Here is a 57,671-nt window from a genome sequence, read left to right on the forward strand (position 1 = left end):
CCTCCGAAGGATGGTAATATTCCAGATTTCAACATTTCAAAGATCGATATTTGCCCTTTTCGGGCCTATCAGAGAAGCTTTCGGCTCTTTCATGGCAATTTCTCGAAAGATATTCACCAGCGGAGCCAATTGCTATGTTTCACTCAGAATGACCACACTGGTCATGCTGGATTCAAAATATGCCCCCTTTTTAAAGTGGGCTCAGTTATAAATATATACAGATATGGAACAGGTAGAAGAAAGATATATTTTTATCTTTACCCCAATACATACGAAAATGACATTTATGGATGTTGCAAATACAATAATCAAGTAAAAGCAAATGGAAATGAACGAAGAATCCATCTTGGCATGGAACATTATTGAAAAAACAAGTGCTAACTTGTTTCTTACAGGTAAAGCGGGAACTGGAAAGACTACTTTCTTGAAACAACTCAAGGAGAAGTCGCCGAAACGAATGGTGGTGCTGGCTCCAACCGGTATTGCTGCCATCAATGCGGGTGGCGTGACGATTCATTCGTTCTTCCAATTGCCCCTGTCTCCTTATCTCCCAGGCACTTCCTTCGGAGGTAATGAGAAGAAAAAATATCAGTTTAGCGCCCTGAAGCGCAAAATCATCCGCTCTATCGACCTCTTGGTGATAGACGAAATCAGTATGGTGAGGAGCGATCTGCTCGATGCCATCGATTCCGTGCTCAGGAGATACCGCAAGCATGATCTGCCCTTCGGAGGCGTGCAGCTGCTCATGATAGGCGATCTGCATCAGCTGGCTCCCGTGGTGACCGACCATGAGGAGAGGATGCTGCGCCAGTATTACGACACGCCCTATTTCTTCTCCAGCAAGGCGCTGCAGCAGGCGCATTATCTCACGATAGAACTCAAGAAGGTGTATCGCCAGCAGGACCAGGAATTTATCTCACTCCTCAATCAGGTGCGTGAAAACAAGGCCACGACTGTTACGTTGCAGGCGCTCAACAAGCGATATATCCCCGATTTCATTCCTCCGAAAGAGGACAACTATATCCGTCTCACTACCCATAATGCGCCTGCCCAGCGCATCAACGAGGAGGAACTGGAAGCGCTGCCTTCAAAAGCATACTCGTTTACAGCTGAGGTGGAAGACAACTTCCCGGAGTCCTCATACCCAGCCGACTACAAACTCGTATTGAAGCAGGGCGCACAGATCATGTTTGTGAAGAATGATGTCCAGCACCGCTTCTATAACGGTATGATAGGAGAGGTGGTGAGTATCGACGGAAGCGAGATTGTGGTGAGAAGCCGTGATACGGACGAGGAGTTTGAACTGGAGAAGGCGGAATGGGCGAATGCAAAATATACGCTCAATGAGGAGACCAAGGAAATAGAGGAAACCGTGGAGGGCGTGTTCAGGCAGTATCCCGTGCGACTGGCATGGGCGATTACCATTCACAAGAGTCAGGGCCTTACTTTCGAGCATGCCATCATCGATGCCTCCCGCTCGTTCTCCTATGGTCAGACCTACGTGGCGCTGAGCCGCTGCAAGTCGCTTGAGGGCATGGTGCTCAGCGCGCCCCTTTCGCCTTCGGCCATCATCGGCAGTGGCACCATCGAGCAGTTCAACAGTCATCTGGCTTCTCCTACTCCCGAGGTGGTTTCTGCCCTGGAGCAGCAGTATATCCTGCGCTGCATCGGTGAACTCTTCGATTTCTGCGGAATATATGCAGCCTACGAACTGCTGATGCGTTGCTTGGTGGAGTTTTACAATGTGAAATATCCACGGTTGGTGGGAGAGTACCAGCAGATGAACGTGGTACTGAAGAGTTTAGAGGGCGTATCGGAAAAGTTCCAACTGCAATATACGAACATGCTTGCCGTCAATCCGGACTTGAGGAGTGCGGATCTGCAGGACCGCATCCATAAGGGAGCGAAATATTTCGGACAGAAGATGGGAGTATTGGTTGATCTGGTGAAGAAAACGAATGTGGCGACCGACAACAAGGTGGCCAAGAAACAGTTTCAGGAGCGTTTTTCATCGTTTGAATTGGAGGTGAATCTGAAGCACCGTCTGCTGAAGTATTCCTCGGATGCCGAGTTCCTGATTTCGGATTATCTGAGGAAGAAGGCCCAATTCCTGCTGATGGAGGAGGATGAGGCTGCGGGTAGTTCCGGCAGGGGAAGGCAGAGAGTTAGTAGGAGTGCCCGTGGGGATGCTGACGGGGAACCAAGGAAGCCGAAGGTTCCAACCCGTGAAATCAGTTATGGCCTGTTCTGTCGGGGTATGAATCTCGACCAGATAGCTGCTGAGCGCAATCTCACCAAGGGTACCATCATCGGTCATCTCACGCCATACGTGATGGAGGGCAAGATAGGTATTCGCACCTTCATCTCTTCGGCTCATGAGAAAAAGTTGCGTGAATTCATGCAGGCTCATCCGGAAATAGAGCATTTCTCGGAGATCAGGGAAGCCGTGGGTAGCACTTTCGAGTATTATGAGATCAAGCTGATACACGACCTGATAGTCATGGAGAAGGGGGAATAAAAAATCCTCCATATTCCCACGTGTGGGGATATGGAGGATAAATATTTTGCCTAAACAAAAATTACTTCTTGTTCAAAGCCAAGTCGATAGCTACGGCGATAGCTACAGTAGCACCTACCATAGGGTTGTTACCCATACCGAGGAAGCCCATCATCTCTACGTGAGCAGGAACTGAAGAAGAACCTGCGAACTGAGCGTCTGAGTGCATACGACCCATAGTATCAGTCATACCGTAAGAAGCAGGACCTGCAGCCATGTTATCTGGGTGCAATGTACGACCTGTACCACCACCAGAAGCTACTGAGAAGTAAGGCTTGCCAGCGGCAATACGCTCCTTCTTGTAAGTACCAGCTACTGGGTGCTGGAAACGGGTAGGGTTGGTAGAGTTACCTGTGATAGATACATCTACATCCTCGCTCCAGTTGATAGCTACACCCTCGCGAACATCGTCAGCACCATAGCAGTTAACCTTAGCACGTGGGCCATCGCTGTAAGCGATACGGTTAACAACCTTCAACTCACCTGTGTAGTAGTCGAACTTGGTCTGTACGTATGTGAAACCGTTGATACGGCTGATGATCTGAGCAGCATCCTTGCCAAGACCGTTCAGGATAACGCGCAATGGGTTCTTGCGAACCTTGTTAGCCATCTCTGCGATCTTGATAGCACCCTCAGCAGCAGCGAAAGACTCGTGACCTGCCAAGAAAGCAAAGCACTGTGTCTCCTCGCGGAGCAAACGGGCAGCCAAGTTACCGTGGCCGAGACCTACCTTACGGTCGTCAGCTACAGAACCAGGGATACAGAAAGCCTGCAAACCGATACCGATAGCCTCGGCAGCATCAGCAGCTGTCTTCACACCCTTCTTGATAGCAATAGCAGCACCAGCTACATATGCCCACTTAGCGTTCTCGAAGCAGATACGCTGAGTGTCTTCACACATCTGATAAGGATCAACACCTGCGTCCTCGCAGATTTGATTAGCCTCTTCCAAGCTCTGAATACCGTTAGCATTGAGAGCAGCAAGAACTTGCTTCTCGCGACGTTCCTGACTTTCGTAACTTACTTTTCTAATCATATCTGTATCTCCTTATTATTCTTTACGTGGATCAATTGCTTTAACAACACCCTGCTCGGCAGTTGTACGGCCATAGCTACCTGTGAACTTCTTTACTGCCTCGTTGGCATCCATACCGTTCTTGATAGCTTCCATCATCTTGCCGAGGTGTACATACTCGTAACCACAAACCTGGCTGTCCTTATCCAAGAACTGCTTTGTGATGTAACCCTCTGTCAACTCAAGGTAACGTGTACCCTTAGCTACTGTACCGTAGAGAGTACCAGTCTGTGAACGAAGACCCTTACCCAAGTCCTCAAGACCTGCACCGATAACGAGACCGCCCTCAGAGAAAGCGCTCTGGCTACGACCGTAAACAATCTGGAGGAAGAGCTCGCGCATTGCTGTATTGATAGCATCGCAAACAAGGTCTGTGTTCAATGCCTCAAGGATAGTCTTGCCTGGAAGAATCTCAGAAGCCATAGCTGCTGAGTGAGTCATACCAGTACAACCGATAGTCTCAACGAGAGCCTCCTGGATAACACCTTCCTTGATGTTCAAAGAAAGCTTACAAGCACCCTGCTGAGGAGCACACCAACCCACACCGTGAGTATAACCAGAGATATCCTTAATCTCTTTTGCCTGAATCCATTTTCCCTCTTCAGGAATTGGAGCTGGTCCGTGGTTAGGACCCTTAGCGACAACGCACATGTTGTCCACTTCTTTAGAATAGATCATATTCGCTAAAATTTATATTAATGAATATATAAACACTATATTTCTGTACACCTTATATTATATATGCGGTCAGAAATTTGAGCACTGCTGCCACATTTCGACTACAAAAGTACAAAAAATCTTGGGAAAATACCTAAAAATGAGTATTCTTTTTAACTCTTTAACCTATTTCTTGTCATTTTTCTTTGCTTTATGCACATTTTGGTGTATCTTTGCAAACTGAAAATTGCAATTTTAATTAGATTATGACGCAAGTTAAGATAAATGATGCTGCTCTGCAGAAAGCTGCACTCGAGGGCATGGACGAGTTTGTGAAGGTTTTCATCGATGCTACGCTGGAAGCCATCGGGGGACAGTTGACCGCACAGAATATGGCGGAACTCAACAGCGACCAGATTACCCTCCTGGCATGGCATTTCCTGCACGAGGAGATGATGGATGGCGGTATGATACAGCTCATCCACAACGGCTTCGGCGGGTTCATCTTCAGAAATCCTACCGACAAGGCTTTCCGCAACTGGGGTATCCCGGACTTGGGAAAGCTCATCAACAAGGCCCATTTCTTCTACAAGAAAGCGGCTGCTGAGGTGGAGCAGGATATGAGCGATGAGGATTTCATGGCGCTCTACGAGAAATATCCTGAATTTGATGACTTTGATGATGCTTTCGTCGAAAATGAGGAGGAATGGACCAGCAAGGTGGCCTACTATATCGACGAAAACATCCAGCAGTTTGCTACTATAATTAAATAGGTGTATAAAACATTGGTGTATGAATAAACAGGAACAGGAACTCCGCAAGAAGAGTCCGATACAGATAAGAAACAAGAAGGCATCCTTCGAATACTTCTTCGTGGATACCTATACAGCAGGCATCGTGCTTACCGGTACCGAAATCAAGTCGATACGTGGCGGTAAGGCTTCGCTCGTGGACTGCTATTGTGACTTCTACCAGGGCGAACTCTGGGTGAAGGGAATGAATATCTCTTCTTATTTCTACGGCTCATTCAGCAATCACGAGGCCCGCAGAGACCGCAAGTTGCTGCTCAACAAGCGAGAACTCAGAAGACTTGAGGAAGACAGCAAGCAGCCGGGATTTACCATCGTGCCTATACTCGTTTTTATCGACGACCACGGACGTGCTAAGGTTGATATCGCCCTCTGCAAGGGTAAGAAGGAATACGACAAGCGACAGACGCTCAAGGAGAAGGAGGACAGACGAGAAATGGACCGTGCCATCAAGCACTTCTAAGCCATCTCGAGCACCTCTAAGATATGAATGCCGTGCCCACAAAAGCACGCCTATATACAGAAAATCGACAATGGGTAAGACGATAAGAGAGATTGTTAAGGAGAAAATCCTGATTCTCGACGGTGCGATGGGCACGGAGATTCAGAAGTACAAATTGACGGAGGAAGACTTCAGGGGCGACAGATTCCAGGATATTCCAGGACAGATGAAGGGTAATAATGATATGCTCAATATTACCCGCCCCGATGTGATTTCTGATATTTACAGGAGGTACCTCGAAGCGGGTGCCGACATTATTTCTGCCAACACGTTTTCTTCGCAGCGCATTTCACAGGCTGATTATCACTTGGAAAATCAAGCCCGGGAAATGGCTTACGAGGGAGCCAGGTTGGCACGCATTCAGTGCGACCTTTTCAGCACTGATGACAAACCGCGTTTTGTGGCGGGCGATGTGGGTCCTACCAATAAAACGTGCAGTATGAGTCCTGATGTGAGCAATCCTGCGGCACGTGAGATTACGTATGATGAACTTTTTGAGGATACATGCGAGCAAATCGACGGTCTCGTCGAGGGTGGTGTGGATGTGATTCTCATCGAAACTATCTTTGATACGCTCAACTGTAAGGCGATGATCGATGCGGCGCTTACCACGATGAAGAAGCATGGTGTGGACCTGCCTATCATGGTGAGTCTGACCGTGAGCGATCTGGCTGGTCGTACCCTGAGCGGACAGACCATCGAGGCTTTCCTGGCCAGCATCTCGTCTTATCCTATCTTCTCGGTGGGCATGAACTGTGCCTTCGGTGCTCCGCAGATGAAACCTTTCATCAAGCGCATGGGGGCAGTGGCGCCATGGTATATCAGCGCCCATCCGAACGCCGGACTGCCTAACGAGATGGGACAGTATGACGAGACGGCTGAGAGTATGGCTCCGAAAATCAAGGAGTTCCTCGACGAGGGACTGGTTAATATTATCGGCGGTTGCTGTGGTACTTCGCCTGAATTCATCGCCAGTTACAACCGTATGGCGCAGGGGGTGAAGCCGCATCAGGTGGCAGCCAAACCGGACACCATGTGGCTCTCTGGACTTGATCTGCTTGATGTGGACGACTCCGTGAAACTTCCGATGGATGCGTCAAGATTCGTCAATGTGGGCGAGCGATGCAATGTGGCGGGTAGCCGCAAGTTCCTCCGACTCATCAATGAAAAACAGTATGAGGAGGCGTTGGATATTGCCCGCAAGCAGGTGGCCGACGGAGCTGCTGTCGTGGATGTCAACATGGATGACGGTCTGCTGGATGCTAAGGTGGAGATGGTCAACTTCCTCAATATGATAGCTGCTGAACCTGAGATCGCCAAGGTTCCTATCATGATTGACTCCTCGAAATGGGACGTCATTGTTGCCGGACTGAAGTGCTGTCAGGGTAAGTGCATCGTCAACTCCATCTCGCTCAAGGAAGGTGAGGAGAAGTTTATCTCCCACGCCCGTGATGTGATGAGATACGGAGCTGCCGTGGTGGTGATGTGTTTCGATGAAATCGGGCAGGCTACTACCTTTGAGCGCCGTATTGAGATAGCCGAGAGGGCCTATCGCATCCTCGTGGATAAGGTGGGAATGAATCCGCTCGACATCATCTTCGATCCGAATGTGCTGGCCATCGCTACGGGTATGGAGGAGCACGATAACTATGCCGTGGAGTTTATCCGCGCTACGGAATGGATCCACCAGCATCTGCCTGGTGCCCATGTGAGCGGTGGTGTGAGCAACCTCTCTTTCTCCTTCCGTGGCAATACTTATATCCGCGAGGCTATCCATGCCGTTTTCCTTCATCATGCCCAGTTGGTGGGTATGGACTTCGGTATCGTAAATGCCAAAGCCAGAAAGGATTACGCCAAATTGCCTGAAGCACAGCGTGAACTCATCGAGGACGTGGTGCTCAACCGCAGAAAGGGTGCTGCCGACGAACTGATAGACCTGGCTAATGAGATCAAGGAACAGATGGATGCAGCCAAGGCTGCTGCCAAGACGGGTGGTGCGCCCGTGGCTAAACCGGCTGCTCCGGAATGGCGCAAGGAACCGGTGGAGAGCCGCTTGAAATATGCCCTGCGCAAGGGTATCACGGAGTTCCTGCAGAAGGATATCGATGAGGCACTCGCCAAATATCCGCATGCCGTGAATGTGATCGAGGGACCGCTGATGGACGGTATGAACGAAGTGGGTGCTCTCTTCGGTGAAGGAAAGATGTTCCTGCCACAGGTGGTCAAGACCGCACGTACGATGAAAGCGGCTGTTTCTATCCTCCAACCGCATATCGAGGCTGAGAATACGGGCAGTTCTACCAAGGCTGGCAAGGTGGTGATGGCTACCGTGAAGGGTGATGTGCATGATATCGGAAAGAACATTGTCTGCGTGGTGATGTCGTGCAATAACTTTGATGTCATCGACTTAGGTGTGATGGTTCCTGCCGAACAGATTGTCAAGAAGGCTATCGAGGAAAAGGTGGATGCCATCGGATTGAGCGGACTGATTACGCCGTCGCTCGATGAAATGGTGCATGTGGCTCACGAGATGCAGAAAGCGGGGCTGCGCATCCCTATCATGGTGGGCGGTGCTACTACCAGCGAACTGCACGTGGCGCTCAAGATAGCTCCGGAATACGACGGTCCGGTGGTCTGGGTGAAAGACGCGAGTCTGAATGCCGGCATCTGCACCCGCCTCTTTGATAAGGTGGAAGGTCCGAAATTCGTGAAGGAACTGGACGACAAGTATGCTAAGATGAGGGCGGAATATCATGAGCAGCAGCAGAAACTCGCCAGCCTCGATGAAGCCCGCAAGAATAAGTTGAACTTGTTTGAATAAGACGCAGAATTTAGTAGATAAATACTGAATTCATCAGATAAATACAGGATACGAAAGAGTTGATATAGAAAACGTTAGAGAAAATATAGTTATGATTAAAACGGTGATTTTTGACATGGGCGGCGTGATCATCACACTCAACCATGATGAAGCAGTGAGGCGTTTCAGTGCATTGGGGCTGCAGAAGGCTGATGAAGTTTTGAACCCTTATTGTCAGGCGGGCATCTTCGGTGACCTGGAGGAGGGGAAACTGAGCCTTGAGGAGTATCAGGAGGCCCTGGAGAAGATGGTGGGCAGAAAACTGTCTTTTGATGAAGTGCGCCATTGCTGGTTGGGTTATGCGGCTGATGTGCCTGCCAATAAGTTGGCTGCTCTCCGCAAGTTGAAAGAGGAAGGCTATCGTGTGATTCTCCTCTCCAATACCAATCCCTACATGAGTTCCTGGACAGACAGCACGGAATTCTCTGGTGACGGCCATGCCATCGGTGAGTATTTTGATGCCCTGTATCGCAGTTATGAGGTGAAGTTGATGAAGCCGGATGATCGCTTCTTCCGCTATGTGCTCACTCAGGAAAAAATTCTCCCAGAAGATGCGCTCTTCGTAGATGATGGTCCGCGCAACTGCGCTGCTGCCAGCGAACTCGGTATCCGCACCTATTGTCCGCAGAATGGGGCAGACTGGACAGAGGAAATCTACAAGTTTCTGAAATAGAATGCTGTAAGTATCTGAAAAAAGATAAATATTATTGCAATTATTTTGTACTCTGCTTGAAATGTTGTACTTTTGCAGATGTAAATAGAAATAATGGGTGGACCTGATGGGGCTGCCGCGATAAAATTAAACGAAATGGTTATTAAAAAAAGAAGATGGCATTGCTTGCCGGGTCAGCCTCTGACCGACCTTGATAAGCAGGTGATGTTTTGGGAAAATAAGGGCAAATTGGTGCCTACTCGTGATTTGATCAAGACTCCAGAACAGATTGAGGGTATCCGTAAGAGCGGTGTCGTCAATACGGGCTGTCTTGATGCGGTGGCTGAAGCTATCCGCCCAGGTATGAACACGCAGGAGATTGACGACATCTGTATGCAGTACTGCAAGGATCATGACGCCATACCTGCCTGTCTCAATTATGAGGGCTATCCTAAGAGTGTTTGTACGAGTATCAATGAGGTGGTTTGCCACGGTATTCCTAAGGAGGAAGACGTGCTCCAGGAGGGCGATATCGTCAATGTGGATATGACTACCATCGTGGACGGCTATTATGCTGACGCTTCCCGTATGTTTATCATCGGTAAGACGACTCCAGAGAAGGAGCAGCTGGTGAGAGTGGCCAAGGAATGCCTCGAAATTGGTGCTGAAGCTGCCAAGCCATACAGTTTTGTGGGCGACATCGGTCATGCTATCGAGAATCACTGCAAGAAATACGGTTATGGAGTGGTGCGCGATCTCTGTGGACATGGCGTGGGCTGCGAGTTCCACGAAGAGCCAGAGGTGCTTCACTACGGTCATAAGGGTACTGGTATGCTGCTCGTTCCGGGTATGGTATTCACCATCGAACCAATGATTAACATGGGTACCTGGAAGGTGTTTATCGATGCGGACGATCCATACGGATGGGAGGTTATCACAGGCGATGAAAAACCATCTGCACAGTGGGAGCATACCTTCGTGATGACAGAACACGGCGTAGAGGTGCTGACCTACTAAAGAATACTCACCATAATATATACTCACCATTATATAATAAGGTGTAAGAATCTGTGAGGATCAGTAGGATTCGATATAATGGTGTAAGAATCAATATAATAAGGTGTATAAAATCATGGAAGAAAACGAAAAGAAGGATATATATATATTGGGTATTGAGAGCAGCTGTGATGATACCTCGGCTGCTGTCTTGAGAAATGGAGTGCTGCTGAGCAATGTTACGGCTTCACAGGAGGTGCATCGCGCTTATGGTGGTGTGGTTCCAGAACTGGCTTCGCGTGCGCATCAGCAGAATGTGGTTCCTGTGGTCGATCAGGCTATTAAGCGTGCCGGCATCACCAAGGAAGACCTGAGTGCAGTGGCCTTTACGAGAGGTCCCGGTCTGATGGGTTCATTGCTCGTAGGTGTCAGCTTTGCCAAGGGACTCGCCCGCTCGCTCAACATTCCTCTGATTGATGTCAATCACTTGCAGGGACACGTGATGGCGCATTTCATCAAGGAAAGTGATGACGACCAGACGGCTCCTCCGTTCCCTTTCATCTGTCTTCTTGTTTCGGGTGGAAACTCCCAGATTGTGAAGGTAAATGCGTACAATGATATGCAGGTGCTCGGTCAGACCATCGATGATGCTGCTGGCGAGGCTATCGACAAATGCGCCAAGGTGCTGGAGTGGGGGTATCCGGGTGGTCCTATCGTAGATAAATATGCAAGACAGGGCAATCCGAAGGCTTTCTCTTTTGCTGAACCGCATATCCCGGGACTCAACTATAGTTTCTCTGGCTTCAAGACCAGTTTCCTCTACAGTCTCCGCAAATGGGTGGCAGACGATCCTGATTTCGTAGAGAAAAACAAGTTCGACCTGGCTGCCAGCATCGAGTTTACTATCGTGGATATCCTGATGAAGAAGCTCCGCATGGCAGTGAAGCAGACGGGTATCACCCACGTGGCTGTTGCGGGAGGTGTTTCTGCCAACAATGGTTTGCGCAATGCCTTTCATGATCATGCTAAGCGCTTCGGATGGACCATCTATATTCCGAAGTTCAGTTATACGACTGATAATGCAGCGATGATAGGATGCGTGGGCACGTTTAAGTATCGCGATAAGGACTTCGCAACCATAGACTTGCCTGCATTCTCTAAAGTAACGTTCAAATAGTTTTTTATATTAAATATGGAATTTGAAAGTAAGATTTTGAGTAAGAGCATCTCAGAGATGCTATACAATAGTGATAAGACTTTGGGTACGGCAGAGAGTTGCACTGGCGGCCGTATCGCTGAGGCTATCATTGCAGTACCTGGTGCGAGCAACTACTTCAAGGGTGGTATTGTTTCCTATACCAATGAGGTGAAGGAGAACCTGCTCGCTGTGAGCCATGAGGTGCTTGAGAAGCAGACTGCCGTTTGTGAGGAAGTGGCTAAGGAGATGGTGATCGGTGCCATCAATGCCCTCCATGTGGATTATGCGATTTCTGCTACGGGTATAGCTGGTCCTGCCGGAGGTACTTTGGAGAATCCTGTGGGCACCATCTGGATAGGCTATGGTAGCAAGGATGATGTGCGCACTCTGAAACTCACAGACGATTTCGGTCGTGACATCAATCTCGCCATCGCTACCAATACGGCGTTGAAGTCTATGTTCGCTTTCCTCAAGGAGCATGAAGAGGATTTGAAGAAAGATTAAGTTCTTCTGTCAGTCTGAATTTGTAGGAAGATGAAGTTCTTCTTCTATTAAGATATTAGAAAATATTAGAGGATGTGTCATAAAAGTTCATGGCACATCCTCTTTTTTCATTTCTTCGAAGTTTTTTTCATCGGATTTCACGGATGAATCGGAGGCATTCTTGCTTATCGGATTACTCACGGATTTTCGCGGATATTTGGCCTATGGCCAATGGCTGGCGCCCGAAATATTCCCTTATTGTTTTTGTCACGCAGATTTCGCAGATGACGCAGATTTTTCTTCGTGGAAGTTTTTTGTCCCACAGATTTCACAGATGACGCAGATTTTTCTTCGTGGAAGTTTTTTGTCTCACAGATTTCACAGATTTTTCTTCGTGGGATATTTCCCATTCTCAGGGGTATCTGTAACGACCGAATAGGTCGCCTCCGCGTAAATCCGTGAGTAATCGCCTTAGCAGGAAATCTCCGAATAAATTCTGTTTCATCCGATGAATAAAATAGCAATATAGACGACCTATGACGCAACTCCTTTTCCTTTTATGTTGAAGTGAAAAATAGGGAAATGAGACGAAAAAGGAAAGGGAAAAGCAAAAAAAACTTAAAAGTTGGACTTCTACTATGGAATATTTTGTATATACGAGAATTATTTGTAATTTTGCACTCTGTTTGGAATAGGTATCAATTAACGAATTAGAAAATTAAAGATAGAAATGTCTAAGATTTGTCAAATTACAGGTAAGAAGGCACAGTTAGGTTGCAATGTGTCTCACTCAAAGCACCGTACAAAGAGAAGCTTTGACGTTAACCTCTTCAGCAAGAAATTCTACTATGTAGAAGAAGAGTGCTGGATTAGCCTTAAGATCAGCGCTGCTGGTCTTCGTCTCATTAACAAGGTAGGTCTTGACGCTGCCCTGAAGCAGGCTGTGTCTAAGGGTTACGTAGATTGGAAAGACATTAAAGTAATAGGAGAATAATATCATGGCAAAGAAAGCAAAAGGTAATAGAGTACAAGTTATCCTCGAGTGCACTGAGCATAAGAACAGTGGTATGCCAGGTACAAGCCGTTACGTGACTACAAAGAATCGTAAGAACACTCCTGAGCGTCTTGAGTTGATGAAGTACAACCCAATCCTTAAGAAGATGACTCTTCACAAGGAGATTAAGTAAGCTCGCTTACAAGTTTATAAACAATTTTATCAATTAAATAGACTATGGCAAAGAAAGCGGTCGCTACCCTCCACGAAGGTAACATGGATGGTCGCGCATATACAAAGGTTATCAAGATGGTTAAGAGCCCTAAAACTGGTGCTTACGTTTTCGATGAGAAGATGGTACCTAACGAGGCTGTTAAGGATTTCTTCAAGGACTAATCATTTAGTACTTAATATATTCATGGGTCGTAACTCTACCGAGTTGCGACCTTTTTCTTTTCCTTTCCTTCTCCTTCCTCATTCCTCATTTGTCATTTGTCATTCTTTAATCTTTCTCATTTGTCATTTCTCCTTGTTTCTATGAAAAAGTTGCAATATAATTTGGTGTTGTTAGCTTTTTCTATTATCTTTGCAGAAAATATTATATCTTATGGGATTATTCGGTTTTTTTAATAATAAGAAAAAGGAAACTCTCGACAAAGGACTCGAGAAAACCAAGGAGAGTGTATTCAGTAAGTTGGCACGTGCTGTAGCAGGTAAATCAACCGTTGATGATGATGTACTCGACGATCTGGAGGAGGTTTTGATTACCTCTGATGTCGGTGTGGAGACTACGGTGAAAATCATCCGCCGCATCGAAGAGAGAGTTGCTCGTGATAAGTACGTTTCTACCTCTGAACTTGACAGAATCCTCCGTGAGGAAATCGCTAATCTGCTCTCTGAAAATCATTCTGATGATAATGACGATTGGGATTTGCCTTCCGATCACAAACCTTATGTCATTCTCGTTGTCGGTGTGAATGGTGTGGGTAAAACTACTACCATCGGCAAGTTGGCTTACCAGTTTAAGAAGGCTGGCAAAAAGGTTTATCTCGGTGCCGCTGATACCTTCCGTGCAGCTGCAGTTGAGCAGATCTGCATCTGGGGAGAGAGAGTTGGGGTGCCTGTGGTGAAGCAGCAGATGGGTTCCGATCCTGCTTCTGTTGCCTTCGATACCCTTCAGAGTGCTAAGGCTAATGGCGCCGACGTGGTGCTGATTGATACTGCCGGACGACTGCACAACAAGGTGGGACTGATGAATGAGCTCAAGAAAATCAAGGATGTCATGAAGAAGGTTTTGCCTGAGGCTCCTGATGAGGTGATGCTCGTGCTCGATGGCAGTACCGGACAGAATGCGTTTGAGCAGGCTAAGCAGTTTGCCGCAGTCACTAACATTACATCCTTGGCTATCACCAAACTTGATGGTACTGCCAAAGGTGGTGTGGTAATCGGAATCTCAGACCAGTTGAAGGTGCCTGTGAAGTACATCGGACTGGGTGAGGGAATGGAGGATATGCAGCTCTTCAATAAGAAAGAATTTGTAGATTCTCTCTTCAAGAAAGACTAAGTCCTCTTTCTAATGACAAGGACTATTTTCAGTGAAATACAAAGACGCGTCTGTCTTTCTTCTCTCTATATAAACGGAACAAGGTCCTCTCTATAAGACGGCTTGGTGATTTTCAAAAATTAGAAATAAAACGGTAGATTAAGAAAACGTGAAAAAGAACGAAATCGATATAATTACGATGGGCTGCTCCAAAAATCTGGTGGACAGCGAGTTACTGATGAAGCAGTTTGAGGCAAACGGCTATCACTGCGTGCACGATTCCAAGCGTCCACAGGGTGAAATCGCAGTCATCAATACTTGTGGATTCATCGGGGATGCCAAGCAGGAAAGCATTGATACGATCCTGGAATTTGTGCAGCGCAAGCAAGAAGGTAAGGTTAGAAAACTCTATGTCATGGGTTGTCTCTCCCAGCGTTATCAGAAAGAACTTGAAGCTGAAATTCCTGAAGTTGATAAGTTTTACGGCAAATATAACTACAAGCTTCTTCTCAGTGAACTGGGAAAGGCTGAGGTGCCTGCTTGTAATGGTCGTCGCCATCTCACCACACCACGACACTATGCTTACGTGAAGATTTCCGAAGGATGCGACCGCCATTGCGCCTATTGCGCTATTCCGATTATTACTGGCAAGCACGTAAGCCGCCCGAAGGAGGAAATCCTGCAGGAAGTTCGCGAAATGGTAGCGGATGGTGTGAAGGAATTCCAGATTATCGCCCAGGAACTTACCTATTATGGGCTTGATATCGATGGTAAGCATCATATCACGGATTTGATTTCCGACATGGCTGATATCCCTGGTGTCAAGTGGATTCGCCTGCATTATGCTTATCCAAACCAGTTCCCGATGGATTTGCTTGATGTGATGCGCGAAAAGCCAAATGTCTGCAAGTATCTCGATATCGCATTGCAGCATATCAGTGACCACATGCTCGACCGTATGCATCGCCATGTGACCAAGAAGGAGACGATGGAACTGATACAGGCTATCAGAGAAAAAGTGCCGGGCATTCATATCCGAACCACTCTGCTCGTCGGTTTCCCGGGAGAAACTGAGGAGGATTTCCAGGAACTGATGGAGTTCGTGAAATGGGCGAAGTTTGAGCGCATGGGTGCTTTCGCTTATTCTGAAGAGGAAGGTACCTACAGTGCCAAGCATTATGAAGATGATGTTCCGGAGGAAGTGAAGCAGAGCAGACTGGATCAGTTGATGGCGCTTCAGCAGGATATCAGTGCTGAAGTGGAAGCTGAAAAGGTGGGCAAGGTGCTCAAGGTCATCATCGATCGCAAGGAAGGCGACTATTATATCGGTAGAACGGAATTCTGCTCTCCTGAGGTGGATCCTGAGGTGCTGATTCCTGCCACCAAGCGACTGAGAGTGGGTAACTTCTATGACGTGAAGATTACTTCAAGTGAAGAGTTTGATCTGTATGGAGAATTGGTCTAAGGATCTTTTATGGAGAATTGATATAAGATGAACAATAAACAATACATCGCTGAGCTGGCTCGCAAAACCGGTTTCTCACAGGAGGATACTCAACGCCTTGTGAGAAAGGTGATTGATGCGATGATAACTCAGTTTGAAGAGGGCGAACAGGTGACGATTCCTGATTTCGGCACCTTTGAGGTGAAGAAACGACTGGAGCGCGTAGTGGTCAATCCGCTTACGAAGAAGCGCCAGCTGGTTCCTCCGAAACTTGTGCTCGGATTCCGACCTGTTGCTTCCGTCAAGGAAAAAATAAATAATGGAGGGGAGGAAGATGAGTAAGTCGAGTTTGTCTGTTTTGGCTAAGGCTGTTGCCAGCAAGCGTGGACTTACCCAGGCTGAGGCTGAGCGCTTTATTGCCACCATGTTTGAGGTTGCTGGTGACGGCATCCAGGAGGACAAGTTGCTGAAAATGAAGTGGCTGGGTACCTTCAAGATTACTTCCGTGAAAGATAGGGAGAGCGTGGATGTCAATACCGGTGAGCGAATTCTGATAGAGGGGCGCGATAAGATTTCTTTTACTCCGGATAATATCCTGAAGGAAATCATCAACAAACCTTTTGCCCAATTCGAAACCGTTGTGGTGAATGATGGTATCGATTTCTCTGATATTGACGAGAAATTCGCCAATATGGAAAGGGAAGAAGAGGAACTGCAGCTTCAGAAAGAACAGGAATGCCATGATGAAGAGTTGGTTCAAGAGGAGCAGAATGCGGAACAGCCTCAGAAAGAAGAACTGTCTCAGGAGGCAAAGAAGTCTCAAGAGAGTCTGTTGGATGCAGAGTTGCAGTCTCAGGAAGGTGGACAGAAGGATGAACTGTCTCAGGAAGTAAATACTCCGATTTCAGAAGAAACGGTTGCTTTGTCTTCAGAATTGAAAAACGCTGAGATATCAGAAGATGATATTTCTGAGACTTCCGAAGATAATATCTCTCAAACTTCAGATGATACTATTTCTAAGACTGAAGAAAACGGTATTCCGGAAGAAGTTGGAATGCTGATTTCTCATTTGAAGAAAAATGAATCTGAAGCAGAAGAAATAGAAAGGGTGGAAGAAGCTAAAGTTAAAGAAGAGTTAGAAGTCCCAAAAGCAGCAGAAGCCCACGTTGAGAAAACGCCTGAAGAGGCGAAGGTTGTCGTTTCGCAATCGAATGTGGAGAACAAGAAGCAGCCGGAATATGACGAGACACTCGATGAAGACGAAGCTTATGCTTCAGACCATCACCATCTCGTGATACCAAAATATGTGGTCGCCTTGGTATCTGTGGTCTTTGTTGCTCTGTTGGGTGGCCTATGCTGGTTTTCCTTTATTTACGGCAAAATGCAGGCTCGACAAGAGCAGATGGAGATGCAGTTGAAGGCTATCAAACCTCAGCCTCAACCAAAACCTAAGCCAAAGGTAGTTGCTCCTGTGGATACAGCGAAGTCTGTTGCTTCCTCGGATGATAAAACTGACGCAGAGAACGCTCTGGCTAATGGTGCTCAGGCAAACAATGAGCAGACAGACCATGCTCAGTTGGCAATGAAGAAAAAGGCCAAGCAGGACAGCATCCGGATGGCTCAAGCTAATAATGCCGTGAAAATGGCTGAAAAGGCTTCTGTGTATCTCAACGATCCTCGCATCAGAACAGGCGCTTATCGTATCGTGGGTGTAGAAAAGACCGTGACGGCTAAGAGTGGTCAGACTTTAGCAGGATTGAGTAAACTCTATTTGGGGCCTGGCATGGAATGCTATATGCAGGCCATTAACGGATGTTCTGAGATAAAACCGGGACAGAAAGTGAAGATTCCAAAGCTGGAACTGAAAAGAAAAGGAAAAAAGAATTAAATCTGCAATGATACTGATTCTATTTTCATAGTAGGATATAAAATTCCCCCGCTTCATCAGAATCAAGCGATTCTTGTGGAGCGGGGGATTTCTTTTTCTTCTTGGATTAAGTTTTATAATTCAAAAATACCCTTCAGGGCAGCGCGAGCAATCTTCTCGTATTCTTCACCGAGGTCAGCAAAGCGCAATACACAGTTGGCAGCAGCATGCTTGATACCCATATTATCGCCTTGTAAGGCAACTGCAGCCTGGTCGAGAAACTCATTGATGCCTCTCTCGTTAGCTTCCTGTCCGTTGGCGAAGAGTCTTGCTAACAGTTGGAATCCTGCTATCTCATAAAGCGTCTTGTCTGTGGCAATCCACTCATAGGCAATGGCAGGAGCATAATCCACATGCTGCAGAAGATTGAATGCCAGCATCTCAGCCATTTCCTGGCTCTTGACCTGTTCCATCCAAATGTCTGTGATCTCTGGCAGCATCTTCTCTGCCGGCATGATGAGGGTGGCAAGAATCTTGCATTCACGGATATCTTCCTTCCAGAGTTCAATGGCCAGTTCATAATCCTTGCCATATTCCAAGGCCATCTTCTTCAGTTCTATGAAAGGTACGCCCCAGTTGATCTTATAGCCTAAGCCTTTCTGGGTCATCGACTGAGAGGTTGGACCACTCATTAAGAGGCGAAAACTTCGCTTGATCTTCATCAGTTTCTGATGAGTTTCTTCATTCATGTTTATTTCCTTTTAGAGTTTCTTTACTGATCTGATTCCAGCTTTCTGCTACAGTTTCATCACTTCGCAGAACATGCCGTCAAACTGTTCTTCGATTCCCTTTGGTTCTTCCTTGAAGATACCATAGAGGGCACTTCCGCTACCGCTCATGGAGGCGTAGACTGCACCTTGGTCGTAAAGTTTCTGCTTGATGGCTGCCAGTTCCGGGTGCATCTTGAAGATAGGTTCCTCGAAATCATTGACTAGTTCTTCTTTCCAGGTTTCTATCGGTTGGCGCACGATATCACGGCAGCTCTTGGCTGGTTTCTTTGGGGTGATGGCACTGTAAGCCTCCTTGGTGCTTACGGCAACGTCAGGTTTTACAACACAAAGATAGTATCCATGCAGGTTGCCATCAGGACCATCTGCAGGCATCAGTACATCTCCGATACCCTCCGCATAAGCAGGTTCTGCTTCGATAAAGAAAGCACAGTCGGCACCCAGTCGGGCTGCATAACGTTCCATTTCCGGATTACCGATATTGAGACGGAAACGCTCATCGAGAAGTCTGATCATGAAGGCTGCATCCGAAGAACCGCCGCCAAGACCGGCTTGAGAGGGGATATGCTTGTAGAGGTGAGTGTGGATGCGTTGCAACTGGTAGTCGGCTGCCAGAATATGGTAAGCCTTTACCACCAGATTTTTCTGCTCATCACAATCCACAGCATTGCCTGTCACCTTCAGGTCGCAGGCAGTATCGCTCGGAAATTTCTCATCCATGTATTTGATTTCCAATGCATCATACAGTGGGATGGGATAGAAGACGGTTTCCAGATTATGGTAACCATCCTCTCTTTTGCTTACGATGTTCAAGCCAAGGTTGATCTTGGCACATGGAAAAACAATCATAGGCTATTTCTTTTTGAATTACTTGGCAGCCTTGCGGAATGTCTCGTTGTTAACTACGATCTTGCCTTCCTCAACATCGATGATTGCCTGATCCTTGATATCTGTATCCATACCCTTGCTTGCGAGCATGATGTTTGCTTCAGAACCCTGTGGCTGTACCATGAACTCCCACTTGTAGTAGTTCTTCTTGTAGTTCTTTGTGGTAACAGTAAAGTCGCTGTTCAAAGTGATGACAGTCTTCTGGTCAAGACTTGCATAGTCACCTGCAGCCTTCTGCTGGAATGCAGAGTCTGTGATAACTTCTACTTCTACTTTAGCAGGTTCTGCTTTTGTTTCTGCCTTTTTGTTGTCGCAAGATGCTGCGAATACCAACATGCCCATGCAGAGGGCCATCATAATTGACTTTTTCATACGTTAAAGATTTTGTGTAACTAAATTATTGTTGCTTAAATATAACTCTTAATTGATGTAAGCTAAGATTCCACTGACTGTCAGCATCACCCAAATGGAAATAAGTCCTGTATATATCGGGTATCTCTGATATTTGAGTTGCATGCCACCCGGCTTAAACTTGTCTGTATAGTTTCTTGCGAAATATCGGAAGACATAGTATGAAGCCGTAGCCGTAATCAGTCCGATGAGCATGCCCACAAAGAGATCGCCTGGATAATGCACTCCGAGATAGATGCGGGAGTAGCTCATCAGCAGCGCCCAGATGGTGAGGAATACCGTCAGTTTGGTGCGCTTCACCAGAAACATTGCAAAGAATGCCATACTCCAGGCGTTGGCTGAGTGGGAGGACGGAAATCCATATCTGCCACCGCGATACCCGAATACGACATGCACCATCGACGAGATCGGATTGTCGGGGTTGCTTGGTCGCATGCGCCCTATCATCGGTTTGAGGAGAGTAGAGGCTGTCTGGTCGCAGATGAATATAATGGCGACGATGACCAGCAGACAAGTGACGGTTTCCTTGATATGGAAATTGCGCAGCATCACATACAGGAAGCTTGCGTAGAATGGTATCCAGACAAACCTGTCAGAATACATGGTCATGAAGTAATCCCAATAATGGTTGTGGAGACCATTGAAATACAGGAATATATTTGTGTCTATTTGATTCAGATAATTAATGATTTCGTTCATGTTTAAGTTTTATTTTGTACTGATGTCATCGTAAAGTTTCTGCAGGTAGGCCTGGCCGCGTTTCAGGTTATAGCCTTTCTTGCCCTTGTCATACACTATTTTCCCTGCCTTGTTGTCATATATGATTGAGTTTTCTTCTGTGACGACCCCAAAGGCATCCGGCACGGTGAAGAAGGCAAATTTCGGTGTGGCATCGCTCAGCATGTTCTTGGAGAACAGGAAGTCATCGTGCTTGATACCCAACTGTCCTAAGAGCGTAGCTGCAATGTCGTGCTGGGTTCCTATCAGATTGATCTTCATCGGTTTGGCGATGGCGCCACCGGCTATGATAAGCGGTATCTGATAGCGGCTTCTGTCGAAATTGTCCAGATGCTCTTTATAGGCTCCCACATGGTCTGGTACCAACACTACGATCGTGTTCTTCCAGCGTGGCAGTTTACTGTATTGCCTGATGATGCTTCCCACCACACTGTCTGTATATGCGAAGGCATTGAGTCGCTGGTCTTTCAGTCTGCGGTAAGGCACTTCGAAAGGCTCATGACTGCTGGAGGTCTGGAAAACTCTGAATTTCGGAGCTCCGTTCTGCTCCTTTCGGATGTCATCCATCAGTCTGTTGGCTACCAGATGATCGTGAACGCCCCATTTGCTGAGCTTTTCATCTATTGGGAAATCTGCATCCGAGATGATCTTCTGGAAACCCTGTGATATCAGGTAGGAACGCTGGTTGGCGAAATCCACATCTCCTCCATAATAATAAGAGGTCTGATAATGACGCTGGTTGACCAATGATCTGGCGATGGAAGGCAGATGGGCTGTCTTGGCAGGATACCTCATGATGCTGGTAGTAGGCTGCGCTGGATAACCGCTCAGGATGGAAACCAGTCCTCTATCGGTGCGGAAACTGTTGGCATAGAACCGGGTGAAGAGTATACTCTGGCGGGCTATTGAGTCCAGTTGTACAGCCACATCCTTCTGTGTTCCCATAGACGGCATGAGGTCGCTGGCGAAGCTTTCCATGATCACGAGAAGTATATCGGGTGTTCCCCTCATGGCCTCTGGCTTGAGCAGTGGATAGGTATTTTCATCGCTTTGACTGGTCATGGTGGCGAAAATCTTATTTGCTTCCTTCTCGTCCATGAAGCGATACTGCTCAGCGAAATTCTCCTGATGAGCAAGAGACTCCATCAGACAGAACATCGGGTTCACTGCCGAATGGTTTACGTAACTATTCTGACTGAAATATACTTTGCCGGTATTGGCGGTAGAAACCGTTACGCCTCCTCTGATAGGAAGGAATAGCAGGCCTGTAAGCAGCAACATGATGATGGAAGTGCGCCCACGGTGTCTGTCAAAATCACTTGATGTACTATATGGTCGGCTATAAGAACCATATCTGCGCTTTTTCTTTTCCCTGATGGTCAGCGAGAGCACGAACCAGATGGCTGCAGCACAGAGTATCAGACAGATAAATCCTAACAGGTCCACCCAGATGCTTGTGCTGGCAAAGGCATCGGCAGGTGACGTGAAGAAATAGAAGAGCGGAGTACTGTCCAAAGGAAAATTCCAATAGGGATACAGGGCTATGTTGAGCACGAAGCAGAAACTCATAAACACTGCAATGATGCCAAAATAGATGGAGAATACAGGACGTATGATTTCTTCCTTGATCCAGATAGAGGCAAGAAGCAGCAGGGCAGGGATGGCCGTAAGGTATCCCGCCATGGAGAGGTCCAGCTGCAAACCGTGCCAGATGACGGCCAGCATAGTACTGAATGGATTTTCCAAAGGCTGGGCTGCTGATGCATGAGTTAGAAGCATGAACAATGGCTTCTGCAGCACAAACAGCACTACCAATATGAGATATATCTTGAAAAAACGCTTAATCTGTTTCATTCTGACAAATTTAATAGCTGTTACACATTATTATATGTTATAATATACCTATTTTATAATCCATACACATGTAGGCTTGTGATATACTAAGATGATGTCTGAGTAAATCACATGTTGTATATCATTCATCATAGATATATTTTTAGATATTCAACAAGCCATAATATGGCTCGTATTTTCTGCAAAATTACTCAATTTCTTTCATATAAGCAATTTATTTGACTTAAATTTCAAAAAAGAGTAAAAAAAATTTGGATGTTTAGCGAAAAAAGACTATCTTTGCGAAAGAAACAAACAAATTTTATGATATTAACAACATAACATTATGGCTAAGTATAATATTACCCCCAAGAAAGAAAAGAATGCGCGATACCAAACGCTTCTGAGTGAAGAGACTAAAGACCGCTTACGTGATGAGATTTTGAGAATTGTAGTTACTGAAGGTAAATACAAGGACAAAGATTATAATACACGTAAGTTGGCAGAGGATTTGCATACCAATTCAAGATATGTATCTGCTGTTTGTGCTACTCGTTTCCACAAGAACTATCCTGAGTTGGTAAATGATTACCGTGTGAACGATGCAATGTCACTTTTGACGGACAAGCGCTATCTGAACATGACTATTGAGGACATTGCTGAGATGGCTGGTTTCAGCACTCGCCAGAGTTTCTACTCTAATTTCTACAAGCGTCTGGGTGTTACACCACGCCAGTATCGCCTGGATCACATTACCAAGTAGATGTGAATAATTCTGGGGAACATATCTTGCAAAATTCGCGCTTTAAGCAGAAATAATATATTTCTATAGAATAAAAGCCAATTGGTTGCATTTCTGTTGTTGAAATACGGCCAATTGGCTTTTGTGTTTTTATTCAATCGTAATCTGATGAATAAAGACTATGATTTCTTTCAAAAGGGAATTATTCTATTTTGTGATAGACTCGTATATTAAATCCCTTTATTTCAGATTGCAATTACTTTCTCAAGAAGCTCTTGAGGATTTTGGTCTTTGCATTTTTCCCAATCTTTCGAATCGCCTTGTCTCTGATCTGTCTTACTCTTTCCCGTTTCAGATTCATATCTTCTGCGATTTCAGCCAGAGTGATATGGGCGATGCCTATTCCATAGAATTTTCGGATGATTTCCTGTTCTCTTTCATCCAATGTGGCGATGCAGTTCTGCAAGTCGTCCATCATCTGTTGGAATACGGTGCTCTCGTCTGCTATCAAGGCATCTTTGTTGATCAGAATGTCGAGTAGGGTATAGTGAGTGCCCTCGCTCAGTGGAGCATCAATAGATACTGCGATGTTTGCAGAACGTGTCATCAACTTGCGGTCGCTTTTAGGAACACGGCATACACCGCTTTGCTGCGTGATGGCCTGTTCCATAGCCTTGCGGATGAATGGGGCTGCATAACCTACGAAATTGGTGCCGCGGTCGGCTTCAAACTTCTGGGCAGCCTGCAGCATGGCGATGTAGCCTTCGCTTACCAAATCGTCGAATTCCACACCTTTACCCACATATTTGTTGGCTACTGATTTCACGAAGTTGAGGTTCTCGCCAACTAATTTTTCTATATTGTTTTCTTTCATAATCCTGTTTCTTTGGTTTCGTATGGCAAAAATACTATTATTTTTTTATACTCCCAAATTTTAATCCCAAAAAATGAGAGAATGAAGGGATTATTATATTCGTTGGCAGATTGGAGGTTGCACAATAAAACGAGGGCTTGCCAGTTTCCCGACAAGCCCTCTCGAATTCTTCATCTTATTACTTATGCTCAAAAACCTGTTTCCTAACATGAACTCTCTTATATCAGGTACAAATTAATGAGATATGTAATGTATTATTTGAAATATCTCTTGTAGAGACCAGCGAAGCCTGCGCAGTGGCGAGCCTCATCCTTAGCCATCTCGTGTACTGTATCGTGGATTGCATCAGAACCCTGCTCCTTAGCCAACTTGGCAATGCGGAACTTGTCCTCGCAAGCGCCCTTTTCTGCTGCGATACGTGCCTCAAGATTGCTCTTGGTATCACCCAAAACCTCACCGAGAAGCTCTGCAAAGCGAGAAGCGTGATCAGCCTCCTCGAAAGCATAACGCTTGTAAGCCTCTGCGATTTCTGGATAACCCTCACGGTCTGCCTGGCGTGCCATAGCGAGATACATACCAACCTCACCGCACTCGCCGTTGAAATGGTCCTTCAAACCCTTGATTACGTCCTCGTTGACGCCATCCTTATAAGCCTGACCCAGTACGTGAACAGTTGCGAAAGTCAAATCATCGTCAACTGCACTTTCCATCTCCTTGAACTTGTCAGCAGGAGCCTTACAGATAGGGCACTTCTCAGGTGCTTCTGTTCCTTCATAGATATATCCACATACGGTGCAAATAAATTTCTTCTTCATAATGTTCTTGTTTTATAAGTTAATAATTCTATTTCTGTTTTTGTATATGCTATATAATAATGTGTCAATGTAATGCCTGGCGGTAGCTCTGCTTATTTTTCCTTGAGCTTCTTTTCCTTGTTGAGCTTAACGCAATCAGCGCAAATTCCTTTGTAGTAGAGCTGCTGTTCATCTACGATGTTCCCTTCTATCACCTTTCGTCTTGTCGTCTTGGGTGCCTTCTCATCGAAGAGGTCTATCACTTTTCCACATTTCTTGCAGAAGAAATGAACATGAGGAGTTGTGTTTCCGTCGTAACACACACGATGCTCGTCAATGGTAATCATTTGAGCAGCATTTTTCTCGCTCATCATTCTCAGCGTATTATATACTGTAGTCTTGCTGAGTGTAGGTATAGTCTTATACAGTTCTTGGTAGACATCATCGATAGTCGGATGAATAGGATGCGTCAGGAGATAATCCATGATAGCAATTCTCTGAACCGACGGACGGATATCGCATTCGATAAGTCTATTGTATGCCACTTTGCCATTATTCATATTCTGTTGCTTTTTAATTTCGATTGCAAAGATAGAAAGAATTTTTGAAACCGCCAAATAAAAATTGGAAAAATTACAAAATAATATTGTAGTTTTTCCAAAATCTAAATAAATCCATATAAGTGATGGAATATTTGCTCTTTCTTGATGGAATCTTTTAAAGTCCGGTTCGTATGTACTATTTTGCTATGTGATGGCAATTTTTTTCCTTGAAGGATAATTTTTTTTGCCTTTGTTTGAAAGTGGTTTTATAGCTGATTTGTTTTTTGCTGTCTGCCCATGATTTTTTTTCTGCGTGCCCACGGAGAAATTTTTGCTTGCCCAGGGAAAAATAAAAGTGGGTAGGGGGTATGGTATTTTCTCCTTGATGATGAGAATGCAATATGATATATTTCCTTTTTTTACATATTGTATGAAATGTATAAATAATTGGATGTGCGCTTGGGAGGTTTGCGCAAGGGATGATGGAAAATTTAGTGCAAAAAAAAGCGATGACCTTCACAGGCTACCGCTCCAAATCTTCAATAGGTATTAGTTTCCTTTAAGGTAAAAAGATTGTTTTCAGGATAACGATGGCAAAGGTAATGCTTTTTATTTATTCCACCAAATATTTTTTTGCCTTTTTTTCTCCACTTTTTGCCTTTTACTTGTATTTCACGAATATTTAACTGGTTTTAACTAAAAAATCAGTGTTTCCTTGATCTATCTCATAATTTTGAATAATTTGTTTCTGTATTGTTTTCATAGTGTTAAAATTACGATCATGACGTTTTTCGTGTGAATAGTATGGAATATCATTAACAAGATTTGTATTTATAAAAAAGAGGGTATGTCACAATCCATGACATACCCTTATTTTTATTGGATATAGTAATAGATACTATTTGTTGTTCTTGATCTTCTCGACGTATGCGTCAATTACAGCTACAGCTGTGATGTTGACGATATCCTGTACGCTGCTCTCAGAATCGGTGAAGTGGATAGGCTTGTTAAGACCCATCTGGATAGGACCGATAATTTCAGCCTCAGGACTCAATGCCTGCAAGAGCTTGTAAGCACCGTTGGCGCTGCTGAGGTTAGGGAATACCAATGTGTTGACGTCCTTACCCTTCAGGCGAGAGAATGGATATTTTTCATCGCGCAACTGCTTGTTGAGTGCATAGTTCACCTGCATCTCGCCATCAATTGCCAAATCAGGGAATTCCTTCTGCATTGCATCTACGGCATTCTTTACCTTGACAGGTGAACCCTGTGCATCGGTACCGAAGTTAGAATAGCTCAGCATTGCCATCACCGGTTCCTCATTGAAGAACTTCACTGTACCAGCAGACAACTTAGCGATATCCACGAGTACATCCTGGTCTGGGTGGCGGTTGATGAGGGTGTCAGCAATATAGAAGATGCCCTTCTGCGTATTGAGGATGTGCATGGTTCCGAAGGTGTTGTAGCCCTCACGGATGCCAATCACGTCCTTTGCCACCTTGATGGTGTTGGAATATTTAGTGTAAAGACCTGTGATGAAAGCATCAGCATCACCTTGCTCTACCATAGACATACCGAAGTAGTTGCGCTCGTACATCTTGTCGTAAGCCTCTTCGAATGTATAGCCTTCGCGTGCTCTCTTCTCTGCCAAGTGTTTAGCAAATGTAGCACGGCGACCTTGCTCGTTGTCAGCACGCATATCTACAATCTGGATGCCAGTCAAATCAAGTTTCAAGCGGGTAGCTACACGATTCAGACGGTCTGGATTACCCAAGAGAATTGGCTCGCAGATGCCTTCTGTCTTGGCTTGAACGGCTGCCTTCAACATAGTTGGGTTGCCACCTTCGGCAAATACCACGCGCTGTGGATGCAGGCGGGCTGTATCATGGAGCTTGCGGGTCAACTTGGTCTCCTGACCGAGCAACTCGCGCAGGTGCTGCTTGTATGCCACCCAGTCGGTGATAGGAGTGCGGGCAACACCGCTGTCCATAGCTGCCTTTGCGATAGCTGCACTCACCTCAGTAATCAGACGTGGGTCAACTGGTTTTGGAATGAAGTATTTAGGACCGAATGTAAGGTCGTTGACATGATAAACTTCATTGACTACATCAGGAACAGGCTGCTTGGCCAGGTCAGCGATAGCGTGTACAGCTGCCAACTTCATTTCTTCGTTGATGGCACGTGCGTGAACGTCGAGTGCACCGCGGAAGATATATGGGAAACCGATCACGTTGTTGATCTGGTTAGGATAGTCAGAACGACCTGTTGACATCAGGACGTCAGGGCGGCTTGCCATTGCGTCCTCGTAGCTGATTTCAGGCACAGGGTTGGCAAGTGCGAAAACGATAGGGTTGTCGTTCATAGAGCGCAACATATCCTGAGAGAGTACGTTACCCTTGCTCAAGCCTACGAAAACATCAGCACCCTTGATAGCCTCTTCCAGAGTATGAACGTCGCGACGGTCTGTGGCAAAGATCTTCTTCTGTTCAGTGAGGTTTTCGCGGTCGCTTGTAATCACACCCTTGGAGTCGAGCATCAGGATATTTTCCACCTTAGCACCGAGAGCTACATAGAGCTTGGTACAACTGATGGCAGCAGCACCGGCACCATTGACAACGATTTTCACCTTGGCGATGTCCTTACCTGCAACCTCAAGCGCATTTTTCAAACCTGCTGCAGAGATGATGGCAGTACCATGCTGGTCGTCATGCATCACAGGGATGTCGAGAGTCTTCTTCAGACGCTCTTCGATGTAGAAACACTGAGGAGCCTTGATATCCTCCAGGTTGATACCACCGAAAGATGGAGCAATGCGCTCTACAACTTCACAGAATTTTTCTGGGTCTTTTTCGTCAATCTCGATATCAAAGACATCGATTCCACCATAAATCTTGAAGAGTAATCCCTTACCTTCCATTACAGGCTTACCGCTCATGGCGCCGATATCGCCAAGACCGAGCACAGCAGTACCGTTGCTGATAACGGCTACAAGGTTACCCTTGTCTGTGTACTTGTAAACATCGTCTGGATTCTGCTGAATCTCAAGACATGGAAATGCTACACCAGGTGAATAAGCCAAACTCAAATCCGTCTGAGTATGGTATGGCTTAGTTGGCTTAACCTCGATTTTTCCAGGACGGCCATTTACGTGATAGGCAAGAGCCGCCTCCTTTGTAATCTTTACCATAATAATATGTTAGTTTAAAGTTTTAAATTCTTACGATTTTTATGCATTTTGTGCACATTTTGGTATTTTTGTGCAAAGGTAATAAAAAACCAGTTAAATTGCGTAGGTTTTTTGTTTTTTTTTGTATCTTTGCACAAAAAAACTTAGACAGAGCAAAAAAATGGTCGAAATTAATGAATATCGCAAGGAATTGAAAAGTAGAATCATCGACTATGCCATGGGTGAATTTTACAAGCGTGGTGTTAGGGCTGTGAAGATGGATGAAATCTCACAAGGGCTTCATGTGTCTAAGCGTACCGTATATGAAATATTTGGTGATAAAGAGGAACTGCTCCTTGCTGGCTTGAAAATCAAAAACCTGGAGATGAGGGAAAAGTTGGAGGCCTACTCCTGCAATGGGGCTCATAATGTAGTGGATATTATCGGCTATTTCTATAAGCTACAGATGGAGGTGAATAGTATGGTGGGGGTTGCTTTTTATGAGGAAATTCACCGTATGCCTCGGGTGATCGAGTTTTTCAATCAGGAGCATGAACGCGAATTTGCGGATAGGGTAAAATTCCTGAAGGCGGGTGTAGAGGAAGGGCTCTTCCGTCAGGATATTGACTATAGCCTTACGATGGAACTTCTCAGTGCCTCCATGAGTGAAATTATGCATAACCAGCTCTACAAGAAGTATAGTATGCAGGAAATGTTCGACAATTATTTCTTGGTTATTATACGTGGATTCTGTACAGAGCGTGGCGTGGCATTATTGAATAAGGTTATCGAATAGTCAGTCTGTTCGGTAACCTTTGTTCATATATGTGTGTATCCCTATATATATAATAAGGTATAAAGTAATAACTCAGATAATTGAAGGTAAATCATGAAGATAGTTTTGATAGGGGCTGGTAATCTGGCCACCAACTTGGGGAAGGCGCTTTTGGCTGCCGGTCATGATATCGTGCAGGTGTTTAGTAGAACCGTGGAGTCGGCAACTGCCTTGGCTCAGATTGCTGGTGGAGCACCCGTAACGGATATAGAACAGGTGCGTGCGGATGCCGATTTGTATATTGTTTCCGTTAAAGACTCTGTTTTGGGTGAATTGCTGCCACGGCTTTGCAAGGGGAAGGAAACCAAGATCTTCCTGCATACTGCCGGTTCTATGGATATGAACGTCTTTGAAGGGATGGCAATCCATTATGGTGTATTTTATCCCATGCAGACTTTCTCTAAAAGCAAGGAAGTGAACTTTTCTGAGATTCCTTGTTTTATAGAGGCAAATGATGACTATGCTCATACAGTGATAGCTGATATGGCGCATGAGTTGAGTGGGAGAGTATATGAATTGTCGAGTGCTGACCGTAAGTACTTGCATCTTGCAGCTGTTTTTGCCTGCAATTTTGTCAACCACTGTTATGCTATCAGTGAGAAAATCCTGGCAGACCACGGTGTTCCGTTTGATGTGATGCTGCCGCTGATAGATGAGACAGCCAAGAAAGTACATGAACTTTCTCCAAAGGAGGCACAGACGGGGCCAGCTGTACGGTTTGACGAAAATGTGATTCGTATGCAGGCTGCCCTGTTGAAGGATCAGCCTCAGATCAAGGATATCTATGAGCGCCTGAGCTTAGGTATCCATCGTTTCAGTAAGAAATAGTAATCATCGTTTCAGTAAAAAATAGAAGTTTAAACAGATATGATAAATTATGATTTAAATAAGATCAAGGCCATAGTCTTTGATGTAGATGGTGTGCTTTCTTGCCAAACGATAACCCTTTCTCCTGCAGGTGAGCCTTTGCGTACGGTGAACATTAAGGATGGATATGCCATCCAGTTGGCGCAGAAATCTGATTTACGCATAGTGATACTCACGGGTGGAAAATCAGAGGCCATCCGTCTTCGTTATGCGGGATTGGGCGTAGAGGATATTTATATGGGTTGTGCCGTTAAAATCAAGACCTATCGTGAGTTTCTGGAGAAATATCAGTTGACGAACGAGGAAATCATCTACGTTGGTGATGATATTCCTGATTACGAGGTGATGAGAGAATGCGGATGTCCTTGTTGTCCTGCTGATGCATGTTCCGACATCAAGGAAATCTCTACTTATGTATCTTCCTGCAATGGTGGTGAAGGCTGTGGCAGAGATGTCGTGGAACAGGTGCTTCGTGCACAGGGAAAATGGTTGTCTGGAGCAAAGGCTTTCGGATGGTAATTCATCAATAAATCGAAACGTATGAAGAATTTTAGAATCATATTGGCAAGTAATTCGCCTCGACGCAAGGAACTTTTAGCTGGTCTCGACATTCCTTTCGAAGTGAAGGTCATTCAGGGTATAGACGAAAGTTTTCCGGAATCTCTACCTGCATACGATACAGCCCAGTATATAGCCGTGAAAAAAGCACAGGCATACCGCCCACTGCTTGATTCTGCCATCAGTCATCAGGAAACTTCCATCAATCATCAGCAACCTTCGGATGGAAATCCTGAATTGTTGATACTTACTGCTGATACGGTAGTGATAGCACCAAGCAGTGAAGAACAGAATGACCAGGAAGGAAAAGGAATCATTCTGGGAAAGCCGAAGGATGCTGCGGATGCGAGCAGAATGTTGGAAATGCTGAGCGGAAAGACCCATCATGTGGTGACGGGTGTCTGTATCACTTCTCTGGAAAAACAGCGACAATTCTCGGTCGTTACGGAGGTTACTTTCAAGAAGCTGTCAAAGGAGGAGATAGACTATTATGTAGGGCATTACAAACCGTTTGATAAGGCTGGAGCCTATGGCATTCAGGAATGGATAGGTTATATCGGTTGCACGAGTTTGAAGGGAAGCTACTTCAATGTCATGGGACTTCCTGTGCAAAGAATCTATGAGGAATTAAAGAAATTCTGAGAAGTAAGAATTTTGTTATAATTATGCATTTTGCATGTGGGGTCTCCTGTTTTTTTCCTCTCGTGATAGGGAAAGATTCCTCATTTAGATTTTTTTAAAATAATAGTTTTCTCTATGTCATAAATTATGGCTATCTTTGTGCGTTTTATGTAACTTAGGTAGTAATATGACTAATAATGTGAAGTCAAAAGTCAGGGAAGTTTTAGATAATTATCTGGAGATGAATAAGCATCGCAAGACTCCGGAACGTTATGCTGTCCTTGATGCAGTTTATAGTTTAAAAGGGCATTTTAAGCTCGAAGACCTTGGAGCACAGTTGGAAAAAATGCATTTCCCCGTAAGTAGGGCAACGCTTTACAATACGATGCATCTATTCATCGAACTCCGTCTGGTCGTGCGACATAGTTTGGTGGATGGTACCAAGTATGAAGCAAGTTTTAATAATGAAAACCATGTACATCAGGTGTGTACGGTTTGTGGTAAGGTAACGGAGGTACAGGCTCCACTGGTCGTGGATGCCATCAATGAGACCAAGCTGCAGAGATTCCGTCGTGATGCCTTCGCCCTCTATATCTATGGAGTGTGCAGTACGTGTCAGGGCAAGATGACCAGAAAACGTAACAATGGTAAAGTAGAAAAGTCAAAATAACTATTTATAAAATGAACACAGGTAAAGTAGATGTCCTGCTGGGTCTTCAGTGGGGCGATGAAGGTAAAGGTAAGGTGGTTGACGTGTTGACCCCTAAGTATGATGTGGTAGCTCGCTTTCAGGGTGGTCCTAATGCAGGACATACATTGGAGTTTGAGGGACAGAAATACGTTCTTCGCTCTATCCCTTCTGGTATTTTCCAGGGCGGTAAGGTGAACATTATTGGTAATGGTGTCGTTCTGGCTCCAGACCTCTTCATGCAGGAGGCTAAGGACTTGGAGAAGAGCGGTCATGACCTCAAGAGTCGTCTTCATATTTCTAAGAAGGCTCATCTCATCATGCCTACTCATCGTGTGCTCGATGCAGCCATTGAGGCTTCTAAGGGTAAAAACAAGGTTGGTACAACTGGTAAGGGTATTGGTCCTACTTATACTGACAAAGTAAGCCGTACTGGTCTGCGCGTGGGTGATATCCTTGAGAACTTCCAGGAGAAGTATGAGGCTCATAAGGCTTTGCACCTCAAGCAGATAGCATCTCTCGGTTATACTGATTTCGATATCACAGAGGTAGAGAAGACTTGGATGGAAGGTATCGAATACCTGAAGCAGTTCCCTATCGTTGACAGCGAGGTGGAGATCAATAAGGTGCTCCGTTCTGGCAAGAATATTCTTTGCGAGGGTGCTCAGGGTACTATGCTTGATGTAGATTTCGGTTCTTATCCTTTCGTAACTTCATCCAATACAATCTGTGCGGGTGCTTGTATCGGTTTGGGTATCGGTCCTAACCGCATCGGTAATGTATATGGTATCATGAAGGCTTACTGTACTCGTGTAGGTGCTGGTCCTTTCCCAACAGAGTTGTTTGATGAGACTGGTGCCAAGATTCGCGATCTTGGTCATGAGTATGGTGCTGTTACAGGCCGTGAGCGCCGTTGCGGTTGGTGCGACCTCGTACAGTTGAAGTATTCTGTGATGGTAAATGGTGTTACTGAGCTTATCATGATGAAGAGCGACGTGCTCGATGGTTTCGATACTATCAAGGCTTGTGTTGCATACAAGTTGAAGGATGGTTCTGTAACTACAGACTTCCCATACGAAATCGACGATGTAGAACCTGTATATAAGGAGTTCAAGGGTTGGAAGACCGATATGACTCAGTTTACTTCTGAGGATCAGTTCCCACAGGAATTCAAGGATTACATAGCTTTCCTCGAAGACTTCCTCGAGACTCGCATCGGTATCATTTCTATTGGTCCAGACCGTGAACAAACTATCGTAAGAAAGTAATTTATAATATAGTGTTTAATGTTTTGTGTTTAATTTTACTTTGAGGGTAGATATTGCGCAGAACATTAAGCACTAAACATTTAATATAAAATAATAATAAATGGCTCAGAAACCAAGTATTCCAAAGGGTACTCGCGATTTCGGACCTATCGAGATGGCGAAACGCAATTACATCTTTAATACCATTAAGGATGTATATGCACTCTATGGATTCCAACAGATAGAAACACCTGCCATGGAAACCCTTCAGACGCTGATGGGTAAATATGGCGAGGAAGGTGATAAGTTGCTGTTCAAAATTCTGAATTCTGGCGACTATATGAATAAAATCAGTGATGAGGATATTCATTCTTTAGGATCATTGAGGTTGGCAGCAAAACTTTGTGAGAAAGGTTTGCGTTATGATTTGACCGTACCTTTCGCTCGTTATGTGGTTCAGCATCGTGATGAACTTCAGATGCCGTTCAAGCGTTATCAGATTCAGCCAGTTTGGCGTGCAGACCGTCCACAGAAGGGTCGCTATCGCGAGTTTTATCAGTGCGATGCGGATGTAGTAGGTTCTGATTCCTTGCTCAATGAGGTGGAGTTGATGCAAATTGTGGATACTGTTTTCACCAAGTTTGGTGTTCGTGTCTGCATCAAAATCAATAACCGCAAGATCCTGACTGGTATCGCTGAGGTAATCGGTGAGGCTGAGAAGATTGTGGATATTACCGTGGCTATCGATAAGCTTGATAAGATTGGACTTGACAATGTGAATGACGAACTTCGTGCTGATGGTATCTCTGAGGAAGCTATCGAGAAGTTGCAGCCAATTATCTCATTATCAGGTTCTAACGATGAAAAGCTTGAAGTAATTGCTAAGGTATTGGAAACTTCAGAAATCGGTTTGAAGGGTGTAGAGGAAACTAAATTTATCCTTGATACGCTGAAGACTGTAGGGTTGAAGAATGAGATTGAACTGGATCTTACTTTGGCTCGTGGCTTGAACTACTATACCGGTGCTATCTTCGAAGTGAAGGCACTTGATACTCCTATGGGTAGTATTACCGGTGGTGGCCGATATGACAACCTTACTGGTATCTTCGGTCTTCCTGGATTGAGCGGTGTGGGTATTTCTTTCGGTGCAGACCGTATCTATGATGTACTTAATGCCCTCGACCTTTATCCAAAGGAGGCTGTGAATGCCACACAGGTCCTCTTCATCAACTTCGGTGAGAAGGAAACTGCATATTGTCTGCCTATCGCCCGTCAGGCTCGCGAGGCAGGTATCCGTGCAGAAATCTTCCCTGACAAGGCTAAGATGAAGAAGCAGATGAGTTACGCCAATGCCAAGAATATTCCTTTTGTGGTTCTTGCTGGTGAGAATGAGATTGAACAGGGTAAGGTTACTTTGAAGAATATGGAGAGTGGTGAGCAGCAGTTGGTTTCTGCTGATGAACTTATCGCTGTCATCAAGAAGTAATTTACTTAGGCGTCATCAAGAAATGTTTTTCTTGGTTTATAGCCAATATGAAATAAAGGCAGGGAGCATCAGTTTGGATGGTCTTCCTGCCTTTTTTAAAAATAATAACTGAAAATTCAAAACTTAAAAACGAATCGTTATGATGAAAAAGATTTTATCCTGGTTTGCCTGCCTGTTTCTGGTGCTCGCTCTGACATCTGGAAGTAAGGTAACGACTGTCTTTGTGATAGGTGATTCTACTGCTGCTGAGAAAGGTAATGCCAAGAATAATCCAGAAAGAGGATGGGGTATGGTACTGCAAGGTTGTTTTGATGATAAAATCATCGTTGATAACCATGCTGTGAATGGTAGAAGTTCTAAGAGTTTTATCAATGAAGGTAGATGGCAGAAAGTATTGGATCAACTGAAACCGGGGGATTATGTGTTTATTCAGTTTGGTCACAATGATGAAAAGCCTCATGCCGACCGTCATACTGATCCTGGCTCTACCTTTGATGCCAATCTGGAGCGTTTTGTCAAGGAAACACGTGCCAAAGGTGGTATCCCGGTTTTGTTTAATTCGGTAGTGCGCAGATGTTTCTATCAGGCACCAGTGGAGAATGATGATGACGAGAAATTGAGAAAGACTACTTTTGCGGGTGAAGAGAAGATAAATAGTGATACACTCATTGATACTCACGGAGCTTATGTCGTAGCTCCTTGTAATGTGGCGCATCGTCTGAATGTTCCTTTTGTGGATGCCACAAAGATTACTCATGATATTGAGACAGAGTTAGGCATAGAGGGAAGCCGTAAGTTGCATATGTGGTTCCGTCCGGGTGAATGTTCTCAGATTCCTAAAGGTCGTCAGGATAATACCCATTATAATGTATATGGAGCTCGTCTGGTAGCCAATGCCTTGGCTGATGAGATTGGTAAGCAGGTACCTGAACTCAAGAAGCATGTTCGCCATTATGACTATGTGGTTTCAACCCGTGGACGTGGCAATTACTTTACACTCCAGGATGCTGTGGATGCTGTTCCTGCAGGTAAGCGTGTTAAGGTTCTTGTACTCGATGGTTCCTGGAAGAAGCCTGAAAACATGAAGGGGAAGAAAATCAAGTTCATCCTTCAGTTTGGAGCCAAGATTACTGATTAATCTCAAAAGGGTGTGTCATGGACTTTGTGACACACCCTCTTGTATTCTATCTAATCTTGAACAATTTCAATCTTCAGAATAGTTTCTGTCGTATGCTTGATTCTGAAGTCATCTGAAGTGCGTTCACCCACTACCCATAGAATATTTCCAGCAGAATCTGCCAAAATGAGTTGCGACTGTTTTTCAAATAGATTTCTTTTTCTATCTGTTAAATAGTCGCTAACTAATTTTCTGCCTTTCATTCCGAAAGGTATGAATGCGTCTCCCTGTTGGGTGCGTCGGAGCATGAGCGGAAATTTGATATTTCTGGCTTCCAGTGTAATCAGATGCTTCTCTTTGCTTGGTTGGAAGTCTTCTGTTACTGTTTCTTTGGAAATCCTTATTTTTCCTATTGCAGTCACATAGCAGCCTGGTTCTGGTATCAGAATTCTTCTGAAATCATCCTCCTTATTTTCTTTTATCAGAATTTGTTCTCTATCTATAAGTATCTGATGGGTAGGTGTTTGCCACGTTTTTCCTGTAGAATTGATAGAGAGGAGTATCTCCTGAATCATCTTGCCGGAGGCTCCGTATGGAGAAAGGGTATGAAACAGGGCATACTCAGTGCTTGCCTGGTTTAATAGCCATGATTTGCTGATGCGGATAACTGGCTGTGGCATACAGAAAGAGGCTGGTATTTCCTGGTATATCTGCTCCTTTTCTTTCTCCAGGGCTGCCGTGAGCATCTTCGAAGCTTCAGTCAGATATCGGGCGGTAGCTGCTATGTTGTGGCAAACTGCCGGGTTGATTTCTTTGAGCATCGGGATGATATTCAGCCGTATCTTGTTTCTTACGACGTCATCTACCAGATTGGAACTGTCTGTTACAAAATTCTGCTGGCGTTCCGTCAGATAATCGAGGATGTCCTGTCGGGTGATACAAAGGAATGGACGGATGATGTATCCGTTGACAGGAGAAATGCCTGTAAGCCCTTTCAGTCCTGTACCTCTTACCAAATTGATAAGAATTGTCTCAACATTGTCGTCCTGATGATGGGCTACGCAGATACCGGCAGCGTCCACATCCTTGCGAAGCTGATCGAAAAAGCGGTAACGCAAGTTGCGTGCCGCTAATTCGATGCTTTCATTATGGAGTTTGGCGTAAGTCCTGGTATCGAAGTGGATGCGATGCAATTCTATGTTGAGTTGCTGGCAGAGGGTAACACAAAATCGCTCATCTCTGTCAGACTCTTCTCCTCTTAGATGGAAATTACAATGACATGCCTCTACGGTATAACCCAATTCATGAAGTACCAGCAGCAAAGCAACACTGTCTGCTCCTCCAGAAAGGGCAACCAGATATTTTTTGTCTTTTTCCAGAAGATGCTGTTGGATGATGTTTTGCTGTATGGTTTGTACGAACTTCATGTTGTTATCTTATTTTAATGCTCAATGTTAATCATTATTTTGATGCCCAACGTTAAGCAGTTTAAAAGTGCTGAATATTAATCGTTGGAAGTCTGTGCTTTCAGGAAAGCTTCGGCTTTTTCCAAGTCTTGTGGAGTATCAATTCCTACTGTTTCTACGTCAGTCTTACCCACTTTGATCTTATATCCATTCTGCAGCCATCTGAGTTGCTCCAGACTTTCTGCAATTTCAAGAGAACTCTGTGGCAACTGGGTGATTTTTCGCAGTACATCCTTTCTGTAAGCATAGATGCCGAGGTGCTTGAGGAAAGGATAGTTGTCGAGCCATTCTTCCTGTTCTTTTCCTCTTACAAAAGGTATGATGCTTCTGGAGAAATACATGGCAAAACCAAAGTTGTCAACTACAATCTTTGGACTGTTTGGGTTGGCTACAGCATCCATGCTTGTAAAGGGTTTGCCAAGGGTTGCTATCTGGGTAGCCTCATCATCGAAGCAGTGGCAGATGGTATTGAGCTGACTTTTAGCAACAAATGGTTCGTCACCCTGTACGTTGACGATGACATCCCAGTCGCCGCCAATTTTCTCAATAGCTTCCTCAATGCGGTCGGTGCCGCTCTTGTGGTCAGAACGTGTCATGACCGCCTTGCCGCCAAAAGCTACTACGGCATCATAGATGCGGGTGTCGTCGGTTGCTACATAAGCTTCCTCCAAAGCAGCGGAAACTTTTTCATAAACATGCTGTATGACAGGCTTGTCGCCCAACATAGCCAGCGGCTTGCCTGGAAATCTTGTTGAGGCGAAGCGCGCAGGAATAATTCCGATAAACTTCATATTTACTATGTATTTTGTTCAAACATTCTATTTTAGAAGAACATTCTTTTTTATTCAAACATTCTTGGTTCTTTATTGATTTCTTTGAGGAAGATTTCCCCATACTTTTTCTTTTTGAATTCACCGATGCCATGCACTAAGCCAAACTGTTCGATGGTTCTTGGTTTCATGGCTGCCAATTCATGCAAAGACTGGTCTGACAGAATGATGTAAGGTGGGTAGCCCTGTTCTGTAGCCAGTTTGAGTCGGAGTTTTCTCAGTCTTTCGAAAAGGTCCTGATTCTCTGTTCTGGTATGTGATACGCGTACCAGTCTTGGATGTACCACTGGGGTCTTGCCCTTATCGCTTTGCTGTATGACAGCCAATTGTACAGGGTGTTCTCCCTTGAGTACCTGCCAGCCGAGGCTGGTTACTTTCATAACATTGTGCTCATTGTAGGCAATTTCGAAAAATCCCATCTGCATCATTTGCAACATATAGTTTTGCCAGTCTTTCACGCTGACGTCACTTCCCACGCCAAAGGTCTTGAGCTCATTATAATGGTTCCTGACCACTGTGGGTGATTTGATTCCTCTAAGTACCTCAATACATTGTCCGATGTGAATCTTTTCGTTGGTCCTGACGATGGCGCTCAGCGCTTTTTGTGTGACAATCGTACCATCAAATGTTCTTGGCGGATGGGCGCATACATCGCAGTGCCCGCAGTCTTCTGCCGAGGTTTCGCCAAAGTAATTGAGCAGGATTCTTCTGCGGCAGACTCTGGCTTCAGCATATTCCTGCATACGTTGCAGTTTCTCTGCATTGATTGCCTTTTGCCCACTTGCTTCAGCAAAACTCTTTCTCTGTATGACATCGGCGAGCGAGTAGAATAGGATGGTGTCTGCAGGTGCACCGTCGCGTCCTGCTCGTCCTATTTCCTGATAGAAACTCTCGATGCTCTGTGGCAGATTATAGTGGATGACCCATCTTACGTTTCCCTTGTCGATGCCCATACCGAAAGCAATGGTGGCACATACCACCTGAATCTGGTCCATCTTGAACCGTTCCTGGATGGAAGCCCGTTCTTCTGTAGGAAGTCCGGCATGATAGGCGGCAGCATTGATGCCCTTCTTTTTGAGTTCTTCTGCCACAACCTCTGTATTCTTTCTCGAAAGACAATAGATGATACCTGCATCGCCCGGATGGGAACCGATATAGCGCAGGATGAATTTGATCTTTTCAGCCTTGGTTCCTTCACGGCGTACAGCCAGACTTAAGTTGGGGCGGTCGAAGCTGCTGACGAATGTCTTGCCATTGAGGTGTAGCTGCTTGACGATGTCCTCACGGGTGATTTTATCAGCAGTGGCGGTCAGAGCCATGACCGGTACTCCTTGGAATCTTTCGTGAAGAAGTCCCAATTGTGAATATTCCGGTCTGAAGTCATGTCCCCATTGGCTGATGCAGTGAGCCTCATCTACGGCAAATAATGAGATTTTGATATTGCTGAAGAGATATGGTATTTCGCTCAGCAATTTCTCTGGAGAAACGTATATGATTTTCAGGTCACCAGCCTCACATCTTCTTCTGATGATGGTTTCCTCTATCGTATCCGTACTACTGTTGAGTGCTTCTGCCGGAATACCATTGGCTTTGAGCGCTTCCACCTGATCGTGCATCAGACTGATGAGTGGTGATATAACCACAGCGGTACCAGGCAAGGCTAAGGCGGGTATCTGATAGCAGAGACTTTTACCGCCTCCTGTAGGCATCAGTACGAGACAATCCTTGCCCTGCATGATTTCCCGGATGATAGCTTCCTGATTAGAACGGAAGGAATCGTATCCAAAATAATTTTTCAGTATATCTATTATTTGCATTTCGCATGAATTTCCGGCAAAGGTACATATTTTTTATTAGAAAACAGACTTTTTATTTGATTATTTCAAAGAAAGTTGTTACTTTTGCATCATAATAAATTAATTAACAGAATGATGAGCAATTCTAACGAACATTTTCAGTTCACAGACGAGCGTTTTGCCGACTTGCAAATGTTGCGCTATCGCTTGAATGGTTTTGAGGATTTGACGCTTTCTCAGCAAATATATATTTATTGCTTAGCAAAGGCTACTTTGATGGGGCGTGATATAACCTTCGACCAGCAGGGAAAGTACAATCTTCGTATCCGTAAGACTTTGGAGACTATCTATAAGCATTACGATGGAGATAGAACTTCTGATGACTTCAAGGCTCTCGAGGTTTACCTCAAGAGAGTTTGGTTCTCCAGCGGCATCTACCACCATTATGGTTGTGAAAAATTCAAGCCGGGTTTTTCCGAGCATTTCTTCTATGAGGCTGTTTCTATGATGCCTGAGACAGAACTGCCTTTGAAAAGAGGTGAAACTAAGGAGGATTTGCTGGATGAATTGGTGCCCGTTATTTTTGATGAGGAAATTCTTCCGAAGCGTGTGAATCAGACTGATGGTGTTGATCTGGTAGCCACTTCTGCCTGCAATTTCTATGAAGACGTTACCCAGAATGAGGTGGAAAGATTTTATGCCAAACTGAAGGATGGCGAAGACCTGACACCACCTTCCTATGGACTCAATTCCAAACTGATGAAGCGGAATGGAGAAATCGTAGAAATGACCTGGAAAGAAGAAGGTATGTATGGTACTGCCATTAAGGAGATTACTTCCTGGCTCTTGAAAGCTCAGAAATATGCAGAAAATGAGCAGCAGGCTCATGTCATCGATCTTCTGATCAAGTATTATCGCACTGGCGACCTTTCTGATTTCGACCGATATAGCATTGCGTGGGTCAAGCAGCAGGAGGGTATGGTTGATTTTATCAATGGTTTTATTGAGGTCTATGGTGATCCTCTTGGACTGAAAGGAACCTGGGAAGGGCTTGTTGAATTTAAAGATATGAAAGCAACCCGACGTACTCAGGCTATCAGCCAGAATGCGCAGTGGTTTGAGGACCATTCTCCGGTGGCTCCTCAGTTTAAGAAGGCTGAGGTTAAAGGTGTAACGGCTCATGTCATCTGTGCTGCTATGTTGGGTGGTGATGAATATCCTGCTTCTGCCATCGGCATCAATCTCCCGAATGCTAACTGGATTCGCGAAACTCATGGAAGCAAGAGTGTGACGATTGGAAATCTGACAGAAGCATACAATAAGGCTGCGCATGGTAATGGATTCCTGGATGAATTTGCTATTGATCAGGAAACTCTTGATCTCATCAACCGATATGGTGATGTGACGGATGATCTGCATACCGACCTGCATGAATGTCTGGGACATGGCAGTGGTCAGTTGCTTCCTGGTGTTGACCCTGATGCTCTCAAGGCTTATGGCAATACTATCGAGGAGGCTCGTGCTGATTTGTTCGGCTTGTATTATGTGGCAGATCACAAACTGGTAGAGTTGGGATTGACTCCTGATGATGAGGCTTATAAGGCTCAATATTATTCTTATTTGATGAATGGACTGTTGACACAGGCGATACGTATCAAGGAGGGTGATAAGATAGAGGAAGCTCACATGCGCAACCGTGCGTTGATAGCCAATTGGGTCTTGGAACACTATTCTCAGGCGGTACAACTGGTGAAGAAAGATGGCAAGACTTACGTTCAGATCACTGATTATCCTGCTCTCCGTCATGCTTTTGCAGACTTGTTGGCTGAAATCCAGCGTATCAAGAGTGAGGGTGATTTTGATACGGCCCGTATTCTGGTAGAGAAGTATGCTGTTAATCTCAATCCAGAGTTGCATCATGAAATCTTGGAACGATACAAGAAACTTAACCTGGCTCCTTATAAAGGATTTATCAACCCATGGATGAAACTGGAGTTTGATGAAGAGGGTAATGTGACAAAGGTTCTTCTTGATTATACGGAATCCTATGAACATCAGATGCTCAGATATTCTGATGAATATGGTACGCTATAACAAATAGCATTAAAATAGTAAGGAAAATGATAGATAATAAAGATGAACAGTTTCCGGTAGTAGATGAGATGGGAAATATTTTGGGTGCCATCAGTCGTGGTCATGCTCATGATGGCTGTAAAATATTGCATCCCGTGGTACATCTACACCTTTTTAATAATAAAGGCGATCTATTTCTCCAGCATCGCCCGGCTTGGAAGGATATTCAACCGGACAAGTGGGATACGGCTTGCGGTGGACATGTAGATTTGGGCGAGAGTGTAAATCAGGCTCTGCACCGTGAGGTGAAGGAAGAACTTGGAATAACCGACTTTGAACCGATATCCATGGGACATTATGTCTTTGAGAGTAAGCGTGAGAAGGAATTGGTCTATGTGCATCGCTGTGTGTATGATGGTGAAGTGAAGCCAAGTCAGGATGAACTGGATGGAGGCAGATTCTGGACAAAGGAGGAAATACTCGAAAATATGGGTAAAGAAGTGTTCACTCCTAATTTTGAGAATGAATACAAGAAGTATTTCATGTAATCGGGTGTATGATATAATCCATAGAGATTTTCCGGTATTATCCGAATTCGGTTTTATCGTCTATAAATATAAAATAAAGAAGAAATCCGGCAAAAGTCAGGTGAAAACCTACTTTTGCCGGATTTCTTGAATCAGTATCTATTTACTTCGCAGATTCGAATTCACGCAAGAAACGTGTATCATTCTCTGAGAAGAGGCGGAGGTCGCTTACACGATACTTCAAGTTGGTAATACGCTCTACACCCATACCAAATGCATAACCAGTGTAAACATTAGAATCGATGCCACAAGCCTCAAGATCATGAGGGTCAACCATACCGCAACCGAGAATCTCTACCCAACCGGTATGCTTACAGAAGTTACATCCCTTACCACCACAGATGTTACAAGAGATATCCATCTCTGCACTTGGCTCAGTGAATGGGAAATAGCTTGGACGCAGACGAATCTTGGTGTCAGCACCAAACATCTCGCGAGCAAATGTAAGGAGAACCTGCTTCAAGTCGGTAAAGCTGACATTCTTGTCAACATACAGACCTTCTACCTGGTGGAAGAAACAGTGTGCACGTGCGCTGATAGCTTCATTACGATATACACGACCTGGGCAAAGTACACGGATAGGTGGTTCGTGAGTCTCCATATAGTGAGCCTCATCACCAGACGTATGGCTGCGCAGGAGAATATTCTTAGTCACATCGTTAGGGTCGCTCTGCTCAATGAAGAAAGTATCCTGCATATCGCGGGCTGGATGATCGGCGGCAAAGTTGAGCATGGTGAAAACATGCTTGTCATCGTCAACCTCTGGACCATGATAGAGAGTAAAGCCCATGCGAGAGAAAATGTCGATAATCTGATTCTTGACAACTGTCAATGGATGACGGGTACCGAGAGCTACTGGGTAGGCGGTACGTGTCAAGTCAATATCATCGCTGGATGCATCAGCCTCTTCCATTTGCTCCTTGAGTGCGTTGATGCGTTCTGTAACAGCTTGCTTCAACTCATTGATCTTTACACCAATTGTTTTCTTCTGGTCGGCAGGTACTGTGCGGAAGTCGGCCATAAGGGCATTAATCGAGCCCTTTTTGCTCAAATACTTGAGTCGGAGCTGCTCTACTTCTTCTGCATTTTGAGCAGAAAGAGTGCTCACTTCCTTCAAGAGTTCTTCTATTTTTTCTAATAACATAATCTTAATTTATATATTTTGAGTGCAAAGATAACATTTTTTGCTCAAAATATGAAATATCTCAAAAGAAAGTTGTACTTTTGCATTGAAAATTTGAGAAATTTATAGGTTTATGAAGAAACTTTCTTTTTTATCAGTGTTACTGGCGGTCCTTACAGTCGTTTGTTTTACGTCTGTGGGATGCTCTGACAAGAAGCCGGCTCAGGTGCATGATTCTACATCTGTTGATTCTGTTGTCGCAGATACTCAAACTGTTGATTCTACGGAAAAATTGATCGAGGAGACTCCGATGCCTAAGGCTGCAGATGAGCTTTTTGATGATTTCGTCTTTAATTTTGCTGCGAATAGAAAACTGCAGATGAAACGTGTTCATTTCCCATTGCCTGTCTATCACAATGATAAACTCGTAAAATCGATAGGAAAACGGGCTTGGAAAATGGAGCATTTCTTCATGCATCAGGATTATTACACCTTGATTTTTGATAATCAGAAGCAGATGAATCTGGTGAAGGATACTGCTATCGATCATGTAGTCGTAGAAAAGGTGTTCTATGCCAAGAAAAAGGTGCAGCAGTTCCTCTTCAATCGCATCAATGGTGAGTGGATGATGACTTCTATCAATTATAAGCCTATGTACTCCAACATGAATGCCAGTTTCTTGAAGTTCTATGGACATTTTGCAACGGATTCTGCTTTCCAGGCTAAACATCTCCACAATCCTGTGAAATTTGTTGGTCCAGATCCGGATGATGATTTCAGTACCATGAGTGGTGATATTGAACCGGAAACCTGGCCAGCCTTTGCTCCGCAATTGCCTCATGGAATGATATACAATATTATATATGGACAGAAATATGCTGAGAGCAATCAGAAAATCTTTGTGATACGTGGCATTGCAAATGGAATGGAAACAATATTGACTTTCAAGCGTATTCATGGAAAATGGATGCTTATCAAACTTAATATGTAATACAGAATGAAGGATATTAAAGATTATAGCCTCTTGGCTCACAATACTTTTGGCATAGCTGCTACTTGCCGTCGTTTTCTGGAATATGCTTCTGTAGAGGATGCGAGAAAGGTGGCTGAGATGCTTACAGAGCAAGATCAGCCTGTTTTGATTATCGGAAGTGGTAGTAACCTGCTTTTGACGGGTGATTATCCCGCTACGGTCATCCACTCTTCCATCTTGGGAATTCGTGCCATTGATAGGCAGGAACTCCTGAATGAAGGATGGATTACTGCTGCAGATGTAACTGCTGAAAAGACGATGGACTCTCTTGCTTCTCAAGAGGATGAAATCTTCGTAGAGTGCGGAAGCGGCGTTGTCTTTGATGATTTTGTTGCATATTGTGTTGAACATGGTTACTATGGTGCCGAGAATCTGTCGATTATTCCTGGTGAGGTGGGAGCCAGTGCGGTGCAGAACATAGGTGCTTATGGTGTTGAGGCAAAGGATATCATTTATAAGGTAGAGGCTGTTGAACTCTCTACGGGTAAGATTGTAAAATTTGATAATTCCGACTGCGAGTATAGTTATCGCCAGAGTAAATTCAAGAAGGAATGGCGTGATAAGTACTTGATTACCCGTGTGGTATATCGTCTGTCAAAGACCTATACTCCAGACCTTGACTATGGAAATATCCGCAGTTCTTTGGCAGAAAAAGGTATTTCTAATCCTACGGCAAAGCAGTTGCGAGAAGTCATCATAGATATTCGCAATGCAAAATTGCCGGATCCGAAGATTCAGGGCAATGCGGGTAGTTTCTTTATGAATCCTATCGTGGATAAGACTAAGTATGAGGAATTGGTATCGCTTTATCCGAACATGCCTCATTATACGATAGATGCATGTCATGAGAAAATTCCTGCAGGATGGATGATTGATCAGTGTGGATGGAAAGGTAAGAGTCTTGGGCCTGCTGGTGTTCATGATAAGCAGGCGCTTGTCTTGGTAAATCGAGGTGGTGCTAAGGGACAGGATGTGGTCAGGTTGTGTAAGGCTATTCAGGATGATGTCTTTCATAAGTTTGGCATTGAGATTCACCCTGAGGTAAATATTAAATAAAGAGTTGTCTCATGAATAGTAAGCTAAAGATAACTTTATTGGGAACAGGAACATCAAGTGGTGTTCCTGTTTTGGGATGTTATTGTGAGGTCTGCAGAAGCCAGAATCCAAAGGATAAGAGGTTTCGCTGTGCAGTATTGGTAGAAACGGATCATACCCGGATACTGATAGATGCAGGTCCTGATATTCGCATGCAACTTCTCCGTGTTCCTTTCCGTAAGTTAGATGGGGTGCTGATTACTCATATCCATTATGATCATGTAGGAGGAATGGATGACTTGCGCGGTTTCTGTAAGTTTGGAGATATTCAGGTTTATGGTGACGGGTTGGTTACTTCCACTTTGCCCCATACCATGCCTTACTGTTTCCCTGCTAATCCTGAACTCCTTTATCCCGGTGCTCCAAAATTATCGCTGCATACCATAGAGCCTCATCGTGAATATACGATAGGGGATATCTCCTACATGCCAATTAGGGTAATGCATGATAAAATGCCTATTTTGGGCTATCGTTTCGGAAAGTTTGCCTATATCACGGATATGAAGTCGATGGATGATGAAGAATATACTTATCTGGAAGGGGTAGAGGTACTGGTAATCAATGCGTTGCGTTTTGAGAAGCCTCATCACAGTCATCAGCTGGTAGATGATGCCATCCGTGTGGCAAGGCGCATAGGAGCCAGACAGGTTTATCTTACTCATGTAACTCACCAGATTGGCTTATACGAAAAAGCCAACAGACGACTGCCTGCTGGCTTCAAGTTTGCTTATGATACTCAAGTGATAGAAATCCATTAAAGCATACCCTTGGAACTTGGCAGTTCGAAGTGGTAGATGTCTCGCTTCACTGCCATTTTCAGTGAGCGGGCCAGCGCTTTGAAGATTCCTTCTATCTTATGGTGTTCATTTTCACCCTCTGCCTTGATGTTGAGATTCATCTTGGCTGCATCGCTTAAGCTTTTGAAGAAATGCTTAAACATCTCCGTAGGCATTTCGCCTACTTTCTCTCTATGAAATTCTGCATCCCATATCAGCCATGGGCGACCTCCGAAATCCAATGCTACCTGGCACAGGCAGTCGTCCATTGGCAGGCAATAGCCATATCTTTCAATTCCTCTTTTATCACCTAATGCCTGAAGGAGACATTCACCGAGGGCTATACCTGTATCTTCGATGGTATGGTGCTCATCTACTTCGAGATCTCCCTTGGTATGTATGGTGAGATCCATCATGCCATGCTTGCCTATTTGCTCCAGCATGTGGTCGAAGAAGCCCAATCCTGTTGATATATCACATTTTCCCGAACCATCGAGATTTACCTTGATATAGATGTCTGTTTCCTTGGTGGTGCGCTTCACCTCAGCGATACGGTCACCTGCAAAGAGAATTTCTGCTATCTTGTCCCAATCCATTCCGTCTTTGCCGAGGATGAGGCTCTTGCAACCGAGATTTTCTGCTAATTGTGCATCTGTCTCTCTGTCTCCGATTACATAACTGTTGGCCAGATCATACTCTGGATTATTCATGTATTCTTGCAGCATTCCCGTACCCGGCTTTCTCATAGGTGAATGATCTTCCGGAAAATGTCGGTCGATATGCTGTTTTTCAAAATGGATACCTTCGCTTTCCAAACTCTGGATGATAAAATTGTGAACAGGCCAGAAAGTTTCTTCAGGAAAACTGTCAGTGCCTAAACCATCCTGATTGCTCACCATGATTAACTTGAAATCTGTATGTTGTACTATGAAAGAGAGATTTCTGAACACGCCCTTGGTAAAGACGAGCTTTGCAAAGCTATCTATCTGTTCATCCTCTGGTTCTTGAATCAAGGTTCCATCGCGGTCGATGAAAAGCAATTTTGTCTTTTTCATTGAATTCTGTATTTTTATGTTGATACTATTTTATGATGCTTTAAAGTGAAAGCAGCTTCATTGGTAGATGAAAGCCTTTTCTTTGGCAAGTGAAAGCAGTTTCATTGGAAGATAAAAGTAGCTTCATTGATTAGTGAAAGAGCCTTCATTTGTATTTTGCAATTCTTTTTTCTTTTTCTCCAGACTGGTATTTGAACCATAGAGATAGGCATAGGAAATGCCTAACCAACTTGCAACGTATGTCAGGACAAATATCGTGATACTCAAGACAATCAAAAGTAATGGAGTGAAATAAGCAGGGACTCCAAGCGGGTCGCCACCTAAAGCTCCCATTTGAGATGACATCTGTGCCCAACTCATGATGAAGGTTGGTATCAGTACGATACAGGAAATGATGCAGATAATGATCGTTCCCAAGAAACCCATCAGGAAAATGCTGCCCAGATGTTTGACTCCCTCTTTGTAAGTGCTCCAAGGTTTCAGCTTTTCTTCTTTTTGTTTGAGCATAACATGGGGGATGATATGGGCAAATGGTAAAGCCAAGATCGCAACGATAACCAATAAGATTATTGCGACAATGCCCGTTACTGCATAAGTCAGAGTTAAAGTTGAATTTGCTGCCATAGCCTTGGTTGCCATGGCTTGGTAAATAGCAGACGTGCCTTCATATCCGAAACCGATGGCAAAACCACCTATTATTTCGAATATAATATATACGATGGTGAATTTCAGTAAATTCTTCCAGAATGATGTCTTGGTAAGCCATGTCCAGATAGCAGCACTACTGAGACAGAATGAAAACCATGTCATTGCATAAATGATGGTTTGCAGAAGGTATGACGTGATGGGATTTTCTACTCCCCAATCATGCAATCCCTTATTGGGCATTCTGAAATATACGGTAATTGCCATCAGAATAGCATAGATGAGTGTAGCCCACCATGTCTTCTTGATGAGTGAAGTAAAATGGCTTCCGGTGTAATCGTAAGCAGCTTTCATACAGGATGTTATGCTGCGGTTCTTGAATAAAACTTTAGTATACATGATCATCTTCGTTTATGAATGTTTCCTTCCTTTTAAAAACGTTTTCTTTCTTTATGAGAAGGATATGTCTTGCCTTCTGAATTCTGCACAAGTAATAGCGGTGGCTATCGCCACATTGAGACTGTCTGCAGTGGCTCTTCCTTCCGGGAAGTTGGGAATTAACAAGCGATGGTTGACGAGCTTTGTCAATGCAGGAGAGATACCTTTGCCCTCATTTCCCATGATGATAAAACCGCGGTTCTCTAACTTTTGCTGGTAGATGTTCTCGCCATCCAACAGAGTACCATAAATCGGTGTCTCCTGAGAAAGTGACTCCATCAAAGCCTGCAGGTTTCCATATTCCACTTTTACGCGGGCTATACTACCCATGGTAGCTTGCACTACTTTGGGATTATAGACATCTGCTGTGTCCAGACTGCAGTATATATGTTCGATGCCAAACCAGTCTGCGATTCGTATGATTGTTCCCAGATTTCCCGGGTCTTGGACTCCATCCAGTGCAAGATTGAGAATCGATGTATCTACTTCGGAAAAGCCTGTAGTAGATGTAGGGTGTTCCCTGCCGACCTGTTTGAAAACAGCAAGAACCTGTTGGGGGTGCTGTAAGAAACTCACTTTTTTGAGTTCTTCATCAGTTACTTCAATCACTTCTGTTGAGGCTCCAAAGTGTTTTCCTTTCAGCCATTCTTCTGTAGCAACAAGGATTTCTGCAGGCTGGAGTTCCAGGAGGTCTTCCACCACCTTATGTCCTTCGGCTACAAACACACCTTCTTTATTTCGGTTCTTTTTTAGCTCGAGTGAGTGAATATATTTAATTTTATTCTTGCTAATCATATATGTTATTTTCTATTCTTGTTATGAATCTTGTAATCCCTTTACTATAGGACTTATTTTTGGCAAAGTTACATTAAAAATAGGACATGGCAAAATATTCCTCCTGTTAAAGCCTTAATTTGTTTGAATTTTTATATTTTTTTTTCGTTGGCTCGATTTTTTGTCGTAACTTTGCAGCAATGAAGAGATATAGTTATATTCCGTTTTCAATCCTTTTGTTGACTACAGCTTGCTCTACTGGCAAGTATGTACAAGAGGGTGAGTATATATTAGATAAGGTGGCGGTTGTGTCAGATCAGTCTGATTATAATGCTTCCCCTCTATCTCAGTATGTACGTCAGAAAGAGAAGCCCAAGTTGTTTTCGCTTTTCAGAAATCCTTTCAGTCGCAAGCCTGTCATTTATGATACCTTGCAGGCTCGTCTGTCCTGTCAGGATCTGATGACGGCCATGCAGAATGAAGGATATATGAATGCGGGTGTTTCTCTTTATACTGAGACAAAAGGGAAAAAACTGAAGGCTACCTATCTCCTTCATCCTGGTCAGCCTTTTCTGATAGGAAAGGTAAATTATGACATCCAGGATGAAGGTATCCTGCAGTTGTTGCATCTCGACCAGCCTGCTAATCAGCAGATCAAGCCAGGAATGCGTTTTACTGTCGAAACTTTGGATAATGAGCGAAAACGTATTGCCAGTTTATTATCAGATAATGGATACTTCCGTTTCAATAAGGATTTTATTCACTTTGCGGCTGATACAATCATGGGGCGCAAGGATATAGCTCTGACGCTTCAGTTGAGAAAGTACAAGCCAAATAACAATTCTCCAGAAGTTGATCATACTCGTTATCTGATACGTGATGTGCTTTTCCAAAGTAATGATAGTGATCGAATCCATCTTCGCAAACAGGTTCTTCTCAATGCGACAGCTATCAAAGAAGGGCGACCTTATGATGCTTCTGCCTTGCAGCGGACATACAATAATTTCGCCCGTCTCCAAGCTGTAAAATATACGAATATTAAATTTGCGGAAGTGCCAGATACCAATTTGCTGGATTGTCATATTCAGATAAGTACCAATAAGCCTTCTACTATCTCTTTCCAGCCGGAAGGTACTAATACTGCTGGTGACTTGGGTGCTGCAGCATCCATTACCTATACCAATCGTAATCTCTTTCATGGAAGTGAGCAATTGAGTATAGAATTCCGTGGTGCTTATGAGGCTATTACCGGTTTGGAAGGTTATCAGGATCAGAACTATACGGAGTTTTCTGTAGAAACAAAATTGGTTTTCCCTCGTTTCCTTGCTCCATTTCTTTCCAAGAGTTTTAGGCGCAGACAGACAGCAAGTTCAGAATGGGCTGTAAGTTGGGATTTTCAGAATCGACCAGAATTTCATCGTAGAGTATTCTCTTCTGCATGGCGTTATCGCTGGAGTGAACCGAAGCATCATCTGAATTACCGCTTTGATTTGTTGGATCTCAATTATGTGTATATGCCTTGGATCTCTTCTACGTTCAAGCGTGATTATCTGGATAATGCGGAAAACAGGAATGCTATCCTGCGTTATAACTACGAGGATATCTTTATCATGAAGACTGGTTTTACTGTCAGTTATACGGATGGAGTAGATGCAGTCAGGGCTAATTTTGAGTCGGCTGGTAATCTGCTGAATGGTGTCTCTAAAGGATTTGGATTTAAAACCAATTCTCAGGGACAACATACTTTGTTTAATATCGCTTATGCGCAGTATGTGAAGTTTGATTTTGATTATACTCATCTGTTCCAGTTTGATAAGCGTAATGCCTTGGCTCTTCATGCTGGTCTGGGAGTTGCTTATCCTTATGGTAATAGCACGGTGCTGCCTTTTGAGAAGCGATATTTCTCAGGTGGTGCCAATTCCGTAAGAGGTTGGAGCGTAAGAGAATTAGGTCCGGGTAAGTTTAAGGGTACTGATGGCCGTATCGATTTTATCAATCAGACGGGTGATGTCAAACTCGACTTAAATGCTGAGTATCGCTCTTCTTTATTCTGGAAATTGCAGGGTGCGCTCTTCATAGATGCAGGTAATATCTGGACGCTCCGCAATTATGCAGAACAGCCAGGTGGCCAATTCAAGTTTACTGAATTCTATAAGCAGATAGCCGCTTCGTACGGTATGGGTCTGAGATTGAACTTTGATTATTTCATCTTGCGATTTGATGTAGGTATGAAAGCTATCAATCCTGCTTATGAATCAGAAAAGGAACATTGGTCTATCATCCATCCAAAGTTGAGCCGTGATTTCGATTTTCACTTTGCAGTAGGTTTGCCTTTCTAAAAAGGGAAGGGCAAACCTATTTTTGTAAGGTAGGTAACTGCTTGAGTTCTACTTTCCATTTGCCATTATGAATAGTCATAGGTAATGTGAACTTCGACTGTTTGATGAGGCGGGCTTCTTTACCGATTGTATCCATTTGGAGGAAATTGGTTATTTCCAGATTGACGGTAGCTGTTACTTCATCTTCATTGAAGTCTATGTCTCCAATTTCAATTTGAGCATCTTCGTTTTTTGCTTTCAGTAGCTCTATGTCAGCTTGGTGTACGTTGCTTGCAGCATAGCGTAACCAAACCTTTGATTCGGGCGTGCAAAACCTGGCTGCTTTTTCAAAATGCCAATTATAATAGTAGGTAGCGAAGGAATCAATGTCTGCTTTCAGTTGTTCTTCGCTTCCTTTATGTGGCTGGCAACTCATGAGTGACAAAAAAAAGAATAAACTTCCGCATACCATGGTGGGAAGTATGGGATATAAGTGTTTTTTTATGTATGTAATTACATTTCTTGCCATAAAACTGATGTTTAAATCTTATTAATTTGCTAAAAATTGCTACAAAGGTACTAAAAAACTTTGTAATATGAGTTTTTTTTGCTAATTTTGCATGAAAATATAATTTAAAATGCTGAGATTTATTTCCTTCGGCAGTGGAAGTAGTGGTAATTGCTACTATCTTTACACTGAGACGGATTCTATATTGATAGATGTAGGTGTCGGATTGAGAAGCTTAAAAAAGCATTTTCATAATTATGGCATGCAGTTTGAGGATATTCATCATATCCTTATCACTCATGATCATGCAGACCATGTTAAGTCTGTGGGAAGTTTGAGTAATGATTTTCATCTACCGGTATATACAACCCGTAAAGTTCACATGGGGATAGAGAGGAATTATTGTGTTCGCAAGAAGATCGTTCCGCAAAATGTCCATGTCATAGAAAAAGGGATTCCTTTTACTCTGGGAGAGTTTAAGGTTACACCATTTGGAGTTCCTCATGATAGTACCGATAATGTGGGCTATTTTGTGGAACAGGGTGGTGTATGCTTCTGTCTGCTTACTGATGTCGGACATATTACAGAAGAAATGCACGAATTCATAGGTCGTGCTAATTATCTGGTAATAGAAGCAAACCATAGTGTTGAAATGTTGTTGCAGGGTAATTATCCTCAATATTTGAAAGATCGTATTCTGGGTCCTAACGGACATCTGAGTAATGATGCTTGTGGAAAGGCACTTGCTGAATATGCAACTTCTAATCTCCGACATGTTTGGCTCTGTCATCTTAGTGAAGAAAACAATCATCCGGAATTGGCACGAAAGACTGTTGAACAAGTTTTGAGAAGTTATGGCATCGTGGCAGGAAAGGATTTCGGTTTGGAAGTGCTGAAACGTAAAACTCCGAGTGAAATCTATAAGTTATTATAATATGTATGCAGAAGGGGGTGTATTAAGCTGTTAATTTTGCTTGATACACCCCCTTTGTTAGAATTATCTGTTGCTGCATGACCTGCAAACAAGAATCTATTTCTTTACTTCTTTCTGTTTGTTTAGCTTTTTGATGACAGAGTAAGCATCATAAAGACCTAATTCTCCAGCTTTAGACAAATCTTGGATGGCAGTAGCCTTATTGCCTGTTTTTGAACGTGCTATACCTCTATTATAATATGCTTCTGCAAGTTTGTTGTCTATTTTGATAGCCATTGTATAATCATCAATGGCCTTAGATAATTCCTTGCGGTTAGCATGCAGATTTCCTCTATTATAATAAATGTATGCATTATTGTTATTGCTCAGACGGATCGCATCACTGAAATCTGCTTCTGCAGAATGGATGTTGATGATAGGCTGTCCTTCTGAAACATTGAATTCGTCCATTTCTGTCTGACAAACGGCTCTTTGCCAATATGCTAATGCGTTGGTGTCGTCCAACTTGATGTATTCTGTGAAATCACTGATGGCTGCCTCAAAGTCACGCAATACGGCATTGGCAACAGCCCTGTGAATCAGAAGCTCCTTCTTTCTTTCGTCATCTTTTGCTACGCTTAATTCTGCCGATAGTTTATCAATCAGCGAGATTATTTTCATAGAGCCGTTCTCGTCCAGTTGTTCCTTGTTGCAAACGATGTAGAGCTTTGTGTCCTTGTTTTGTTTGTTCAGAATATTGAGTTGCTCTACGTCCCTGTCGAATGCCTGTACACCCGTAATATTTTGTGTACTTGGGAAATAACTGATTCTGTACATAGGGAGATAAGCAGTCTCCACCAATCTGTTTTGAATGCGTCCGCGATACTCACTCTTGTATTCGTGCTCGTATTTTGGTTCGTCTTCTACTACAAGGCTTGCAAACTTATTCGGATCAATTTCTGAGCGTTTACGTATTTCTTTCTTGGTCTTGGAGCTCCATCTCGGTTGTATTCCCAGATGTTTGTTCATTTGTGCTTTAAGTATGCGGAATTCGTCAAGCTCCGCCTTATTTGTCATGCCAAGTCGTCTGTAACAGTTGGCACGATAGGAGAGCCCTGTCCAGAAATTAGGAAATTGATTGATTACCGTTGTAAAGTCACGGATGGCTGCACGGAGATTTCCTGTTTTCTCATGCAGGAGCGCACGGTTGAAAATCGCCATGAAATTTTGTGGCTCCATCTTGATGACGAAGTCAAAGTCGGAGATAGCTCTGTTGTCGTCTCCCAGTTGTACACGCATCAGACCACGGTTGTAGTGTGCGAGGAAATTATTCGGATCCAGGTCCAGTGCATTATCATAATCGCTCATAGCTCCCCTTAGATTGTTGAGGTTGATACGAGCCAAGGCCCTATTGATATAGTTGTTTACATTGTTAGGCTTGAAATGCAAAGACTTGGTGAGAGCCTCATCGGCAATGCTCCATTCTTTTCTTGCGAGAGCCATGTAGGCACGTGTGGTCCATGTATCTCCATCGTATGGATTGAGTTCCAGACTTTTATCCAGCCATTTTTCTGCACTTATGGTATCTTTTTTCTGGAGATACACTTCTGCCTTGAGAGAATAAGCATTGGAAAAGTCATGCCACTGCTTGATGATAGAATCAAGTTGTATCAGTGCAGGATCGTATTTCTTGTCCTGCATCAGACAGAGCGCACGGTTGAACCAATAGTTGCGATTTCTCGGTTCAATCTTGATGGCAGAATTGTAATCCTGGATAGCCTCATCATATTTGCTCTGTCTGATACGGCAAATAGCACGTAGGTCATAGATATCATTGATATATGGGTTGAGATGCAATGCTTCTGTAGCATCGCTCTCAGCACCCGTATAGTCATCGAGGCTGAATTTAGCCACGCTGCGATAATACCATGGTTCATAGAGATATGGCTTGGCGCCAATTGCTAAATTAAAGTATTTAATAGACAAAACATAGTCTTCGTAATACAGAGCACTTCTGCCTGCAGTAATGAGGCGATCTACTCGATATTGCGCAGCAACCGGTGCTATAGACAATGCAAGGAAAGCTATAGCCAAGAATCTCTTTTTGTTCATACTGAATGTATAAATAGAACTAAAACCTATTGAAAATGCTTTTTCGCTGATTAGCGACGAATTTTAGTGCGATAAGCACAGCGGAATTTGCCCTTGATGATGTTTTTAAGTTTACCGGCAATCATGTTTTTTCGTAGAGGTGAAATGCGATCTACAAACATGGTGCCCTCCAGGTGGTCAAATTCATGCTGCATAACTCTTGCCAGATAACCTTCCACCCATTCGTCGTGCTCCTGATACTCTTCATCAAGATATTTCACATGGATACGGGTAGGGCGGGTTACTTTTTCTGAGATGCCAGGGATAGACAGGCAGCCTTCTTCCAAAGACTCTGTCTTGCTTTCCTCGTCGCGCTCGATGATGTGAGCATTGATAAATGCTTTTCTGAAACCTTTGTACTCAGGGAAATCCTCGCTAAGTACATCCAAATCGATAACTACAACACGGATGTCGAGACCAATCTGAGGGGCAGCAAGACCTACTCCGTTGCTTGCGTCAAGAGTTTCATACATGTTGGAAATCAGCTGTTTCAGTTCCGGATAATCCGGAGTAATATCTTCAGCCACTTTTCTTAATACAGGCTGACCATATATATAAATAGGTAAAATCATTTTCTGGATTGCAAAAAATCTTGTAAAATAATGGTGGCGCTAATCTCGTCCACCAGTCCTTTGTTTTCTTTTCTTACTTTCTTCTTAACTCCGCCGTCTATCATTGCTCGATGGGCGAGTACAGAAGTGAATCTTTCATCATAGTACTCAATGGGAATCTCCGGGTGAGCCTTTCGCCATCTGTTGAAGAAATTCTCCACACGCGCCAGATTTTCACTGGGTTGCCCGTTGGGCTGCATCGGCTTGCCGATGACAATACGCTCCACCTGTTCTTTTTGTATATAGCCTTCGATGAAGGCAAATAGTTCAGATGTAGCAACAGTGGCCAACCCACCTGCAATAATCTGCAATGGGTCGGTCACTGCCAGTCCGGTACGTTTCTTACCGTAATCTATGGATAAGATGCGCATTATTTCTTAAAGAGCAACCAAGCGTCTGGGTACTTGCTGGCACGGAGCTCGTTACGGCTCTTTACGGCACCAGCCTTATCTACGAATGTGGAAGCAACCACACGATACATATTGCGCTCACTGTTGAATACGATTTGTGCGTCATAGCCAGAACTCTTCAATGTGTTGTAGAGACCCTCTGCGTTAGCCTTCAAAGAGAAAGAACCTACTACTACGCTGAAATTCTGGAGACCAGAACCTGCAACGAGTGATACATTCTCCTGACGTACTGATGCATTATCTACTTCTGTATTTGTTGATTCGCTAGGAGTAGTTGTCTCCAATGGAGTAACAACTGGTTCTGTTGTTGCAGGCTGCTGTACTTCCTGAGCCTGTGCTTTCTCGTATGCTTTCTTATACATGCTTTCTTTAGACTTACAACTTGCAAGTGCCAAAACAATGCACAAGCCTAAGCTCAAAACTGATAATTTCTTCATAACTTAATGTTTTTATTGTTTAACTTATTTGATTTCTTAGTTGTTGAGTAGTGATATAATCACCAACAGTTGACAATTCGTGTCGCTTTCGTTCTGCGAAAATACAAATAATATTGCAAATACAACAAGAAACCTCGCATAAAGTTTGTTAAAACGTGGGTAATACAACACCTTTAAATAAAAATTAAGGAAAAAATCATTGTTTATTGAATTTTATTTAGTACATTTGCAACATAAAGAAGTCATCGGACCATCTTTTAAGGTTAGCCCGTTGATCTCTTGATAACATGTTTAACAATAAAAACTTAGTAATTATGAAAGCATTAGGTTACATTGGAGCTTTCCTCGGCGGTGCAATCGCTGGTTCAGCTTTAGGTTTGATTTTTGCTCCTGAGAAGGGTGAGGATACACGTAGCAAGATTGCTGATGCAGTTGACAATTTCTGCAGCAAGCATAACATCAAACTCAGCAAAAAGGATGTTGATGATTTGGTAGATGACATCAAGGACGCTGCTCCTGAGGTATAATTTGTCATGTCTTTTTGAGGACGATAATTTATCATGATGTTTTCTAACGATAAAAATGTAGAAACTATTGGGCAACTTGTTGAAGTGCTCAAACACTATATCGGGCTTCAGACGGAATACGTGAAGCTCGATATAGTGGATAAAGTAGTACGCTTGCTGACTGCCTTAACTGTTACCGTAGTGTTAGTCGGCTTGCTCATGATTGCCCTTATTTATTTGTCTTTTGCCTTGGCTTATGGCTTGGGTGAACTTATTGGAAATGTTTGGGGATTC

At 44.1% G+C, this 57,671-nt stretch carries 56 protein-coding genes and 1 pseudogene (1 of these 57 running past the window's edge); 34 read left to right on the forward strand and 23 right to left on the reverse strand.

What is annotated here, in order from left to right; genetic code table 11:
• Both EXN75_RS17990 and EXN75_RS02655 read left to right on the forward strand, forming a co-directional pair.
• Positions 1-211, forward strand: a pseudogene (locus tag EXN75_RS17990) (transposase); the annotation flags it as partial.
• Between the two features lie 111 nt (positions 212-322).
• On the forward strand, positions 323-2,518 hold the full coding sequence (locus EXN75_RS02655; protein ID WP_134842691.1) for a helix-turn-helix domain-containing protein: 2,196 nt from the start codon (positions 323-325) through the stop codon (positions 2,516-2,518).
• A gap of 61 nt (positions 2,519-2,579) precedes the next feature.
• Here the strand turns inward: EXN75_RS02655 and EXN75_RS02660 are convergent, their stop codons facing one another.
• Together EXN75_RS02660 and EXN75_RS02665 are read right to left on the reverse strand one after the other, a co-directional pair.
• Complete coding sequence (locus tag EXN75_RS02660) at positions 2,580-3,593, reverse strand: GGGtGRT protein (RefSeq protein ID WP_118118663.1); 1,014 nt, start codon at positions 3,591-3,593, stop codon at positions 2,580-2,582.
• 15 nt (positions 3,594-3,608) lie between these two features.
• The gene (locus EXN75_RS02665) at positions 3,609-4,310 is read right to left on the reverse strand and encodes an iron-sulfur cluster assembly scaffold protein (RefSeq protein WP_006849036.1); all 702 of its coding nucleotides are present in this window, start codon (positions 4,308-4,310) and stop codon (positions 3,609-3,611) included.
• A 245-nt stretch (positions 4,311-4,555) separates the two neighbouring features.
• Here EXN75_RS02665 and EXN75_RS02670 point away from each other — a divergent pair, with 245 nt between their 5' ends.
• The 14 genes from EXN75_RS02670 (at position 4,556) to EXN75_RS02735 (ending at position 17,658) form a co-directional block, all read left to right on the forward strand.
• Positions 4,556-5,062 carry a DMP19 family protein gene (locus tag EXN75_RS02670; protein WP_118118665.1) on the forward strand — a complete coding sequence of 169 codons (507 nt, stop codon included), beginning with the start codon at positions 4,556-4,558 and terminating at the stop codon, positions 5,060-5,062.
• A gap of 19 nt (positions 5,063-5,081) precedes the next feature.
• A complete protein-coding gene (gene smpB / locus EXN75_RS02675) occupies positions 5,082-5,561 on the forward strand; it encodes an SsrA-binding protein SmpB (RefSeq protein ID WP_134842692.1) in 480 nt (159 codons plus the stop codon).
• 70 nt (positions 5,562-5,631) lie between these two features.
• Complete coding sequence (metH, locus tag EXN75_RS02680) at positions 5,632-8,421, forward strand: methionine synthase (RefSeq protein WP_134842693.1); 2,790 nt, start codon at positions 5,632-5,634, stop codon at positions 8,419-8,421.
• Between the two features lie 91 nt (positions 8,422-8,512).
• The gene (locus EXN75_RS02685; protein WP_118118671.1) at positions 8,513-9,133 is read left to right on the forward strand and encodes an HAD family hydrolase; all 621 of its coding nucleotides are present in this window, start codon (positions 8,513-8,515) and stop codon (positions 9,131-9,133) included.
• A gap of 135 nt (positions 9,134-9,268) precedes the next feature.
• Entirely contained in the window at positions 9,269-10,129 is an 861-nt protein-coding gene (gene map, locus EXN75_RS02690; protein ID WP_134842694.1) for a type I methionyl aminopeptidase, read from the forward strand.
• A gap of 115 nt (positions 10,130-10,244) precedes the next feature.
• Positions 10,245-11,285, forward strand: coding sequence for a tRNA (adenosine(37)-N6)-threonylcarbamoyltransferase complex transferase subunit TsaD (gene tsaD, locus EXN75_RS02695; protein ID WP_118118673.1), 1,041 nt, complete (start codon positions 10,245-10,247; stop codon positions 11,283-11,285).
• Between the two features lie 15 nt (positions 11,286-11,300).
• Positions 11,301-11,810: a CinA family protein gene (locus tag EXN75_RS02700; RefSeq protein WP_134842695.1), complete on the forward strand. Its 510-nt coding sequence runs from the start codon at positions 11,301-11,303 to the stop codon at positions 11,808-11,810.
• Between the two features lie 709 nt (positions 11,811-12,519).
• A complete protein-coding gene (gene rpmB / locus EXN75_RS02705; RefSeq protein WP_022111600.1) occupies positions 12,520-12,783 on the forward strand; it encodes a 50S ribosomal protein L28 in 264 nt (87 codons plus the stop codon).
• 4 nt (positions 12,784-12,787) lie between these two features.
• Positions 12,788-12,976: a 50S ribosomal protein L33 gene (gene rpmG / locus EXN75_RS02710; RefSeq protein ID WP_006849045.1), complete on the forward strand. Its 189-nt coding sequence runs from the start codon at positions 12,788-12,790 to the stop codon at positions 12,974-12,976.
• Positions 12,977-13,020: 44 nt separating this feature from the next.
• The gene (locus tag EXN75_RS02715; RefSeq protein ID WP_006849046.1) at positions 13,021-13,179 is read left to right on the forward strand and encodes a DUF4295 domain-containing protein; all 159 of its coding nucleotides are present in this window, start codon (positions 13,021-13,023) and stop codon (positions 13,177-13,179) included.
• 211 nt (positions 13,180-13,390) lie between these two features.
• The gene (ftsY, locus tag EXN75_RS02720) at positions 13,391-14,347 is read left to right on the forward strand and encodes a signal recognition particle-docking protein FtsY (RefSeq protein ID WP_134842696.1); all 957 of its coding nucleotides are present in this window, start codon (positions 13,391-13,393) and stop codon (positions 14,345-14,347) included.
• Between the two features lie 148 nt (positions 14,348-14,495).
• A complete protein-coding gene (rimO, locus tag EXN75_RS02725; RefSeq protein WP_134842697.1) occupies positions 14,496-15,791 on the forward strand; it encodes a 30S ribosomal protein S12 methylthiotransferase RimO in 1,296 nt (431 codons plus the stop codon).
• Positions 15,792-15,818: 27 nt separating this feature from the next.
• Positions 15,819-16,112, forward strand: a complete 294-nt coding sequence (locus EXN75_RS02730; protein WP_118119891.1) for an HU family DNA-binding protein — start codon at positions 15,819-15,821, stop codon at positions 16,110-16,112.
• On the forward strand, positions 16,105-17,658 hold the full coding sequence (locus tag EXN75_RS02735; RefSeq protein ID WP_167639434.1) for an HU family DNA-binding protein: 1,554 nt from the start codon (positions 16,105-16,107) through the stop codon (positions 17,656-17,658). Before EXN75_RS02730 ends, EXN75_RS02735 begins: the two co-directional genes overlap by 8 nt.
• Positions 17,659-17,771: 113 nt before the next feature.
• On the opposite strand, the gene EXN75_RS02740 is transcribed toward EXN75_RS02735, so the two are convergent.
• Genes EXN75_RS02740 through EXN75_RS02760 form a run of 5 tightly spaced genes read right to left on the reverse strand, consistent with a single transcriptional unit; the run spans position 17,772 to position 22,316 of the window.
• Complete coding sequence (locus tag EXN75_RS02740) at positions 17,772-18,386, reverse strand: DNA alkylation repair protein (RefSeq protein WP_022111595.1); 615 nt, start codon at positions 18,384-18,386, stop codon at positions 17,772-17,774.
• Between the two features lie 48 nt (positions 18,387-18,434).
• Positions 18,435-19,274 carry a 4-(cytidine 5'-diphospho)-2-C-methyl-D-erythritol kinase gene (gene ispE, locus EXN75_RS02745; protein ID WP_118119887.1) on the reverse strand — a complete coding sequence of 280 codons (840 nt, stop codon included), beginning with the start codon at positions 19,272-19,274 and terminating at the stop codon, positions 18,435-18,437.
• An 18-nt stretch (positions 19,275-19,292) separates the two neighbouring features.
• Positions 19,293-19,685, reverse strand: a complete 393-nt coding sequence (locus tag EXN75_RS02750; protein WP_134842699.1) for a hypothetical protein — start codon at positions 19,683-19,685, stop codon at positions 19,293-19,295.
• 48 nt (positions 19,686-19,733) lie between these two features.
• Positions 19,734-20,423 carry a phosphatase PAP2 family protein gene (locus EXN75_RS02755; RefSeq protein WP_134842700.1) on the reverse strand — a complete coding sequence of 230 codons (690 nt, stop codon included), beginning with the start codon at positions 20,421-20,423 and terminating at the stop codon, positions 19,734-19,736.
• Between the two features lie 9 nt (positions 20,424-20,432).
• Positions 20,433-22,316, reverse strand: a complete 1,884-nt coding sequence (locus EXN75_RS02760) for an LTA synthase family protein (RefSeq protein WP_134842701.1) — start codon at positions 22,314-22,316, stop codon at positions 20,433-20,435.
• Between the two features lie 325 nt (positions 22,317-22,641).
• On the opposite strand from EXN75_RS02760, the gene EXN75_RS02765 reads away from it, so the two are divergent.
• The gene (locus EXN75_RS02765; protein ID WP_118119879.1) at positions 22,642-23,058 is read left to right on the forward strand and encodes a helix-turn-helix domain-containing protein; all 417 of its coding nucleotides are present in this window, start codon (positions 22,642-22,644) and stop codon (positions 23,056-23,058) included.
• A gap of 235 nt (positions 23,059-23,293) precedes the next feature.
• On the opposite strand, the gene EXN75_RS02770 is transcribed toward EXN75_RS02765, so the two are convergent.
• From EXN75_RS02770 to EXN75_RS02785, 4 genes are all read right to left on the reverse strand, one after another.
• The gene (locus EXN75_RS02770; RefSeq protein ID WP_118119877.1) at positions 23,294-23,911 is read right to left on the reverse strand and encodes a sigma-70 family RNA polymerase sigma factor; all 618 of its coding nucleotides are present in this window, start codon (positions 23,909-23,911) and stop codon (positions 23,294-23,296) included.
• Between the two features lie 254 nt (positions 23,912-24,165).
• Positions 24,166-24,726 (reverse strand): NADH peroxidase, encoded by a 561-nt coding sequence (locus EXN75_RS02775; RefSeq protein WP_118119875.1) that lies wholly within the window; start codon positions 24,724-24,726, stop codon positions 24,166-24,168.
• 92 nt (positions 24,727-24,818) lie between these two features.
• Entirely contained in the window at positions 24,819-25,265 is a 447-nt protein-coding gene (locus EXN75_RS02780; RefSeq protein ID WP_134842702.1) for a Fur family transcriptional regulator, read from the reverse strand.
• 880 nt (positions 25,266-26,145) lie between these two features.
• Positions 26,146-28,434, reverse strand: coding sequence for an NADP-dependent malic enzyme (locus tag EXN75_RS02785; protein WP_134842703.1), 2,289 nt, complete (start codon positions 28,432-28,434; stop codon positions 26,146-26,148).
• Positions 28,435-28,594: 160 nt separating this feature from the next.
• Between EXN75_RS02785 and EXN75_RS02790 the strand changes: the two genes are divergently transcribed.
• The 8 genes from EXN75_RS02790 to EXN75_RS02825 all read left to right on the forward strand — a co-directional run bounded on the left by EXN75_RS02790 (position 28,595) and on the right by EXN75_RS02825 (position 35,853).
• The gene (locus tag EXN75_RS02790; RefSeq protein ID WP_118118176.1) at positions 28,595-29,209 is read left to right on the forward strand and encodes a TetR/AcrR family transcriptional regulator; all 615 of its coding nucleotides are present in this window, start codon (positions 28,595-28,597) and stop codon (positions 29,207-29,209) included.
• Between the two features lie 93 nt (positions 29,210-29,302).
• Positions 29,303-30,076: a Rossmann-like and DUF2520 domain-containing protein gene (locus EXN75_RS02795; protein WP_134842704.1), complete on the forward strand. Its 774-nt coding sequence runs from the start codon at positions 29,303-29,305 to the stop codon at positions 30,074-30,076.
• 39 nt (positions 30,077-30,115) lie between these two features.
• Complete coding sequence (locus tag EXN75_RS02800; protein ID WP_118118180.1) at positions 30,116-30,634, forward strand: KdsC family phosphatase; 519 nt, start codon at positions 30,116-30,118, stop codon at positions 30,632-30,634.
• Positions 30,635-30,655: 21 nt separating this feature from the next.
• Positions 30,656-31,315 carry a Maf-like protein gene (locus EXN75_RS02805; RefSeq protein WP_134842705.1) on the forward strand — a complete coding sequence of 220 codons (660 nt, stop codon included), beginning with the start codon at positions 30,656-30,658 and terminating at the stop codon, positions 31,313-31,315.
• Between the two features lie 166 nt (positions 31,316-31,481).
• Positions 31,482-31,964, forward strand: a complete 483-nt coding sequence (locus EXN75_RS02810; RefSeq protein WP_134842706.1) for a Fur family transcriptional regulator — start codon at positions 31,482-31,484, stop codon at positions 31,962-31,964.
• A gap of 11 nt (positions 31,965-31,975) precedes the next feature.
• A complete protein-coding gene (locus EXN75_RS02815) occupies positions 31,976-33,250 on the forward strand; it encodes an adenylosuccinate synthase (RefSeq protein ID WP_134842707.1) in 1,275 nt (424 codons plus the stop codon).
• 100 nt (positions 33,251-33,350) lie between these two features.
• Positions 33,351-34,715 (forward strand): histidine--tRNA ligase, encoded by a 1,365-nt coding sequence (gene hisS, locus EXN75_RS02820; protein ID WP_134842708.1) that lies wholly within the window; start codon positions 33,351-33,353, stop codon positions 34,713-34,715.
• A 142-nt stretch (positions 34,716-34,857) separates the two neighbouring features.
• On the forward strand, positions 34,858-35,853 hold the full coding sequence (locus tag EXN75_RS02825) for a rhamnogalacturonan acetylesterase (protein WP_187349067.1): 996 nt from the start codon (positions 34,858-34,860) through the stop codon (positions 35,851-35,853).
• A gap of 50 nt (positions 35,854-35,903) precedes the next feature.
• Here EXN75_RS02825 and tilS read toward each other — a convergent pair whose 3' ends face one another.
• From tilS to recQ, 3 genes are all read right to left on the reverse strand, one after another.
• Positions 35,904-37,259 (reverse strand): tRNA lysidine(34) synthetase TilS, encoded by a 1,356-nt coding sequence (gene tilS, locus EXN75_RS02830; protein ID WP_118118192.1) that lies wholly within the window; start codon positions 37,257-37,259, stop codon positions 35,904-35,906.
• A 77-nt stretch (positions 37,260-37,336) separates the two neighbouring features.
• Entirely contained in the window at positions 37,337-38,089 is a 753-nt protein-coding gene (gene kdsB / locus EXN75_RS02835; protein WP_118118194.1) for a 3-deoxy-manno-octulosonate cytidylyltransferase, read from the reverse strand.
• A gap of 50 nt (positions 38,090-38,139) precedes the next feature.
• On the reverse strand, positions 38,140-39,945 hold the full coding sequence (gene recQ / locus EXN75_RS02840; RefSeq protein ID WP_118118196.1) for a DNA helicase RecQ: 1,806 nt from the start codon (positions 39,943-39,945) through the stop codon (positions 38,140-38,142).
• 114 nt (positions 39,946-40,059) lie between these two features.
• Here recQ and EXN75_RS02845 point away from each other — a divergent pair, with 114 nt between their 5' ends.
• Positions 40,060-42,018: a dipeptidyl-peptidase 3 family protein gene (locus EXN75_RS02845; protein WP_408005917.1), complete on the forward strand. Its 1,959-nt coding sequence runs from the start codon at positions 40,060-40,062 to the stop codon at positions 42,016-42,018.
• Positions 42,019-42,044: 26 nt separating this feature from the next.
• Positions 42,045-42,545 carry an NUDIX hydrolase gene (locus tag EXN75_RS02850; protein ID WP_022111573.1) on the forward strand — a complete coding sequence of 167 codons (501 nt, stop codon included), beginning with the start codon at positions 42,045-42,047 and terminating at the stop codon, positions 42,543-42,545.
• 142 nt (positions 42,546-42,687) lie between these two features.
• Here EXN75_RS02850 and pheS read toward each other — a convergent pair whose 3' ends face one another.
• On the reverse strand, positions 42,688-43,728 hold the full coding sequence (pheS, locus tag EXN75_RS02855) for a phenylalanine--tRNA ligase subunit alpha (RefSeq protein ID WP_022111572.1): 1,041 nt from the start codon (positions 43,726-43,728) through the stop codon (positions 42,688-42,690).
• 112 nt (positions 43,729-43,840) lie between these two features.
• On the opposite strand from pheS, the gene EXN75_RS02860 reads away from it, so the two are divergent.
• From EXN75_RS02860 to EXN75_RS02870, 3 genes are read left to right on the forward strand one after another with little or no spacing between them, the layout of a single operon-like run.
• Complete coding sequence (locus tag EXN75_RS02860; RefSeq protein WP_134842709.1) at positions 43,841-44,698, forward strand: DUF4348 domain-containing protein; 858 nt, start codon at positions 43,841-43,843, stop codon at positions 44,696-44,698.
• A gap of 6 nt (positions 44,699-44,704) precedes the next feature.
• Positions 44,705-45,796: a UDP-N-acetylmuramate dehydrogenase gene (gene murB / locus EXN75_RS02865; protein ID WP_134842710.1), complete on the forward strand. Its 1,092-nt coding sequence runs from the start codon at positions 44,705-44,707 to the stop codon at positions 45,794-45,796.
• 11 nt (positions 45,797-45,807) lie between these two features.
• A complete protein-coding gene (locus EXN75_RS02870; protein WP_134842711.1) occupies positions 45,808-46,593 on the forward strand; it encodes an MBL fold metallo-hydrolase in 786 nt (261 codons plus the stop codon).
• Here EXN75_RS02870 and hisB read toward each other — a convergent pair.
• The 3 genes from hisB to EXN75_RS02885 all read right to left on the reverse strand — a co-directional run bounded on the left by hisB (position 46,590) and on the right by EXN75_RS02885 (position 49,544).
• Positions 46,590-47,666 carry a bifunctional histidinol-phosphatase/imidazoleglycerol-phosphate dehydratase HisB gene (hisB, locus tag EXN75_RS02875; protein WP_134842712.1) on the reverse strand — a complete coding sequence of 359 codons (1,077 nt, stop codon included), beginning with the start codon at positions 47,664-47,666 and terminating at the stop codon, positions 46,590-46,592. The two genes, EXN75_RS02870 and hisB, sit on opposite strands and share 4 nt — an antisense overlap.
• Before the next feature lie 123 nt (positions 47,667-47,789).
• Positions 47,790-48,710 (reverse strand): hypothetical protein, encoded by a 921-nt coding sequence (locus EXN75_RS02880; protein WP_134842713.1) that lies wholly within the window; start codon positions 48,708-48,710, stop codon positions 47,790-47,792.
• A 51-nt stretch (positions 48,711-48,761) separates the two neighbouring features.
• Positions 48,762-49,544 carry an RNA methyltransferase gene (locus tag EXN75_RS02885; protein WP_118118211.1) on the reverse strand — a complete coding sequence of 261 codons (783 nt, stop codon included), beginning with the start codon at positions 49,542-49,544 and terminating at the stop codon, positions 48,762-48,764.
• 179 nt (positions 49,545-49,723) lie between these two features.
• Here EXN75_RS02885 and tamL point away from each other — a divergent pair, with 179 nt between their 5' ends.
• On the forward strand, positions 49,724-51,862 hold the full coding sequence (gene tamL / locus EXN75_RS02890; protein ID WP_134842714.1) for a translocation and assembly module lipoprotein TamL: 2,139 nt from the start codon (positions 49,724-49,726) through the stop codon (positions 51,860-51,862).
• A 16-nt stretch (positions 51,863-51,878) separates the two neighbouring features.
• Here the strand turns inward: tamL and EXN75_RS02895 are convergent, their stop codons facing one another.
• On the reverse strand, positions 51,879-52,370 hold the full coding sequence (locus tag EXN75_RS02895) for a hypothetical protein (protein ID WP_246031272.1): 492 nt from the start codon (positions 52,368-52,370) through the stop codon (positions 51,879-51,881).
• 109 nt (positions 52,371-52,479) lie between these two features.
• On the opposite strand from EXN75_RS02895, the gene EXN75_RS02900 reads away from it, so the two are divergent.
• The gene (locus EXN75_RS02900; RefSeq protein ID WP_118118216.1) at positions 52,480-53,283 is read left to right on the forward strand and encodes an MBL fold metallo-hydrolase; all 804 of its coding nucleotides are present in this window, start codon (positions 52,480-52,482) and stop codon (positions 53,281-53,283) included.
• A 96-nt stretch (positions 53,284-53,379) separates the two neighbouring features.
• On the opposite strand, the gene EXN75_RS02905 is transcribed toward EXN75_RS02900, so the two are convergent.
• Genes EXN75_RS02905 through EXN75_RS02920 form a run of 4 tightly spaced genes read right to left on the reverse strand, consistent with a single transcriptional unit; the run spans position 53,380 to position 56,871 of the window.
• A complete protein-coding gene (locus EXN75_RS02905; RefSeq protein WP_134842715.1) occupies positions 53,380-55,374 on the reverse strand; it encodes a tetratricopeptide repeat protein in 1,995 nt (664 codons plus the stop codon).
• Between the two features lie 50 nt (positions 55,375-55,424).
• Positions 55,425-55,985 (reverse strand): peptide deformylase, encoded by a 561-nt coding sequence (gene def, locus EXN75_RS02910; RefSeq protein ID WP_022111561.1) that lies wholly within the window; start codon positions 55,983-55,985, stop codon positions 55,425-55,427.
• Entirely contained in the window at positions 55,982-56,398 is a 417-nt protein-coding gene (gene ruvX / locus EXN75_RS02915; RefSeq protein WP_187349068.1) for a Holliday junction resolvase RuvX, read from the reverse strand. Before ruvX ends, def begins: the two co-directional genes overlap by 4 nt.
• The gene (locus tag EXN75_RS02920) at positions 56,395-56,871 is read right to left on the reverse strand and encodes an SPOR domain-containing protein (RefSeq protein WP_118118220.1); all 477 of its coding nucleotides are present in this window, start codon (positions 56,869-56,871) and stop codon (positions 56,395-56,397) included. The genes ruvX and EXN75_RS02920 overlap by 4 nt, the downstream gene beginning before the upstream one ends.
• 314 nt (positions 56,872-57,185) lie before the next feature.
• On the opposite strand from EXN75_RS02920, the gene EXN75_RS02925 reads away from it, so the two are divergent.
• Positions 57,186-57,398 carry a YtxH domain-containing protein gene (locus EXN75_RS02925; protein ID WP_022111558.1) on the forward strand — a complete coding sequence of 71 codons (213 nt, stop codon included), beginning with the start codon at positions 57,186-57,188 and terminating at the stop codon, positions 57,396-57,398.
• A 36-nt stretch (positions 57,399-57,434) separates the two neighbouring features.
• Positions 57,435-57,671: the 5' portion of a phage holin family protein gene (locus EXN75_RS02930; protein ID WP_134842761.1), read on the forward strand. Its footprint extends 114 nt past the window's final position; only the first 237 of its 351 coding nucleotides appear in the window; its start codon is at positions 57,435-57,437; its stop codon lies beyond the right edge, outside the window.

It is taken from the genome of Segatella hominis (genome assembly GCF_004535825.1).
GTDB classification, from domain to species: Bacteria; Bacteroidota; Bacteroidia; order Bacteroidales; family Bacteroidaceae; genus Prevotella; species Prevotella hominis.

Bases quoted from the DNA above. Each gene is read 5' to 3' on its own strand.
- EXN75_RS02655 (WP_134842691.1), top strand. From the start codon at position 323: ATGGAAATGAACGAAGAATCCATCTTGGCATGGAACATTATTGAAAAA.
- EXN75_RS02660 (WP_118118663.1), bottom strand. From the start codon at position 3,593: ATGATTAGAAAAGTAAGTTACGAAAGTCAGGAACGTCGCGAGAAGCAA.
- EXN75_RS02665 (WP_006849036.1), bottom strand. From the start codon at position 4,310: ATGATCTATTCTAAAGAAGTGGACAACATGTGCGTTGTCGCTAAGGGT.
- EXN75_RS02670 (WP_118118665.1), top strand. From the start codon at position 4,556: ATGACGCAAGTTAAGATAAATGATGCTGCTCTGCAGAAAGCTGCACTC.
- smpB (WP_134842692.1), top strand. From the start codon at position 5,082: ATGAATAAACAGGAACAGGAACTCCGCAAGAAGAGTCCGATACAGATA.
- metH (WP_134842693.1), top strand. From the start codon at position 5,632: ATGGGTAAGACGATAAGAGAGATTGTTAAGGAGAAAATCCTGATTCTC.
- EXN75_RS02685 (WP_118118671.1), top strand. From the start codon at position 8,513: ATGATTAAAACGGTGATTTTTGACATGGGCGGCGTGATCATCACACTC.
- map (WP_134842694.1), top strand. From the start codon at position 9,269: ATGGTTATTAAAAAAAGAAGATGGCATTGCTTGCCGGGTCAGCCTCTG.
- tsaD (WP_118118673.1), top strand. From the start codon at position 10,245: ATGGAAGAAAACGAAAAGAAGGATATATATATATTGGGTATTGAGAGC.
- EXN75_RS02700 (WP_134842695.1), top strand. From the start codon at position 11,301: ATGGAATTTGAAAGTAAGATTTTGAGTAAGAGCATCTCAGAGATGCTA.
- rpmB (WP_022111600.1), top strand. From the start codon at position 12,520: ATGTCTAAGATTTGTCAAATTACAGGTAAGAAGGCACAGTTAGGTTGC.
- rpmG (WP_006849045.1), top strand. From the start codon at position 12,788: ATGGCAAAGAAAGCAAAAGGTAATAGAGTACAAGTTATCCTCGAGTGC.
- EXN75_RS02715 (WP_006849046.1), top strand. From the start codon at position 13,021: ATGGCAAAGAAAGCGGTCGCTACCCTCCACGAAGGTAACATGGATGGT.
- ftsY (WP_134842696.1), top strand. From the start codon at position 13,391: ATGGGATTATTCGGTTTTTTTAATAATAAGAAAAAGGAAACTCTCGAC.
- EXN75_RS02730 (WP_118119891.1), top strand. From the start codon at position 15,819: ATGAACAATAAACAATACATCGCTGAGCTGGCTCGCAAAACCGGTTTC.
- EXN75_RS02735 (WP_167639434.1), top strand. From the start codon at position 16,105: ATGAGTAAGTCGAGTTTGTCTGTTTTGGCTAAGGCTGTTGCCAGCAAG.
- EXN75_RS02740 (WP_022111595.1), bottom strand. From the start codon at position 18,386: ATGAATGAAGAAACTCATCAGAAACTGATGAAGATCAAGCGAAGTTTT.
- ispE (WP_118119887.1), bottom strand. From the start codon at position 19,274: ATGATTGTTTTTCCATGTGCCAAGATCAACCTTGGCTTGAACATCGTA.
- EXN75_RS02750 (WP_134842699.1), bottom strand. From the start codon at position 19,685: ATGAAAAAGTCAATTATGATGGCCCTCTGCATGGGCATGTTGGTATTC.
- EXN75_RS02755 (WP_134842700.1), bottom strand. From the start codon at position 20,423: ATGAACGAAATCATTAATTATCTGAATCAAATAGACACAAATATATTC.
- EXN75_RS02760 (WP_134842701.1), bottom strand. From the start codon at position 22,316: ATGAAACAGATTAAGCGTTTTTTCAAGATATATCTCATATTGGTAGTG.
- EXN75_RS02765 (WP_118119879.1), top strand. From the start codon at position 22,642: ATGGCTAAGTATAATATTACCCCCAAGAAAGAAAAGAATGCGCGATAC.
- EXN75_RS02770 (WP_118119877.1), bottom strand. From the start codon at position 23,911: ATGAAAGAAAACAATATAGAAAAATTAGTTGGCGAGAACCTCAACTTC.
- EXN75_RS02775 (WP_118119875.1), bottom strand. From the start codon at position 24,726: ATGAAGAAGAAATTTATTTGCACCGTATGTGGATATATCTATGAAGGA.
- EXN75_RS02780 (WP_134842702.1), bottom strand. From the start codon at position 25,265: ATGAATAATGGCAAAGTGGCATACAATAGACTTATCGAATGCGATATC.
- EXN75_RS02785 (WP_134842703.1), bottom strand. From the start codon at position 28,434: ATGGTAAAGATTACAAAGGAGGCGGCTCTTGCCTATCACGTAAATGGC.
- EXN75_RS02790 (WP_118118176.1), top strand. From the start codon at position 28,595: ATGGTCGAAATTAATGAATATCGCAAGGAATTGAAAAGTAGAATCATC.
- EXN75_RS02795 (WP_134842704.1), top strand. From the start codon at position 29,303: ATGAAGATAGTTTTGATAGGGGCTGGTAATCTGGCCACCAACTTGGGG.
- EXN75_RS02800 (WP_118118180.1), top strand. From the start codon at position 30,116: ATGATAAATTATGATTTAAATAAGATCAAGGCCATAGTCTTTGATGTA.
- EXN75_RS02805 (WP_134842705.1), top strand. From the start codon at position 30,656: ATGAAGAATTTTAGAATCATATTGGCAAGTAATTCGCCTCGACGCAAG.
- EXN75_RS02810 (WP_134842706.1), top strand. From the start codon at position 31,482: ATGACTAATAATGTGAAGTCAAAAGTCAGGGAAGTTTTAGATAATTAT.
- EXN75_RS02815 (WP_134842707.1), top strand. From the start codon at position 31,976: ATGAACACAGGTAAAGTAGATGTCCTGCTGGGTCTTCAGTGGGGCGAT.
- hisS (WP_134842708.1), top strand. From the start codon at position 33,351: ATGGCTCAGAAACCAAGTATTCCAAAGGGTACTCGCGATTTCGGACCT.
- EXN75_RS02825 (WP_187349067.1), top strand. From the start codon at position 34,858: ATGAAAAAGATTTTATCCTGGTTTGCCTGCCTGTTTCTGGTGCTCGCT.
- tilS (WP_118118192.1), bottom strand. From the start codon at position 37,259: ATGAAGTTCGTACAAACCATACAGCAAAACATCATCCAACAGCATCTT.
- kdsB (WP_118118194.1), bottom strand. From the start codon at position 38,089: ATGAAGTTTATCGGAATTATTCCTGCGCGCTTCGCCTCAACAAGATTT.
- recQ (WP_118118196.1), bottom strand. From the start codon at position 39,945: ATGCAAATAATAGATATACTGAAAAATTATTTTGGATACGATTCCTTC.
- EXN75_RS02845 (WP_408005917.1), top strand. From the start codon at position 40,060: ATGAGCAATTCTAACGAACATTTTCAGTTCACAGACGAGCGTTTTGCC.
- EXN75_RS02850 (WP_022111573.1), top strand. From the start codon at position 42,045: ATGATAGATAATAAAGATGAACAGTTTCCGGTAGTAGATGAGATGGGA.
- pheS (WP_022111572.1), bottom strand. From the start codon at position 43,728: ATGTTATTAGAAAAAATAGAAGAACTCTTGAAGGAAGTGAGCACTCTT.
- EXN75_RS02860 (WP_134842709.1), top strand. From the start codon at position 43,841: ATGAAGAAACTTTCTTTTTTATCAGTGTTACTGGCGGTCCTTACAGTC.
- murB (WP_134842710.1), top strand. From the start codon at position 44,705: ATGAAGGATATTAAAGATTATAGCCTCTTGGCTCACAATACTTTTGGC.
- EXN75_RS02870 (WP_134842711.1), top strand. From the start codon at position 45,808: ATGAATAGTAAGCTAAAGATAACTTTATTGGGAACAGGAACATCAAGT.
- hisB (WP_134842712.1), bottom strand. From the start codon at position 47,666: ATGAAAAAGACAAAATTGCTTTTCATCGACCGCGATGGAACCTTGATT.
- EXN75_RS02880 (WP_134842713.1), bottom strand. From the start codon at position 48,710: ATGTATACTAAAGTTTTATTCAAGAACCGCAGCATAACATCCTGTATG.
- EXN75_RS02885 (WP_118118211.1), bottom strand. From the start codon at position 49,544: ATGATTAGCAAGAATAAAATTAAATATATTCACTCACTCGAGCTAAAA.
- tamL (WP_134842714.1), top strand. From the start codon at position 49,724: ATGAAGAGATATAGTTATATTCCGTTTTCAATCCTTTTGTTGACTACA.
- EXN75_RS02895 (WP_246031272.1), bottom strand. From the start codon at position 52,370: ATGGCAAGAAATGTAATTACATACATAAAAAAACACTTATATCCCATA.
- EXN75_RS02900 (WP_118118216.1), top strand. From the start codon at position 52,480: ATGCTGAGATTTATTTCCTTCGGCAGTGGAAGTAGTGGTAATTGCTAC.
- EXN75_RS02905 (WP_134842715.1), bottom strand. From the start codon at position 55,374: ATGAACAAAAAGAGATTCTTGGCTATAGCTTTCCTTGCATTGTCTATA.
- def (WP_022111561.1), bottom strand. From the start codon at position 55,985: ATGATTTTACCTATTTATATATATGGTCAGCCTGTATTAAGAAAAGTG.
- EXN75_RS02920 (WP_118118220.1), bottom strand. From the start codon at position 56,871: ATGAAGAAATTATCAGTTTTGAGCTTAGGCTTGTGCATTGTTTTGGCA.
- EXN75_RS02925 (WP_022111558.1), top strand. From the start codon at position 57,186: ATGAAAGCATTAGGTTACATTGGAGCTTTCCTCGGCGGTGCAATCGCT.